Source organism: Streptosporangium minutum, from assembly GCF_002149035.1.
Lineage (GTDB): Bacteria > Actinomycetota > Actinomycetes > Streptosporangiales > Streptosporangiaceae > Streptosporangium > Streptosporangium minutum.
On record NZ_NGFP01000051.1, the window covers coordinates 1 to 40,942 of the forward strand.

The window sequence follows — 40,942 nt, forward strand, 5'->3', positions numbered from 1 at the left end:
CCCTCACCCTCACGTACGAGAGCCTGGGCGAGCACGGTGGCGGTGGTGGTGCCGTCGCCCGCGACGTCGTCGGTCTTCTTGGCGACTTCCTTGACGAGCTCGGCCCCGATCTTCTCCCACGGGTCCTCGAGCTCGATCTCCTTGGCGATGGAGACACCGTCGTTGGTGATCGTGGGTGCGCCCCACTTCTTCTCCAGGACGACGTTACGGCCCTTGGGGCCGAGGGTCACCTTGACGGCGTCCGCGAGCTGGTTCATACCGCGCTCGAGACCGCGCCGGGCGTCCTCGTCAAACGCGATCATCTTTGAAGCCATTCCTGCTCCCGCTCTCGATGGGGTTTGTCCGGGACGGCGCCCGCGACGGACGTTCTACCTGCCGGCAGACCTCACCGTCCCGGCACACGCCTCATGGTCGGCACTCTCCGGTTGCGAGTGCCGGGCGTCTTCCCCGCACTCTACTCACAACTTGCGTGTCACGCACATAGTGCGGGGTGCGCAATATGAGATAGAGTCGGGCCATGAACGATGACGCCATGGACCTGCGGGCGCGCAACAGGCAGGCCACCAGGGAGGCGATCGGCCACGCCGCGCTGCGCCTGGCCATCGAGCAGGGCCCGCACGGGCTGGCGCTGGTGCGCGTCCAGGACATCGCCACGGCCGCGGGCGTGTCATCCCGCACCTACAACAACTACTTCTCCAGCAGGGCGGAGGCGATCTGCGCCTTCCAGGCCGACCAGTCCAGGCGTGCGGGGCAGGCGCTACGCTCCCGGCCCGCCGACGAACCGCTCCACGAGGCCGTCACCGCTGCCATGATCGAGCTCTACACCGACCCCGAGCCCGACAAGGCCGGCCTACGCATGATCATGCAGACGCCCGAGCTGGAGGGCGAGGCGCTGAAGGCGTTCACCATGGCGGAGGGCCCACTCGCGGAGGCGATCGCGGCGCGCACCGGCACCGACCCAGGACGCGACCTGTTCCCCGCCGTCAAGGCCGCCGCGGTCGCCGGCGCCATCCGCGTCGCAGGCCGGCACTGGCTCGAACCGGGCAACACCGAATCCTTCGCCACCATGCTGCGCAGCGCCCTGAGCTGCGTCCTCCTCGCCGAGCCGCCCGAAGGTCCACGGGACCGGTGACCGGCACGCGCAGGCCCGGCGTTTGAGATATCGCCCTCCAGGCGCTTGACGGCGCCCCTTTCCCCGAGGTCGCCCCACCGGCGACAGCGCGCCGGTCGGCGTCGGTGAGCCGCCCGGCCCAGGCCGGGTCCTTTGCGCGGCCCACGCAACGATGCCCGCCCGCGGCCTTATACGCGCAGCTCTGTCAGCCGGTCGGTGGCCTCGTGGGGTGTCATGCCGGCGCCCCGCCGGTAGGCGGTGTCGTAGTCGGTACGGCCGAGCCGTTCCGCGAGCACCTCCGTAAGAGAGCGCAGTTCGATGTCGCCGTGGTCGAAGGTGCCGCGGATGGCCTGGCTCAGGCCGAGCGCGGTGGCCGCGCCGGCCGGATCGTCCTCCAGGAACAGCAGCCGGGCCAGGAGCTGGGCGGCCCAAGGGGTGTCCCTGCGCGCCTGCGCCGCCTGCACGGCACGGGGCAGCAGCTCGCGCGCGGATGCGGCGTCCCCGGCGGTGAGGAGGTTCGCCATCCTGGCGGGCACCAGTAGGTTCTCGATCGTCTCCGCCGTGAGGCGCAGCCGGCGGGCGAGCGTCTCCATCCGGTCGAGTTCCTGGTTGGCCCGTTCGATCTCGCCGGAGCGGCGGTACAGCTCGGCCAGGCTGCCCAGGACCTCGACCTCCAGCACGGGTTGACCGCGCTCCCAGGCCGCTCGTCCGGCGGTTTCGATGTCGTGCCGGGCGCCGGTCAGGTCGCCGGCGCGCATGCGTTCGGTGGCGAGCCCGAGCCGGGTTGAGACCTCGTCCTGCGAGCCGAGGTCGGTGGCGATCGTGATGCTGTGCTCGTAGGCGACGATCGCCCGGTCGTGTTCGCCGCAGATGGCGTGGATCTGTGCCAGGCCGTACAGCGTCTTCGCCGTCCACCACCGATCGCCCACCTCCTCGAACCCGTGCAGCGCCGCCGCGATCGCGGTCGCGGAACCCTCCCGGTCGCCCCGTTCGCGATACCGCATGGCTTCGATCACGAAGGTGCAGGCGATCGCCCAGCGGTCCGAGCCGCTGCGCACCCGGGAGATCTCCTGGTCGACCAGCTTGTCCAGACCGACTGCCGCCGCCGTCACCAGCACTGTCGTCAGCAGCATCGGATAACGCCGCAGCGCGCCCGTGCGCACGCAGTCGTCGATGAGCGCGCGCAACCGCTCGGGATCGGTGACCGGCCCGCCCTCGCCGGCTACCAGGTGGATCGCGGTGAACGCGGCCCGGGCGTCCGCGGGCAGCGCGTCGCCGAACCCGGCGACCCTGGCGACGTAGGCATCGGCCCGAGCGTCGTAGCGGAGCATGACCCAGTACCAGTACAGCGGGCCGAGGAGGCGGGCCGCCGTATCGGCGGCGCCGGTGTCGATGGCCGTTTGCAGGGCGAACATCAGGTTGTCGTACTCGGCCTGGAACAGCCGCAGCGACTCCGCCTGCTTGTCCGAGCGCAGCAGCGGCTCGTGTTCCTCGGCCAGGTCGGCGAAGTGCCGCGCGAGCCTGCGCAGGACGGCTTCGGCCTCCCCCGCGAGGCGAAGCTTGTCCGCCGAATGGGCTCGGATGGTCTCCAGCATCCGGTAGCCGTCGCCGGCCCGCTCCACGATGGACTTGTCGACCAGGGAGTCCAGCAGGTAGACGACCTCGCCCGCGGGGAGCGTCTCATCCGAACAGACCGCCTCGATCGCGGCGGTCCCGGTTCTCGCCGGAAAGATCGACATCCGGCGGGCCAGCGTCCGTTCTCGATCGGTGAGGAGGTCCCAACTCCATTCGATGACCGCGTGGAGGGTCTGCTGGCGGGGTTGGGCGGCCCGGTTACCGGTGCTGAGCAGCCGGAAGCGGTCGTCCAGCCGCCGGGCGATCTGGTCGGCGCTCATCGTACGCAGTCGCGCCGCGGCCAACTCCAGGGCCAGCGGCAGCCCGTCCAGCCGGCGCACGATGTCCACGACCGTGGCCGCGGCCGGCGCGTCCAGCGTGAAGCCGGGCTGTACGGCTGCCGCGCGATCGAGGAACAGCCGCACCGCGGCCGACCTGCCGGCCCGGGCGGAATCCGCGTGCGCCGGCGGCAGGTCGAGCGGGCCCAGACGGCACAGCGCCTCACCCATGACCTCAAGCGGCTCCCGGCCCGTGGCCAGGATGGTCAAGTACGGCTGGCGCTCCAGCAACTGCCCGGCGAACTCCGCGACGGGGCCGGAGATCTGTTCGCAGTTGTCCAGCACCAGCACGCCTTCGCCGCCGGCGAGCAGATCGACCACCCGCTCCAGCGGCGTACCGGAAGGCCGGGCATCGGCGAGGCTGAGCGTGCCCAGCACCGCCTCGGGCAGCCCGGCCGCCGTGTTCACCCCGGCGAGGGAGACGAGCCAGACCCGGCCGCGCCGATGGGCCCGATGCCGGCTCATCGCCTCCACGGCCAGCCGGGTCTTGCCCACTCCCCCGGGCCCCACGACAGTGACCAGCCGGGAGGTCTCCAGCAATCCGGCCAGCAGTCTCAGCTCCTCCGCCCGGCCGACGAAGCTGGTCAACTGGGCCGGCAGGCGTCCTCGCACCGCCTCCGGCCGGGCCTGGTCCGCCTCGGGGATCACCAGCTCACCCCGCAACACGGCCAGGTGCGTCTTGCGCAGGTCCTCGGACGGGTCGACGCCCAGCTCCTCGGCGAGCGTGCCGCGGACCTCCTCGAACACGGCCAACGCGTCGGACTGGCGGCCTGCCGCGTGCAAGGCCCGCATGCGCAATCCGGCCAGCCGTTCGCGCAACGGATGGCCGACGGCCACCGCCGCCATATCGGCCAGGATCTCGTCGTGACGGCCCAGTCGCAGCGCCGCCTCGAACCGGTCTTCGACGGCCGCGACGCGCAGCTCCTCCAGCCGCGAGCCGGCCGTACCGGCGAAGGGGGCGTCGCGCACGTCGGCCAGCGCGTCTCCCCGCCACAGCGCCAGCGCCCCGTCCAGCGACGAGGCCGCCCGCCGCGCGGCGCCCGCGGCCAGTTCGCGACCGCCCCGCTCCGCCTTCTCCTCGAACCGGTAGGCGTCGACGTCCTCGGCGCGTATGTGCAGGCGGTACCCGCCGGCTTCCCTCTCCACGACCCCGGCCCCGCCCAGAGCTTTGCGCAGCCGGTGCACCAGCCCATGCAGCGCGTTGACGGTGCCCCCGCGCGGATGCTCCCCCCACAGGCCGTCAACGAGCGCGTCGACCGACACCGTCTCGCCTCCGGCCAGTGCCAGCCGGGCCAGCAGCGCGCGGACCATGACGCCGCCGACATCGATCGGCGCGCCATCGCCGGCATAGGCCCGGACCGGTCCCAGCACCTCAATCCGCATGCACAAAGGCTATGAGCACAAAGACGCGCACGTGCCGCTGAAAGTGGCGCCATGCCGGCTGGAAGAGCGTTCCAAGAGGCCTGTAAGCGCGGGTGGACACCGTGGAGGACATACGGAAGAAACGTCCGAAAGGCAGTGCAATGGCAGCGCACAAGAAAGTGCAGCAGGTGCTCGACTGGGCGGTGGCCGAGGCCGGCGTCCCCGGCATCGTCGCCGATGTCAAGGAAGGGGACCGGACCTGGTTCGCCACCGCCGGCGTGGCCGACATCCAGACCGGTGCCCGACGCCGGCCGGGGGAACACGTGCACACCGGCAGCAGCGGAAAGGCCTTCACCGCCGTCGTACTTCTGGCCTTGGAGGCCGAGGGCCGGCTGAGCCTCGACGACACGGTGAACAAGTGGCTGCCCGGCGTGCTGGATGTCAACGGCTACGACGGCGACAAGATCACCATCAGGCACCTGCTCAGCAACACCAGTGGTCTGTTCGCCACCGGCCTGGCACCGGAGATCAGCCACCGCTACGCCACCCGTTCCGGGTTCGCTGAGCATCGCTTCGACGAATTCACCACCGAAGAGCTGCTGAGGGTGGCGGTGTCTCAGCCGCCGGTCGGTGAGCCCGGCGAACGCTTCGAATACTCCAACGGCGGCTTCCACCTCGCCGGGGCGATCATCGAGAAGGTCACCGGCAACGGCTATGCCGAGGAGGTCGAGCGCAGGGTCACCCGGCCGCTCGGCCTGACCCACACCCGCGTGCGCCCCGCCACGGACACGGGATACCCCGATCCGCACCCGCGAGGGTACTCGAACCTGTTCTTCAAGGACGGCGTCGACCCGGCGACAGTCACCCCGGAGAACTGGGAATCGCTGATGGAGGAGCCCGGTCTCCCGCCCCTGGACGTCACCGAGTTCAACTCCTCCCTGGGCTGGTCGGCCGGCAATGTCGTCTCCACCACCGGTGACATGATCCGCTTCCTCGACGCGATGGCCAGCGGCAGCCTGCTGCCGCCCGCCCAGCACCGCCGGATGTGGACCACGGTCTCCACCGAGGGTGGTTACTGGATGCCGCACGCCCGATACGGCCTCGGCGTGTTCGAGTTCGACAAGCAGGCGGCGGGCGGCCGGACGCTGCGCGGCGTGGGTGGCAGCCTCTGGGGATCCTGGATCTTCGCGGTGGGCACCCCCGACGGCCGGCACACCATCGCCGTCCACACCAACACCGAATGGAAGTCCTGGGACCCCATGTTCAGAATCATCGAAGCGGAGTTCGGCATCTCCATCGGTGCGTAAGCACACTGCCCGCCACCGGCTCGCGATGTCCACCAGCGGGTGCCACCGGAATACGGCGGAACCGGGCCGCGGTGGGCCCGGTTCCGCCCCGCCGGGCCGGCGGAGGTCCGGTGGCGGTCAGGTCTGATACGGACTCGACGCCGCGGCACGGGTCCTGCCCGAGTCCGCGAGGGACGACGAAGAGCTGGCCTTGCGGGTTCCCGGCGACGGCGGGGTGAGGTCTTTGCGCGCGCTGCTCGATCGGCTGGTTGACCGTCGCGTTCGGTCTCGCGGCGAAGTCGGCGGAGAGCGCGGGGCTCGCCGCTGTCCCGCTGATGCTCCTCCCCTTCTTGAGCAGCGCGTTCGTGCCGGCCGACAAGATGGGGCCGGGCGCGCGGCAGTTCGCGGAGTACCAGCCGTTCACGCCGATCACCGAAACCCTGCGCGGGTTGCTGAGCGGCACGCCGTCGGCGGGCCCGGCCATCACGGCGATCGCCTGGTGTGCGGGGCTCGCGTTGATCGGCTACCTGTGGGCGCGCGCGACGTTCACGAAGCGAGCGTGATCTCGGCCAGCTCGCGCCAATCCCGCCGCCAGCCGGCCCGGGTCGCCTCGGTGAACACGGTTTCTCCGAGGCGATCGCGCGTGTCCGCGACGATCCTGACGGCATCCGGCTGCGAACGGTCCTGCGTCCCGCGCACGGCATCGCTTGCCGCGAGCAGTCGCACGGCCTGCTCGTCCTGTCCCTGACGCACAGCGATATCCGCGATCCCGATCAATATCTCGGCGATCAGTGGCGGATACGCCGACTCCACAGCCGCGCGGAGCGCCTCGGCCCGATGCGCGCGGGCCTTTTCGAGGTCCTCGGTGAGGTAGCCGTACAGGTCCATGGCCTTGGCGCGGACCAAGTCGTTGCTCAGCATCGCCCGCACCGTGGCCAGATGCCGGTGTGCCTCGTCCGCCTCGCCGCGAAGGCGCGCCAGCTGCGCCTTCGCAAGCGCCAGCTCGGCAAGCACATCCGGCCAGGTGATCCCGCCCGCGCACCGCTGCGCTTCGGCCATGGCGGAGGTGCTGGATCGCTCATCGCCGAGCAGCCAGTACAGCTGGGCCTGCCGGGCCCGCAGACCGATGACCTCCTCGGCCGCGCCTACCTCGGTCAGCGCCACAACCGCCTCATCGTAGTGCTCACACGCGCGCCCGAACTCGCCGCGCATGGCGAGCCGATCGGCCAGGAAGGTCAGCGCGGACGAGCTCCCCCATCGTTCGCCCAGCGCACGGAACTCGGCAAGGGCGGTTTCGGCGTCGATGTCCACGTCGGTCTCGTCACCGTGGAGCGTGAGCCGGAATCGGCCACGAGCGAGCCTGGCCTGCGCGCGCACCCATGGATCATCGTCGGCGACGAGCGGATCGAACGCGGACAGGAACTCCGTCGGCTCCCGCAGCATCCGCTCCAGCGGCGCGATGAACCCGAGCATCGGGTGGCGGTACCCGCCGCGCTGGGTCAACCGGTGCGCCTCGCGGATCCACTCCTGCGCCTGATACTGATCGCCGCCGATCCCGGAGGTCACGAACATCGACACGATGACGTACGCCATCGCCCGCACCTCATCGGACACCTCACCGTGCAGCGAGGCCGCCGCGACGCTCAACTCGGTGCCCTCGGCCCTGTGCCCGCCGAGGAACCAGTACCAGCCCACGACCCCGACCAGCCGCATCGCCTCCTGTGCCCATTCCTCGGCGATCGCCCCACGCAGGGCCGTACCGATGTTGTCGTGCTCGGCCCGGAGCACGGACAGCCACTCCAACTGCTCGGCCCGGCGCAGGTGCGGCTCGGCCGTCTCGGCCAGCTCGGTGAAGTAGGCGAGGTGCGCCCGGCGCGCCAGCTCGCTCTCCCCTGCTTCGACGAGCCGGTGCGCCGCGTACTCCCTGATGGTGTTGAGCATCCGGTAGCGCGGTGTGTCCTCGCCGTCGACGAGCAGCAGCGACTTCTCGACCAACGCGGACAGCAGGTCGAGCACCTGCTCCCCGGCGGACGCCTCGTCCCCGCACACCCGTTCGGCCGCTTCCAGGCTCGCCCCGCCGGAGAACACCGACAGCCGCCGCAGCACGCCGCGTTCGGCCTCGGTCAGCAGATCCCAGCTCCAGTCCACGACCGCGCGCAGCGTCTTGTGCCGGGAAAGCGCCGTACGGCTGCCGCCGGTCAACAGACGGAACCGGTCATCGAGCCGATGCGCGAGCTGATCGACAGACATGGTGCGCAGCCGTGCCGCGGCCAGTTCGATCGCCAGCGGCACCCCGTCGAGCGCCCGGCAGATCCGCGCCATGGCCGACAAGGTGTGCGCGTCGGAGCCGATGCCCTTGCGCACCAGATCCGCGCGGTCCCGCAGCAGCCGCACCGCGGGCGAGGAACCGACCTCGGAGAGGTCGGCTCCCTTCGCGGGCAGCGCGAGTGGCTCGACCTGCCACAGCACTTCCCCGGTGATACCGAGCGGCTCCCTGCTCGTGGCCAGGATCCGCAGCATCCGGCACTCCCCCAGAAGCCGATCCGTGAAAGCCGCGGCCGCCTCGATCACGTGCTCGCAGTTGTCCAGGATCAGCAGGATCGAGCGCTCCCTGACCGCGGCGATGAGCCGATCCATCGGCTCCCCACCCCGCGCACCACCGAGCAATGGCTGGTCACGCAGGCCGAGCGCGGCAAGGGCGGCCTGCGCCAGGTCACCGCCTGCCCCCACCGAGGCCAGCTCGACCAGCCACGCGCCATCCGGCAGATCGGCGAGCATCGTCCGCGCGGTCTCCGTGGCCAGCCTTGTCTTGCCGGAGCCACCCGCCCCCGTCAAGGTGACCAGCCGGTGCCCGATGGCCAGAACGGCGACCGCGGCGATGTCATCGTCCTTGCCGACGAAACTCGTCAGCTCGGCGCGCAGGTTCGTCCTGCGGTTGTCCGCCCGCTCGCCCAGCTCGCCCCGGAGCAACGCTGTGTGCAGCGCGGAGAGCTCGGCCGACGGATCGGCGCCCAACTCCTCGGCGAGCCGCTCGCGTGTCCGCTGGTACACGGCCAGCGCCTCATTCCCACGCCCCGCCTCGGCGAGCGCTCGCATCAGCGCCGCCACGAACCCCTCCCGCAGCGGATACGTGGCAACCAGCCCGGTCAGCTCGGAGACCAACTCCGAGCCACGGCCGAGGCGAATGTCCGCGTCCACCCGATCCCCGAGCGCGGAGACGTGGAGTTCGTCCAGCCGCGTCACCACGGCGTCGAACGCATCGCTGTCTCGCAGGGCGATGTCCGCCATGGCCGTACCGCGCCACAGGGCCAAGGCCGAGCGCAGCAGATCCGCCCGTGCCGCAGGCTCGGCGGCACGGGCCTGACCGACCAGGTGCTCGAACCGGCACACGTCCACGGCATCGGGAGCCACGGCCAGCCGGTACCCGCCGGACTCCGCCTCGATCACACCGTCCGGCAACACCCTGCGCAGCCTGGACACCAGCGCCTGCAGGGCATTCACCCCGTCCGCGGGTGGCTGTTGCCCCCAGATCCAGTCCACCAGCCTCGCACGCGTGACGATCCGGCCAGGTTCGAGGGCGAGTGCGGCCAGCAGTGCGCGCAGCCGAATCCCAGGAACCTCCACCACGGCCCCATCGCGGTTCCTGACCCCGAACGGTCCGAGCAATTCGACTTTCACATCAGTAATTGTGCCGAACCGTGGCGACGACCGACGACCAGCCCCTGCGCGCGATCCGCAAACACCGCCGGCCTTCATCGGATCGTTATCATCGCAGGTCGGGTGGATGCGTTGGATTTCCGGCGGATGATACGGCACTCGGCGGGCGCACCCTCACCCGTCACTGGCTCGCGGTCACACGTCCCAGGCGACCGGGAGGCTCTTCACCCCGTAGATGTCCGCGGTCTCCGGGCGCAGGGCGACCTCTTCGGCCGGTACGGCCAGCCGTAGCGTGGGGAAGCGGTTGATCAGCGCGGGGAGCGCGACGCGCATCTCGACGCGGGCCAGCTGCTGGCCCAGGCACTGGTGGATGCCGTGGCCGAAGGCCAGGTGCCCGCCGTCCTGCCTGCGGAGGTCGAGCGCGTGAGGGTCGGTGAAGCGCTCGGGGTCGCGGTTGGCGGTGTGGTAGGACAGGATGACCGTCGAGCCGGCCTTGATGGTCCGGCCGCCCAGCTCGACGTCCTCGAGCGCGACCCTCGGGAACTGCTTGGCGACGCTCAGATACCGCAGCAGCTCCTCCACGGCCCCGTCGGTGAGCGCGGGATCGGCGCGCAGCGCCGCCAGCTGCTCCGGGTTCTGCAGCAGCGCGAAGGTGCCCAGCGCCAGCATGTTGGCGGTGGTGTCGAACCCGGCCGCCAGCAGGATCAGGGCGATCCCCCGCAGCTCCTCATCGGTCAGATCGCTGTCGAGCAGGTCGCTGAGCACGTCGTCGGTGGGGTTGGCGCGCTTGGCCGCCACCAGCTCCGCGAGGTACTGCTGGGTCGCGGTGTAGGCCGCGATCAGTTCCTCGTCGCCGACCTCCCCGCCGAGGAACTTGTCGATGTGCTCCTGGAAGGAGCCCCGGTCCTCGTACGGCACGCCCAGCACCTCGCAGATGATGATGGAGGGGATGGGCTTGGCGAGCGCGGTCACCAGGTCCGCCGACGGCCCGGCCTTCTCCATCGCGTCCAGGTGCTCGGCGGTGATCTGCTCGACGCGCTCGGTGAGCAGCCGCATCCGCCGTACGGTGAACTTGCCGACCAGCGGTTTGCGGTAGCGGCTGTGCTGCGGATCGTCCATCAGCAGGAACTCGCCGGGCGGTGCCGGGGGGACCTCGATCTCGCCGAGGTCGACCAGCGGGTGGTGGCGCATGAGCTCCTTGCGTGAGCTGAAGCGCGGGTCGGCCAGCACCGCCCGGACCAGGTCGTAGCCGGTGACCAGCCAGCCCTCGTGTCCGCCGGGGAAGGGGAAGCGGCTGATCGGACTGTGCTCCCGGGCCTGGATCAGCTCCTTGGGCGGGTCGAAGGGGCAGCCGGGCTGACGCGCGGTCGGCAGCGTGGTGACGGTGTGTTCCATGGTCGTTCCTCTCATCGGCTTGGGACGAAGTCGCGATAGTACGTGTTCGACGCAGCCCGAAGCATGCCCTTTCGCGGCCCCGAGGCTGTGATCGCTGAACCGTTCATGGCACCCACCATCGCCGACCGCTCTGATACCGCGCTGTTGCCGTGCTGACACGGCCGCTGACACGACACCGCGTCAGACCTGGTGGATGGTGACGAGCGGTCCGCGGATCCGGTTGGTCACCCGGGTCGCCTCGGCGGCCAGGTCATCGTCGAATCCGACGAGAACCTCCAGTTCGGCGGGGGTTTCGTCGCCGGCCCCGCGCGGTCGTCCGTCACCTCGGCGGCTCCCCGCCTCCTGGGCGGTGCCGTTCAGCCGGTGCCGTCGTCTCGCCGGTGGCCGAGCACCGCGGCGACCGGCAGAGCCGCCGCCAGGCCGCCGACCAGTACCGCGGCCAGCGCCCCCAGGACGGCCCGCTCGTCGCCGAAGGCGATCCCGACGGCGGCCAGCGGGGGGCCCACATTGCGTACCGCCGCGATGCCTCCCATGGTGGTACGGCGCGCGGGCGGCCCGGTGGCCAGCAGGGTCCCGGCGGCGAACGCGGCGACGGCCAGGACGAGTCCGGCCAGCAGGGTGCGGGAGCCGAGCAGCGCGGCGATGTCGCGCCAACTGCCCAGCAGCATGCCCGCCAGCACCATCAGGAACGTCACGTTCGAGATCACGGCGGCGGCCGGATGCCACGACAGTGCCGCAGCCGGCGCGTAGTGGCGCACCACCAGGCCGACGGCGAACGGCACGAGCTGCAAGATGGCCACGGTCCGCACCAGCGCGGCGACGTCCAGGGAGATTTCCTGGCCGACCTCGGCCGCGCTGAGGACGGCGGTGCTGGTGGGGCCGAAGGTGAGGCTGGCCACGGCGGCCAGCAGTACCTGCATCGCGGTGCCCGCGACCACGTCCCCTTTCTGCACCATGCTCAGCTTGGCCCCGAACGGCCCGCCGGGTGAGGAGGCGACCAGGACCAGAGCGATGAAACCCGCGGCAGGCAGGGCGAACAGCGCGGCCAGGCCCCAGCCGAGCAGCGGGAGCAGGACCAGGTTGGCCAGCAGCGCCAGCGCCAGCAGCGGGAGGTCGGCCAGGACGGCGCGCAGGGCCGCAAGGGGGGTCGACAGACCGGCGGCGAACATGGTGACCGCGATGAAGATCACGGTGACCGCGTTGAACAGCACCTGCAGCGCGTCCATGGACCTCCCTTCCCGGCGGGGACCCTGCTCCCGGGGGCGCCGGGTCCCCGCGCGTCAGTCTTCGAGGTCGCCGAGCCAGCGCAGGGCGCTCAGCGAGGGCAGGAAGCAGTACTCGCCGCCGCGCGTGACGACGAACCGCGGCAGGCCCTGCAGGCGTCGCCGCAGCGGCCTGCGGGGGATGGTGAAGTCGCCGCAGCCGTCGCCGGAGCCGATGACGGGGTCCTTGGCGTCACCCGCGCCGAAGAAGACGCCGTCGTTCATCCACTCGGACTGGACGAACTCGAACTGCCGCCCCAGATGCGCACCGATGAAGGCGAACATCAGCCCGCGGTCGGCCCCGTCGTCCTCCAGGACGCCGTCGGGCAGCGGCGGGCCGTAGACGGTGCCGCGTCTGATCATCCGGTGCAGCCTCACCACGCCCGCCACCGCCGCGTCGCGGGGGTTGCCCCGGCGGATGTGACAGCCGCCGGGGGTGATGAACCCCGCCGGGTCGTCCTGCCGGTAGAGGAAACTGTTGCGGTACGGGTCGGTGTCGAGGGCGGGATCGTCACGCTCCGGGCTGAGCGCCAGGGGTGCGCCGCTGCGCCAGCGTCCCATGATCTTCGCCGCCAGCAGTTCCTCGTCGGCCGGATCGGTGGCGTTGTCCCGCAGATAGCGGCGGAAGGCGCCGACGCGCTGATGGAGTTTCCTGAAGGCCGCGTAGCTGCCGTTGCGCCCCAGCACCTCGGGCCGGACGGTCTGGACGCCGCCGAGCTCGTCGGGGTAGCCGAGTATGAACTCTCCCGCCTTGATCGGGGTCTCCAGCGTGTTGGACCCGGGAATGCCGCTGCCCTCGACGGCCGGGTGGCTGATGCCGTCGCGGTAGCCGAACGGTTCGGTCTCGGTGGGCAGCGCGTGGCAGTCCTGCCGCCAGATCGCCGTGATGCCCGGCAGGGCGTGATACGCCGGGCGTGCACGGTCGACGGCGGCTGCCAGCCGGGCGCTGTCCAGTGCGAGCGCCACCAGCACCACGTGGACCTCAGACGTGCCCAGCGGCGCCTCCCAGTTCTCCGGACCGCTCTGGCCGACATCGCCCAGCGCCCTGGCCCGCGCGGCCATCCCTTGGCGAAACTCCCAGGCGAAGGTCTCCAGCGACTCCGGCGGCACACCCAGCGCCGCCAGGCCGTGGTAGGTGAGCGCGGCGCTCACCCAGGTCTCGCCGAGGGGACTCACCGTGTCGGCGGCCGAGGTGACCACCGCCCCGAGGCGCCGCATCAGCTCCCGCCCGTGCGCGCGGTCGTCGATCCGGAACAGGATGTAGGTCGCCGCGTACGGACTCGGCCGAGGGCTGAGCACCCCGCGCTGGATGTCGTCGAGCTCGAGCTTCACGGCAGTGTGCTCGGCGTGAGTGTGATCGCTCACCGTCACCTCGCCTCCTTACCGCGTTACTTCGCTGAGACGATGTTGTTCCAGAAGGCGTGCAGACTCTCGTCGACGCCGAACAGCGCGCTGAAGATCGTGGTATCGGCGAAGATCACATCCCCCGCCCGGTCCCCGCCCGGAGGCATCCACAGGAACATGTTGAACTCGGTGTTGCCGGCCTCGGTGAACGGGTGCGGCGGCCGGGACAGGTCGATCGGCTGCCTGCCCAGCACATGGACGACGTCCGCCTCGTCGGTGGTCACGGCGTAGTGCGGCAGGTGCATGTGGAAGTTGAAACTGGACACGCCTTCCAGCCATCCCCTGGTGTCCAGATCCCGGGCGATGGACAGCGGGACGCTTCTGTTGCCGTCCGCCGCCGCAGGACGCAGGCCGTAGCGGTTTTCCACAGGTATCTTCAGACCCGCCATCAGCGATCGGGTGTACCTGCCGAAGCGCTGCTGGCGGGGCACCAGCGCGTCGCCGTGGTGGTGGTACTCCGCATCGCGTACCGCCAGGTCGTCCGAGGCGCCGACGTCGTGGTGCGGTCCCAGGGCCAGGCAGGTTCCCTCCCGGGTGAGGAAGTCGCGTACCGCCTCGATCTCACCGGGGGTGGCGTCCTGCCCGGTGATCATGTGGTCCAGTCCCCACACGAACAGGGTGTCGGTGTCGGCCAGCACCCGCTCGTCCAGGGGGGTGTGGAATCCGGCCTGATCGACGCGCTGGTAGACAGGCACCGGATGCCCGGTGCTCTCCTGGACGAATTGCTGGAAGGGCAGCCAGCCCCAGAAGAACAGCTCCAGACCGCCCGCGATGCCCTGCTGGAACCGCAGCGGGTCGGACCATTTCGGGTCCTCGTAGGCCGGCCAGGTCACGCGGCGCACCTCGGTCATCGTGGAGAAGCGGTTGTCGAGCTCGGCCGCGTTCCTGCCGGCCTCGGCCGGATAGCTCCAGGCGACGTAGATGCTCAGCCGCCGCCGGCCGGGAGTGTAGGGGCGCGGGGTGTGGTTCTGGTTGTAGGTGCGTGCCGTTGTGAATTCTTTCATCTCGTCTCCGGGTGGCGTCGGCGGATGTCACTGCAGCTGGTCGAGCATCTCCGACAGGGCGCTCTTGATCCGCAGTGCCTTCTTGATCTCATCGGCGGTGACGTAGGGATACTCGCCGTATTCGATGAAACTCGGGCAGTGATGCTCGCGGACGAACCTGGCGAACGCCTCGGGATTGGTCTTCCAGTCCTCGGGGAAACCTTCGAGGTTCTCAAAGGCCGTGCTCACCCCCGCCTTGGTGAACAGCGCGACGGCGTCCTCGGTGTACTTGTCGAAGTCGGTGTCGAAGATCCCCTGGTACATGAAGCGCCTGTCGTCGTCGAACAGCACCCAGCGCAGGTAGTGCAGCTTCAGCGGCGCGAGGAGATACGGATCGCTCTCCAGCGCCGTGGCCAGGGCGTGACCGTAGTCGCGGATCGTCTCGGCCCGGCCGGGTTTGACGTCGGCGATGATGGTGAACCCGTGACACGCCGGAGTCCGCGGGTAGACGGGGCCGTACTTGCCCTGCTCGAGCTGGTCGGTCTCCTTGGGGATGACGACCGCCTGTGGTCTGATCTCCATGTCTGTTCCCCCTTTTTTACCTGGTCAGAGGGGGACAGACTGAAGCTGCCTGACCGCGTAGATTATCCCATGCCCCGATGTCGGGGGGCGGAAGCACGCCATCTTCTGAAAGCACTTCAGCGCCGGCACCACCTCGGGGCCGGCGGTGCGCTCCTTGGCCCAGCCGATCTCATCGGCCATCGGGGTGAAGAACACGTGCGGCACCCGCGCCGAGGTCAGGCGCTTGAACTGCGGGGGGAGGCCCGCTCGATCGACCTCACCGGCGAGCCCTTCCCGGCGGGATCGGTGGTCATCGTCTCCAGAACAACAGGTGAGTGACTCCACTGGGGCTCGGCACCGTCTCAAGGTGGAAGCGGTCGAGCAGGTCGGTGTGGCTCTCCCACAGCCGTTCGCCTCGACCGAGGTCGACGGGCGCGACGGCGATGTGCACCGTGTCGACCAGGTCGGCCTCGAGGAACTCGCGGACGGTGGCGACTCCGCCGCCGAGGCGCACGTCCCGGCCGTCGGCGGCCTGCTTCGCGCGTGCCAGCGCCTCGGCCGGTGTCGCGTCGAGGAAATGGAAAGTGGTGTCGGCCAGGGTGAAGGACGGGCGTTCGTGGTGGGTGAGCACGAAGACCGGCGTGCGGAACGGCGGAGTGTCTCCCCACCATCCCCGCCACTCGTGGTTCTCCCAAGGGCCACGCTGGGGGCCGAACTTGTTGCGCCCCATGATCTCCGCGCCGATGTCGCGGGTGTGATCGCGGGTCAGGTAGTCGTCCAGGCCGCGAGTGCCGCCGGGGTCGGTGCGGTTCACCCAGCTCGCGGTGGCGCCCGCCCAGGACCAGAGGGGGGTGGGGTCCGCATGGCCGAAAGGCCGGTCCAAGCTCTGCCCCTCCCCCGCGCCGAACCCGTCCCGCGACACGTTGAAGCACTGCACCCTCAACAGCTGCGACATGCATCCTCCTTCAGGAGCTGACAAGCAACTTCTGACAGGACGCCCAGGCCGGGCGCCCCTTCGGGGAGGTAGTCGGAACAGCGGGGAGATTCTTGCGGTCCGGTGCCGCAGGAAGGCGGCGCCGCCATCCCGCACATGGCCTCTGCGGAAGCATCGCCCCCAGGGATGTCCGGGCAGCGGGACGCCCTCGTAGAACCCCGGGGGGACGGCAGCGCCCCTACCCGACGACGGCCTCGAGAGCGCCAGTGCGGTGAGTCCCGCACGCACGCAGGTCGCCGCCGTGCCGTACGGCATGCGCGAGGAGATCGTCGTCTCTCTCATCGCCCCATCGCCTTCCGGTGACGAGGATGTTTTCCGGCATGTAGTCAGGAACCGGCGAGCTACTGGAAGTGTGACAACTTATCGGGGTTGAGCACGGCACGCAGCCCGATAACCCGATCGTCCGCGACCTCCACCACCAGAACCGTGACGAGCTCGTCCCCGCCCCGGCCGAGGAACGCGTCCTGGCCGTTGACCTCGGCGTGGGCGAACTCCACTCCGACCATCCCGAACCTGGCCATGACCCCGGCCACGTAACGGACGACCCGGTCCCGGCCCGTCACTGGCCGCCGTGCCGCGGTGACCTTGCCGCCGCCGTCGGACCAGGCCACCACGTCGGCGGCGAGCACCTGTTCCAGCCCGGCCAGGTCGCCACCGCTCGCTGCCGCCAGGAACCGGTTCACGATCGCCCGCCGGTGCTCGCCGGGGGCGTCGAACCTCGGGCGCTCGCCGACCCGCCGCCGAGCCCGGAGGTGGAGCTGGCGGCAGTTGGCCTCGGAGAGGTCAAGCACCCCGGCGATCTCGCGGTAGCCGTACGAGAAGGCCTCGCGCAGCACGAACACGGCCCGCTCGGCGGGAGTGAGCCGCTCCAGAAGCACCAGGAACGCCATGGAGATCGAGTCGCGCTGCTCAGCGGTCTCCAGCGGGCCGAGTGCCTCGGTCGCCACAGGGTCGGGGAGCCAGAAGCCAACGTAACGCTCGCGGGTGGCACGGGCGGAGGTCAGCCGGTTGAGGCAGAGGTTGGTGACCACCTTGGCCAGCCACGGCCCGGGCGAGCCGATGCCCTCCCGCTCCATCCCCTGCCAGCGCAGGTAGGCGTCCTGGACGACGTCCTCGGCCTCGGCCGCCGAACCGAGCATCCGATAGGCCAGGCCGAACATCCTCTGCCGGTGAGCCTCGAACTTCTCGATCACCCATCCAGGGTGGCAGAGACTTTTCGCCGGCCCGCACATCTGGCGGGCGCGCTCCCGCAACCTCGGTTGGGGCCGGTGGCCGAGCCCGGGGGTCCTATGCTGGGCATCCATCGGCTGATCAGCGTGGAGAAGGGCTACTTCCACCACGACGGCATGGGCCTGGCGTCCGGGAAGCTGATCGACAAGCAGGCCGCCATCCACATCGCCCGCGAGGACTGGGGCGGCGGGCTGGTCGCCTCGGCCGACGGGCTGCGGTTCGTGGTCCCGGCAGCAGCCGTTCCCGAACCTGATCGCCGAGACCGCGGTCGGTGGCCGCGTGCAGCAGGCGGTGCGCGTCGAAGCTGTCGACCGGGCGGGCCTGGTCCAGGCGATACGTCAGGCCCACGTCGGCGGCGAGCGCGGTCAGCCCGGCCACTCCTTCGGCCGCCCGCCGGTTCAACCGCTGAATCCTGCTGCTCACTCTCGACCGGCCGCTGGTTCAACCGCCGGCGAGCCGGCCACGCCCTTCATCGCTCGCAACTCGCCGAGCAGATCGCGGATGATCGCCGATCCGACCAGCTCCGGCGTGGTCACATACCCCACGTGGCGCTGCGGCGCACCGTCGCCGAGCTCGGCCGTCGCGACCTTGGCAGGCGCACCCACCGTGGACAGCCTGGGCACGATCGCCGCACCGAGTCCGTGCCCCACCATCGACATCACCACCCCGTCGTCCTCGACGGTGATGTCGCCGGGTGGAATCCACTCCTGCCGCGCCAGCCAGCGCCGGGTCTCACCCGCGCAGTTCTCATGCCAATCGATTATGGGCAGCGACCGCGGATCCGGATGCCCTTCCGGATAAGCCAGCAGGTACGGCTCCGCGTACAGCTCCTTCGTCACCAGCCCGTCCACATACACCGGCAGTGAGACCATCCCCACATCGGCGCGCCCGTCCGCCACCCGGATCGTCCCCGTGGCTTCGCCCCGCGCGGCAGTAAGGGTGTCGACCTTCAKGACCTCGATCAGCCGCAAGATGCGCCGTGCGTGCCCGACCGCGGCATTACCGGCGGGCGTGGCCCGGGCACCGCCCCGCCCTCGCTGGAAGAGCACCGTGCCCATCTTCTTCTCCGCCGCGCGCAGGGCATGCGAGACCGCCGACTGCGTCAGCCCCAGCCGCACCCCCGCCGCCGATACGCCGCCTTCGCCGTCCACCGCCACCAGCACGCGCAGCTCGGCCACACTCAGGTCATCCATGAGAGCGGCAACGTATGAAAAATCCTCATACATTCCGCCTCATCCACAAATCCCACCCGCTACCTGCGGAACCGTGTGGCTCCTAGCGTCTACGGCATGAGAGCAATGGTGGCAAAACGCCTGGGCGAACCCGATGTCCTGACCCCCGCCTACCTTCCCGACCCGGTGCCGGGCCCCGGCCAAATCCTCCTTGACGTCGAGGCCGCCGGTCTCAACTTCGCCGACGCCGAACGCCTGCGCGGCACCTACTTGCCGCCACGACTGCCGTTCATCCCCGGCGGCGAGGTCGTCGGCCGCGACCCGGACGGTCGCCGCATGCTCGCCTTCGCCGGCAGTGCCTTCGCCACCAAGGCGCTGGTGAAGGATCCGGTCGAGATTCCCGAAGACCTTTCCGCGGGCGCCGCGCTCGCCCTCCTGGTCCAGGGCTTGACCGCCTGGCACCTTCTGCGTACGGCTGCGCGGATCCTCCCCGGCGAAACCGTCGTCGTCAACGCCGCAGCCGGAGGCGTCGGCCACCTGGCGATCCAGCTGGCCAAGGAGTTCGGCGCCGGACGGGTCATCGGCACCGCCTCCACCCCCGACAAACGTGCCCTGGTCCTCCGGCTCGGCGCCGACGCCGCCATCCCCGGCGAGGCCGACGGCTACGCCGAGCGCATCCGCGAAGCCAACGGCGGCGCCCTCGCCGACGTGATCCTCGACGCCGTCGGCGGCTCCGTCTTCGAGGCAGCCCCTCATGCGCTGGCGCCCTTCGGCCGCCTGATCACCTACGGCACTTCCGGAGGGATCGACCCCGCCCCCGTCGACCCCGGGATCCTCAGCGAGCGCAACATCACCGTCGGCGGCTACTGGCTGGGCGCCCACCTGCGCCTTCCCGGCAGCCGTGCCGCCGCGCCGCTCCACGACCTGCTCGCCCTGACCGCCTCGGGACGCGTCCACCCCTTGGTGGGCGCCGAGTACCCTCTCGACCAGGCCGCAACCGCCCTCACCGCCCTGACCACCCGCCGCACCACCGGCAAGGTCATCCTCCGCATGGCGTGAAGCCCTTCTGCGGCAGAAGCCCGCTATCCGCCTGCCTCCGGGATGGCGAAGGGCACTCCGCTCACCTGTCTCCCGGGAGGTGTGCAGGTGAGCACCCCGTGCCCCGCTCTCCGGCAGTTGCCCCGACGCGTGCGGCCGTCCGGACGGACAGCGATCCATCCGTCCGGACATCCCGTACCTTGCGTTTTAAGGTCGCCGTCCCGTGACAGCGAGCCTTGAGCTTGGCGCAGAGGGACGCCCCGATCATGTCGCCCGTCCGGTTGTTGTGCAGATGGCGGTCCAAGCAGGTGAGGGATGCCGCATGCGCGGGTGCGTGGTAAGTCGCCCTCCGGGCCGGGGCTTGCGGGCGACGATCGCAACCTGTAGGTTGCCAATTAATGGCAACCTACAGGTTGCGAAGGAGGGTGGGCATGGATTCGGACGCGATCGAACGTGTGACGGTGCTACGCCACCCCGTCGAGCGGGTGTGGGCGGCGCTGACCACCGCGGAAGGGCTCTCGCGGTGGTTCGGCTCGGTGGCGGAGATAGATCTGCGGCCCGGTGGGCGCGCGTTCTTCCGTTGGGACGACCTGGACGAGGAATCCGTCGCCACGATCGCGGTGGTCGACCCACCACACCGTTTCGCGTTCAGGTGGGCGATCGAGGGCCTGCCGGAGGATGACGCACCTCAGACGCTTGTGGACTTCACCCTGGAGCCGGTGCCGGACGGCACTCGGCTGCGCCTGGTGGAGAGCGGGTTCGCGCAGGCCGCCGCCGACGTGGCCCGGTCCGCCCACAAGGCCAACAGTCAGGGATGGGACGCCGAGCTCGTCGATCTGAAGACCTACCTCGATGCGACCGCCTGACGCGGAGGGCCAGGCCGTCGCGGTGTTCGCGGCGCTCACCGATCCCACGCGGCGGGCGCTGCTGGAGGAGCTCGCCCGCGCCGGGCCCGCAACCGTCACTGATCTGGCGCGACGGTTGCCGATCAGCCGCCAGGCGGTCGCCAAGCACCTCGGCCAGCTCGCCGAAGCGGGCCTGATCAGCTCCGGCGAACCGGCCGGCCGTCGCCATCCCTACCGGTTGGAACCAGCCGCCATCCGCACGGCCCAGGTGTGGCTGGCCAGGCTCGCCGGCAGGTGGGATGACCGGCTGGCCGCGCTGGAAGGCGCACTGGAGGCCACTGACAGCGCCACCGACACGAACCAAGGAGTCACGCGACAATGAGCAAGCCTGAATTCACGGCCGGCCTGAACATCGCCATGAAGATCCCCAAGGCACAGTACGAGGCCACCGTGGCCTTCTACCGCGACACGTTGGGCTTCGACGTCAAAGAGGACGACGTCTCCTACGCGCCGACCGTCTCGAGAACTCATTCCGTGCGGTTCGGACCCAATACGCTGTGGCTCGACTGCGTCGACAACTACAGCCAGCCCGACCTGTGGCTGCAGCTCCACACCGATGACCTGGACGCGGCAGCGGGCAAACTGGCCGACATCGGTATCCACCCGTGTGACGAGGTCGAGCCCCTGAACAACCTCGATTCCAGAACCCACTGGATCAAGAACCCGGCCGGTGTCGTGCATCTGCTCGCGGAGTCCGGCTGATCCTGATGTCGCGATGAGGCATCCCAGCGAGGTGAGCGGCCACCCTCGGCGGTAGCGCGGAGCCGACCGCCCGGTTTCCCGAGTCGCTCAAGCTCCGATGACACAAGCCCAAGGTTTGCTGTCGCAGCACAGTCACCCGTCCTGGATGATCACGATTGGGTGGCGGAGCGGCACGTCGTCGTGACATGAGCACGGCCATCACCGATCTTCTGTTCTGCGGAGAAACGAAGATCACAACAATGGCCGCAGGGTTAAGTATGACGGGTGCGCCACTACGAGCGTGAGTGGTGTCGACGAGTTCGTCGGCGATGGCGCGGACAGCCGAGTGCCGCTGACCTTCGTCCTTGATGCCAGTACGCACCCGCAGCCGACCCTCACGTAGAGGGGCGTGGCCTCGGTAAAGGACACTCGTTTGGGGCTGTGACACGGTCGTCGACGGCACCCCGTCTGAGGTACTCAACGAGTCCCTTGCAACCCGAGCAGCCGCATAGGCTGCGCCCATAAGACGGCTGTCCGGAATCACCGAGGCACCTCATGTGCACTCTGGTGCGCCACCTGGAAGCGATGGCCATCGACGACGTGCTGGATCTGTTCGCACTGCTGATGTCGACCAAGCTGATCAACCTGGTCTTCGGCGTCTTCGGCGTCTTCGGCGTCTTCGACGACGACGGCGTTTAGGGGGCGCCGTTCCTTGGGCGTCAAGGGGGGCAGCCCACATAGGCCCAAAACCCACATTCACGATCTTGACGTGGGGCTGACAGGACAAGCTCGGGTTGACATAAAGGTACTTACCAGACACCACGACCTGCGAAACGCAACGCCGATCGTTATCACGCCGGACTTATCCCCACATGTTCGAGCCGGAATCCCGAGACCTCGCCCTCTCACTCGCGCATTCCGGTTACCCCCTGAACAGGCGAAATGCGAATCAAGATCCACTGAATGTGGGTTCTGGGCGTATGTGGGCCGAGGGCCTCAAGGCAGCGATTTCGTTCAGGGCGTGGGATCGTCGTTGGCTGAGTTGCGCCTTCCCGTTCGTCCGCCTCATTTCCCGGCGATGTCCGAACGGGAAGGCGCCTGCCTGCGACCCCGGCATAGCCTATGGAGGCCATCCAGAGAGTCGGGCCACGTGCCGATCTATTCGAGCACCGGGTAGTTCGCGCGGAACACGTGGTGCGGATCACGGGCCCGCTTGATCTCCCGCAGCCGCGCGAGCGCGCCGGCCGAGAAGGACTTCGCCGCCGTCTCACCGGGCGACAGCACGGTGTACGGCTTGCGCCCGCTGATGTAGGCCCCCAGGTCGGCCACGACCTCGGCCTGCTTGGCGCGCGTCGCCTCGGCCGTGTGCGGCAGGCCGAGACCCAGCAGGCTGAGCAGGTACGGCTCGGCCACCGCGCCGCTCGCACCGGCCCCGGCGCCCGGTTCGGCGAGCGCCCCGCCCAGGTGCCTGATCTGCACGTTGATGAGCGGCTGGACCGGCTTGGCCAGCAGGAGCTCCACCGCGTCCGGGTCCAGGCCGGTGAGCAGCTCCGCACGGGCGATGGACGGGGCGGGATCGGTGGGCTCGGCGGCGATGCCACCCAGGTCGGCGACCAGGACGACGCCGCGGCTGTCGGAGATCGCGTCCTCGATCTTGTCGATGCGCGCCAGCAGGTCCGCCCCCTGAGCCGCTTCACCCAGGTAGGCCAGGTCCAGCGTCACCATCGGCGGTGCGCCGGGCGGCTGGAGCCGGTTGATCCAGACACTCAGTTCGCGCGGCGCCTCGGCGGTGATCTCCAGGAACGCGTCGTACACCTCCCTGGTGCGGTGTTCCGGCCAGATCACCCGCCCGCCATACAGGACGGGCGCCGGATACAGCTCGAGTTCGAGGGCGGTCACCACCGCGAAGTCCCCGCCACCGCCGCGCAGCGCCCAGAACAGCTCAGCATCGGACTCGGCGCTCACCCGGCGCGGCTCGCCGTCGGCGTCCACGATGTCGACAGCCCGCACGCTGTCGGCGGCGAAGCCGTACTTGCGGGAGAACCAGCCGACCCCGCCGCCCAGGGTGTAGCCGGTCACGCTGACGCCCGGCGCGCTGCCGGACAGGCCGGTCAGCCCCAGCGGACCGGCCGCCGCCAGCACCTGCCCCCACTTCGCGCCCGCACCCACCCGGACCACGCGCTCCTGCGGGCGCACCTCCACCTCGTTCAGCAGGCCGGTACGCAACAGGATCAGGCCGTCCACATCACCGGAGGCGCCATGGCCGCTCGGCTGCGCGGTCACCGTCAGACCCGCCCGCCGCGCGTAACGCACGAGCGCCGCCACGTCATCGGCGTCCGCGGCCTCCGCCACGGCCGCCACCGGCTGCCTGACGGTCAGATTCCATGGGGTGGCCGCCTGTTCGAAGCCGTCGTCACCGGCCAGGAGCACGCGCCCCTTCAGGACACCGCGCAGATCGTTGATCGTCATTGTCGTCTCCCTTTTCGAGTTGTCAGAGAATGCGGACGTCAGGCGGACTGCGCGGCGGTCGCCGGGGTGGTGCCGGTCTCGCGGAGGGTCAGCAACCCCGTGATCGCGATCAGCGCCGCGGTCAGGCCGTGGATGCCGAGCGCGGCGGCCGTGGATCCGTGGTGGGCCAGGACGTTGACCATGTCGCCGAACGGGGTGACGGCCATCATCAGCAGGACCCAGCCCAACGGGCGGCGGTGGCCTGTCACCAGCAGGATGCCCATGGCCAGGCCCATCGCGATCTCGCGGCTGCCCTTCACGATGGAGAAGCCGCTGCCGTCAGAGGGCCAGTTCGCCAGCCCCGGGAAGGTCGTCCCGAGGGGCAGGACGAAGGACAACCCGAGGTAGAGGGTGAACAGGACGACGACGGCGGCCAGGACGGTGTTGAGCTTCTTCAGCGACATGGTCGTTCTCCTTGTTTGTACGGACGGGCAGGGTTCAGCCGCGGACGCGGCGGATGTGGCGGGCGTAGCGTGGGCGGCCGATGACGTGCCAGATGAGGCGGACCGGGGCGGGCAGGCCGCTGAGGACGAGGGCGCGCTCGGCCGGGTTCGCCTCTTCCAGGACAGCGCCGAAGAGCGTGAGCAGAATGAGCTTGGGAGTGTTGTGTACCAGGTGGTCGCCCAGGGAGGCCCACTCCTGTCGGGTGATGTGCTTGGCCGCGAGCGGGAGGAGGGTGGCCTCCTCGTCGTCGAGGTGTTCCAGCAGGACCGCGCGGTGCTCGCAGAGGGCGGCCGCCAGGGTGTCGCGTTCGTCGGCGCCCGCGGTGGCCTCCCAGGCAGGGAGCGCGGCGTCCAGCCTGCTCAGGGTGGCCGCGACGCGCTCGTGCTGGGCCTGCATGCGCAGGACGATGTCGGCCTCCAGGTCCACCCGGGAAAGCAGCGGCGGCCACAGCAGCTCGTCCTCGCCCTCGTGATGGTTGTGCAGGCCCAGCCGGTAGACGCGGAAGTGGCCGGCGATCACCTTGGCGCGAGCGGTGTCACCCGGGGCGACGGCCGCGACGAGCTCCACCAGCAGCCGTGACTCACGGCGGAGCACGCGGTGGACGATCTCCATGTCCTGGGTGTCGACGCTCATCTGTTCCCGCTCCTTCATCGGTTGCGATGTGTTCAGGCTGCTCCTGGGTGTTTGGAAGGCATTTGGAAGCGATTTGGAACGTCTACGTAAGATGTGCGGATCATGGTCTTCATCCGGGTGCTGGGCTCGTTCGGGGCCGAGGTCGGCGGCGAGCCTGTTCCCCTGGGCGGACCTCGGCAGCGGGGCGTGCTGGCGTTGCTGGTGGCGGCGCGCGGGCAGGTCGTGCCGGCCGACCGGATGATCGAGGACCTGTGGCGCGGGGAGCCGCCCGCGCGGGCGCTGATGTCCCTGCAGGCGTACGTGTCCAACCTGCGCCGGCTGCTGGAGCCCGGACGTCCGCCGCGCACGCCGGCCCGGCTGCTGGTGAGCGCGCCGCCTGGCTACGCGCTGCGGCTGCCACCGGATGCAGTGGACGCGTGGCGGTTCGAGGGCCTGCTCGACCAGGCCCGTACGGACACCGACCCACGCGCGGCGCAGGCTCGGCTCGCCGAGGCGCTGGGGCTGTGGCAGGGACCGGCGTTCGCCGAGGTCGCCGACGAGCCGTGGGCCGCCGCCGAGACGGCCCGGCTGAACGAGCTGCGCCTGGTCGCCACCGAACTGCACGTCGCTGCGGGCCTGCGCATCGGCGACGCCGCCGCGGTGGTCCCCGAGGCCGAGCGGCTCACCCGCGACGAGCCGCTGCGCGAGGAAGGCTGGCGGCTGCACGCCCTGGCACTGTGGAGCAGCGGCCGCCAAGCCGCCGCGCTTGCGACGCTCCGCCGCGCCCGCGGCATCCTCGCCGAGGAGCTCGGGCTCGACCCCGGCCCGGACCTGACGGCGTTGGAGGAGGCGATCCTCACCCAGCGCACGGACGTCCTCCACGCGTCCGTGTTCCTGGCACCGCCTGTTGTCCCGCTGCCGCAGACGGTTCCGATCACCGAGGCGCCGTTCGTCGGACGCCAGGAGGAGCTGGCGGCACTGGTCGCGGCCGCTGCCGAGGCCGCCGCCGACGGAGCGCGCATCGCCCTTGTCACCGGCGAGGCCGGGCTCGGCAAGTCGACGCTGCTGGAACACCTCGGCAGGCGGCTGGAACGTGACGGATGGCTGGTCGCCGTCGGCCACTGCCCCGAGGTCGACAGCGCGCCGCCCGCGTGGGCCTGGACCGAGGCGCTGAGAGCCGTCGCCGCGACCACGTCCCCGGGCGAGTTCGCCGGCGATCTCGCGCCACTGCTCACCGACACCGAGCCGGTGAACGTCGACGCCACCGCGGGACGGTTCCGCCTGCGTCAGGCCGTGTGGAAGTGGCTCGCGGCCGTGGCCGCGCAACGCCCGGTCGCCGTCGTGCTGGACGACCTGCACTGGGCGGACGCCGTCACGCTGGAGCTGTTCGGCGGCGGCCTCGGCATCAGGGCTCCCCTGCTGGTCGTCGCGGCGTACCGGGCGGACGAGAGTGAACACCTCACCGAAACGCTGGCCTCCCTCGCGCGCGCCACACCGCTGCGGCTCCCCCTGCCCGGCCTGGACGAGAAAGCCGTCGCACAGCTCGTACGGACCGAGTGCGAGGCCGACGACGAGACCTCCGCCGCCATCGCCGAGCGCACCGGCGGCAACCCGTTCTATGTACGCGAAAGCGCCCGGCTGATGAACGGGGAGGGCGCGCTGGTCGCCCTCTCCGAGGTCCCCGAGGGCGTACGGGACGTGCTGCGGCGGCGCCTCGCACGGCTGCCCGAGGCAGGCGTGGCCGTGCTGCGACTGGCCGCGGTCGCAGGCCGGGAGAGCTCGGTGGACGTCCTCGTGGACGCCGCCGACACCGACGAGGAAGGCGTGCTGACCGCACTGGACGCAGGCGTGATCGCCGGGCTGCTGAGTGAGCCCGGCCCCGGACGGGTGCGGTTCGTCCACGCCCTCGTCCGCGACACCCTCGTCGCCGGCGTCAGCCGCCTGCGGGCATCCCGCATGCACGCCCGCATCGCCGCCGCGCTGAAGACCACTGGTGACATCACGGCGCTCGCGTACCACTACGCGCGAGCCGGATCCCCCCAGGCCGTCGGCTACTGCCTGCGGGCCGCCGAGCTGGCCGAGGCACGCTACGCCCACGACGTCGCGGCCGATCTCCTCACCGACGCGGTCGCGAACTCGACCGACCCGGAGGAGCGCATAGACCTGCATGGCAGGTTGCTGCGGGCGCAGGTCCGGGCCGGCGCCTTGCTTGCCGCGCGCCAGACCCGCCTGCAGGCCGTCGAGTACGCCGAGTCCCTGGGACGCGACGACTTGATGATCGCCGCGTTCACGGCCTGGACCGAGCCGACACCATGGCAGTCCCGCGAGTACGGCACGGTGGACCGGCCCATGGTCGACAGGCTGAGCCGCCTGCTCAAGCACACCGAACTGGCCCCGGAGGTACGCAGCCACCTCCTCGCCGCCTACGCCGAAGAACTGGTCGGCGAGGACGACCCCACCGCCCTGGCGGCGGCCCGCGAGGCGCTCGGCCTCGCCACCTCACCCCGTCTGCGGGCGGCGGCCCTCCAGGTCCTGACCCGCGGCCACGGCAGCTTGCCCGAACGCGACGACCTCTGCCGCGAGCTGGTGGCGATCGGCACCGAGCACGACCTGCCCGTCTACCGCGTCACCGGGCTACTCAACCGGGCCGCATGCGCCGCCGCGGCCAACGACCCGGCCACCATGCGCCGCGCGGCCGCCGAGGCACTCGACCTCGCGCGCACCTACCGGCTGCCCGAAGCGATCGGCGTCGCCGAGGTGGTGCTGGCGACCCTGGCCCTCGTCGAGGGCCGGTTCGCCGACGCCGAACGGCTCTACACCGAGGCCGCCGACGGCATGCGGCGTGCCGGATCCCTGCACGCCGTCGGCTTCCTCGGCCTCGCGCTGGCCGCGATCCGGGTGAACAACGGCACGCTCGGCGAGCACCTGGAGGAGGTGCGCGCCTTCCACGAGGCGTTCGGCCCGATCGCCTCCGACCTGCTGGTCCTCGCCCTGCACGCCAACGGCCTGATCGACGAAGCCCGCCGGATACGCACCTCGGACCCGATCCGCCCCGACTACTTCTTCACCTTCCTCACGACCGTCCGCGCGATGGCCGCCATCGCCCTGGACGATCGCGCCGCGGCCGAGGAGATCTACGCGACGCTGCTTGCGCGCCGCGACGGCCCCCCGCCGGACGCCACGAGCCTGTCGGTGGAGCTGCGCCCGGTCGCCCACACCCTCGGCGAGCTGGCCGTCTTCCTCGGCCGCGCCGACGAGGCCGCCGCCCACTTCGCCCAGGCCGCCACCATCGCCGACCGGTGGAACGCACCTCATTGGGCCGCCGAGGCCCGATCGCGAACGACCACCTAGCCACTGCCCATGGCGCCGCACATCCGTGACACAGAATCTGCATTATCTGTCTCACTGCAAGTGAGAGTCGACAAGGTGGTCAGCTCGCTCTCGGGAGTGCTGAGGCCGATTCGCCAACGTTATGTGTCACATCGGCGTGGAGGCGCTCATGGCGGTCGTTCCGTTCCCGGCTCCATCCGCCGGCACCCCGGTGAGCCAGCAGAACTTGGCGGACACTGTCGACCGCTATCTCGACACGATCACGACTTCCACGACCCGTGCCAGCTACGGCGAGACCCTCTCCCCTCTGAGCGTCCGCGCCGGCACACACGCCACCGCCTCCCTCACGCCCGAGGACTATGCCGCAGTGATGGGCCGGTGGGCTGGCGCGGCGGCCGCCACCTGGAATCGGCACTTGCCCGCGCTCACCTCCTTCACCGCCTGGGCGCAGCGCCAGGAGATCCTGGCCACCAACCCCGCCCGACGACTGGAGCGTCGCACACCCGCCCGCCGCGGCGACCGCGCCGTCCCACGCACCCGGCTGGACAAGCTGTTCGGCGACGACCGGCACGGCCTGCGCGAGCGCGTGCTGTGGCGAATGCTGTACGAGACCGCCGCCCGCGCAGGAGAGATCCTCTGCCCCAACATCGAAGACCTCGACCTCGAGTTCAGGCGCGCCCGCATCACCTCCAAGGGCGACGCGATCGAGTACGTCCACTGGGCAACCGCTACCGCCCGCCTGTTGCCCCGCCTGCTGCGCGGCCGTACCAACGGCCCGGTCTTCCTTGCCGACCGCCGCGCTTCCACCTTCGGATCGCGTGCTCCCGCTATCGCGGACATCTGCTCTGCTACCGGCCGTGGACGGCTGTCATATCCGCGTGCCGAATACCTGTTCAAGCAGTCCACCTGCGCCCTCGACCCGCATGAGCAGGGCTGGGCCTTGCATCAACTGCGTAACTCTGCTCTGCAGCACCTGGTCGCCGACGGACGGACCGCTCCCGAACTGCAGGCCAAATCCCACCACCAGCACCTCGGAAGCCTGGGCCGCTACGTCCGGCTCGGCGAGAAGACCTCTGCCCGTGTCACCGCCGAAGCCGACCCGGCCGCCCGCCGTCGCACACGCTGACGGCCATTTCAAACGTCAAGATCATTCTCAGCGCCAACGGCTGTACCACTGTTCCTCGACCACGATGCCCGGCCCGAGGCCGCCGGCGGCGCGTCAGCGCCGGGCGGCCGCCCGGCCTTGACCCCTTCAGGCAGGGGTTCCACAAATCCGACCGCGAATGAGGAGCTTCGCGTGAGCGATGGGTTGCCAGGCACGACGCACAACGACACTCTGAACTGAAGGTGACCGCAACAGACGCAGCCAGGACTGTAAAGGAGTCGCCCATGGAATTCCTGCTGGGCATAGCGATTGTCATTGTGATCGTCTACCTGATCGCCTCGAGCGAGGATAGCGAGGAGCATCCCGGGTGGCGGGGAATTCCGAAGCCGACCTCCCGCAGCAACCCGCCGTTTGGAGTGGACAGGAAGTCCTGGAAGCGGACGCAGCGGAGGAACGAGCAGATCACGCGGGAGGTCCGGAAACAGCCCCCGTATGACCCCTGACCAGGTCGCTAATGTCTAGACCATGTTCCGCCGACAACGGCCCTCATCTGGCCATGCCGGGGTGTGACAGGTCATCGCGGGCGCGCGTGGGCCTGTCCGCGACGTCCGCGAACTGCTGGGACTGGTGGCTGCTGGAGGATCGTGGGCACTACCTGACGGGCGGCGGCCGGGACCGGCCGGAGAGCCGCAGCCCGGCCCGTGAACGCCAGCGGCCCGCTCCTGGCGGGCCGCCTTGAAACCGTGAAGAAAAGTCTCATCGGATCTTTGCGGGGTCGTGTCCAGTTGCCTTAGCCCCGGACGATGACTCCCACATCGACGTCAACATCGACGTCGACACCACGGTGATTCATGGCATCCCCTTTCTTGGATTGTCCCTTTCTTGGATTGTGCTGCCAGTAGATCACCGCACGGCGGCCGGGGACACGGGCCATTAGGTCAGTTCTCGGTGCCGGTCCGTGGTGGCCAGGCCCGCATCCGGCAACCGCCGACCGGGCACAGCAGGGCGGGGTCGGCCTGGTCAACGGACACGGCCCGATCGGGGTCCAGGCGCCCCGAGTGGCGAACGGTGGTCAGCGAGCATGCCGCCTCAGGCAGGGCGGAGCCGTCGCGGGTGACCACGCGATGCAGGCGTTCCAAGGCGGTCATCGGGCCGGCCTCGATCGCGCCGGCGTCACTGCCAGGGCGGGCGCGACGACCGGCAGACCGCGGTTGTCCGGCAGATGGTAGGGACTAAGGGGGCCTCGTTTCAGGTCACTCACCGCCGTCACCAGTCTGGCCGCTGCTCGCCGGTCTCGTCGGCCCGCTGGCAGAGCTCGCCGCAGTAGTCGGATCCGGTCGTGGTGATCGGCGCCGAGCAGGTGATGCACTCCTCGGCATGGCCATCCGCCAGCAGCTTGATGGCCACCGCGGCGACGTATGGTGACGCCCCCGACGACGTCGAGGATGCTCTCCGCCGCGAGTGGACGGACCATCTGGGGCCAGCCACGTTAGAGGACTGGTCGGAGTCTTGATCAGCGACCAGTTTCCAACTCACGAGAACGGCCCCGTGACAGGTAACGCTGTGCTCGCTGACGTTGCTGGTCACGATTGGCCATCGCTGACGTTGGTGGCCTCGTGGAGGCCGCGCGGTCCGGCCAGCCTGGAGGATATGAAACCCCGGCGCGTGTTTCCCCCGTTCATACTCGCTTTTATGAGGCGCTGGCGGGGGTTTTCCCGGTGCGTGCTCGCTTTGCTGTGCGTGGTCCTGGTCGCGGGACTGGCCTGGGTGCTCGGCCCAGGCGCGACATGGGTGCTGGCGCACTTCGACGGGGTGCACGGGCTGGCCGGCAAAGACTTGGCCGCGGCGCTGGACGCGATCCGCGGGCGGGCACTGGCGATCGCCACCGGACTGATCGCGCTGGTGGCGGTCTACTACACCGCCACCAACGCCGATACCGCCCGGCGGACCTTCCGGCTGAGCGAGCAGGGTCACGTGACCGACCGCTACACCAAGGCGATCGAGCAGCTCGGCTCGGACAAGCTCGACATTCGCCTGGGCGGCATCTACGCGCTGGAGCGGATCGCCCGGGACTCCGCCCGCGACCATCCCACGGTCATGGAGGTGCTGGCGGCCTTCGTCCGGGAGCACTCCCGAGACGTCGCAACCGGCGAAACGGGAATCGTGAAATCTCGGAGGCCGCTGCTGCGGACCGACCTTCAGGCCGCTCTTACCGTGATCGGCCGGCGCATTGCCGGTCAGGACCCACCCGGCATGAGAATCAACCTCGGCGGCGCAGACCTCACCGGCGCAGACCTCACTGGCGCGACCCTCGACCACGCGACCCTCACTGGCGCGGATCTCACCGACGCGACCCTCACCGGCGTGAACCTCACCAGGGCGTGGCTTATCGGCGTGGACCTCATCGGCGCGGACCTCATGGGCGCGGACCTCACCTGGGCGTGGCTCACCGACGCGTGCCTCACCCGCGCGAACCTCACCGACGCGAACCTCATCGGCGCGACCCTCGGCCGCGTGGACCTCACCGGCGCAGACCTCACCCGCGCGGACCTCACCGACGCAGACCTCATCGGCGCGAACCTCACCCGCGCGACCCTCACCGACACAGACCTCGCCAACGCGATCCTCGGCCACGCGAACCTCACCGACGCAGACCTCACTGACGCGAACCTCACCCGCGCGACCCTCATCGGCGCGAACCTCACCCGCGCAAACCTCACCGACGCGGCCCTCCGGAATGTGGTGGGCCTGCCGGAGCGCCTGCGACCCGCGCCGAGCGAACCGGCGGGCGCGGGCACCGAGGAGGCGTCCGAGGCGGGGCCCGCGCCGAGGGCGAAGCCGGATCAGGAGTGAGGATGCCCGGTTTGCCCCCTCGGGCCAACTCGGCCTGACCGACCAGGCTGACCCCGACCCGGGTGCGGCGGGGGTTCCGGAACCTCCACGCGAAGGCCCCATCTCCAGCCCGTGCACTCAAACCCACCACGCCAGGCCCCGGGCGCCCACCCCGGCTTGAAGAATCGCCGCCCGGCAACCCACCACGACGTGGGACGCGTCCTGGCCACCGGCGAGGCATACGCTCGCCTCACCCACCACAAGAAAGGCATCAAACCCCGCCGAACTGGCTAAACAACAAGCTCAGCGGCAAGGCTCCCAGGCCAGATAACCTGTGGCGTAACGAAAGATCCTTTGACATGGTGGCCACATTCTTGCCTGATTTGAAGGGAAACCACCATGGGCCGTGCAGTTACGTTGATCCGCTCATCCTCCTTGTCTGACGTCGCCGAGTACGCCTACGCGGCCACGGCACCCACCGGATCTCGCCTGATCTTCCTTGCCGGGGCCTGCCCGCTGAACAAGGATGGATCCACGGCGGCGGTTGGAGACTACGCAGGTCAGGCAGCGAAGGCCCTCGAAAACATGCAGACCGCCCTGACGGACTCCGGTGCATCCCTGCATGACATCATCAGCACCAGGGTTCTCGTGGCGTCCAGCAGGCAGCAGGACCTGGGGACCGCCTGGGAGGTAGTCCGGGCCTTCTTCGGTGATCACGACGTTCCCAGCACATTGATGGGCGTCACAGTGCTGGGTTATGAAGATCAACTCGTGGAAATCGAAGCCATCGCCGCTGTGCTCGACTCCTAAGGTGGCGATCAACCGAACCCTGCGGTGTAGGTGATCGGGGGCAGCACCGTGGCCCTCCTACGCCGAGACCGGCTTGTCGGAATCGAGGTGGCGCGGCTGACGCCGAGCCGGTCGGCGATCTGCTGGACGGTGTAGCGGCGCTTGCCGTCCTCGCCTTTCATCTCGTACGGCGTGGGCCGTCTCCACCCCGTGGGCGTGCAGGGCCGCCGGTCGCCCGCCTACTCGGCCGCGTGCGCGGGCCGAGGCCAGTCCTGCGAGGGTGCCCTCGACGATGAGTTCGCGGAGGAACTCGTCGAAGGCACCGAACATGTGCGGGTGCGGCCGGAATACGACGGAAACACACCGCGGCCTGACGAACCGCGTTCGCGCACGGCACGCTCCTGGGCCCGTCCCAGGTCGCCGCGCACATGCGCGGCACGGTGAGCGTGCACGAGCTGTCGCTGGCCCCCGTCCGGGAGAACGTCGACGGCCGGCCGCTGGGCTGGCTCGCCACCTACAAGACACCGGTCAAGGCCGCCCACCTGGCGGGCAACCCGCACAGCACGTTCTCCTACTGGACGCCGCCGCAGAACGCGGTGAGCATCGACACCGTCGCCACCTGGGCCGACGGCCTGGAGACCAAACGCCACGTGTGGAATCTCTACCGGCGTACGAGCCCGCAGGGAGCCGGCTACAACCTGGGCAACTTCTGGCGCGACCCGAGCGACCCGAAGCTGCACGTGCTGCGGCTGGAGCCGTGGCGCGTGCAGGTCATCAGGGGCGGCAACCTGCCCGGCAGACTCTGGTACGCGCCGGGGAAACGCTGAACGACCTGCAGACACCGCGGAGCCGTCCTGCTTCATAATCCGGGACAGGGCGGCGGTGACCTATGGGCATCCACGATGACGGCGCGGAACCCCAGCCTCCGCGCCGTTCAGAACACGCCTCTGACGTGCAACGATCGACCTGCTTTGGGGCTGGGGGCGCCTTTGGGAGGAGGACGCCGTGAACGAGGATCCGGGAGACGGCGACCAGTCGCCAGCCGACGAGGACGATGACTTCGCCTTGCTGGCCTTCATCAAGTCGGCACCAGGCAACGTGAGCCTGGAGTCGATGCTCGGGTCCGCGCCACCAGCCGCGAAGTAACGCCGTGTAACTGTCGCGATGCGCTTTGGCCATGGACTTCGCTGCCAGCCCAGCCGCAAAGTAGCAAAGCGTTATGTCTCGGCTGCTCGGCTACGCCATGTCCGAACACCACGATGCCGCGCTGCCCTGCGCCTCATTGCAGATGGCGGCGACCACCCGCGGCGCCGAGGTGGATGGGTGATCTTCCACTCGGGAAGCGGATTCAACTGGTCGTCGCAACACCCGCGCCTGCCTGGGCTCCGGCGTCGATGCTGCCGACGGTCAAGTCGGTCAGCGCCGCGATGGCCTCGGCGACGGTGGCCCGCCCCCGGTTCAGCTCCGCGGCGATCGCCTCTGCCGCGCCCAGCGCGCCGACGCAGCGCAGCCGGAGGGCTTCCTGCGTGAGCCTGGAGTACGGCCGCAGGGCGGTGGCCATCAGGTCCGTGTAGCCGTCGAGCAGTTCGCGCTCGATCGCCTCCATCTCCTGGTTCCCCTTGAGCGCGGCCGAGATGGCGGTCCACTCGGGCATATCGGTGGCGCACGCGAAGTAGGCGGCGCTCAGGACGCGGGCGATCTCGCGGGGGACGGCCGGGGCATCACGCAGGGCCTCCTCCGAGGCGGCCCGGTGCCGCTCGTCGAGCCTCCGGTAGAGCGCGATCAGCAGGCCGGGGCGGGTGCCGAAGTGGTCGTAGACGATCGGCCTGCTCACTCCTGCGGCCTCCGCCAGGCTGAGCAGCGTGAGGCTGTCGGTGCCGTGGGCGCGCACGATCGCCATGGCGGTGTCGAGCAGTTGCTCCCGCCTGGCCGGCTTGGACAGGCGAGTCGATCCCGTGGTCATCGTCCTCCCTTGCGTTGCCTTCCAGCATAAGCTACAAAATGTAAGTTACAGAATGTAGGTTAACGGAAGGACATCACCGTGGAGCACTCCGTACTGATCATGGGCGGATCCGGCCAGGCGGGCGTGGGGACCGCAGCCCTCCTGCGCCGGTGGTACCCGGAGCTGCCGCTGACGATCGCGGGCCGGGATCTCGGCCGCGCCCGGCGGGTCGCCGACGAGCTCGGCGGCGCGACAGCCGTGACCATCGATCTGCGGCGAGGCGACCTCGGCCTCCAGCGGACCGACGGCTACTCGGCGGTCGTGGCAATGGTGTGGGACAGCCACCTGAACGGGCTGCGTTACGCACAGGACCGCGGCCTGCCGTACGTCAGCATCTCCAGCGGCCTGGTCGACATCGGCCCCGAGGTTGTCGCCGCCGGCCTGCGAGCCGGCGCGGCGCCGATCCTGCTGGCCAGCCACTGGTACGCGGGACTCGTCGTCCTCGCGGTGCTCGGCCTCGCCAGGGAGTTCGACCGGCTCGACACCATCGAGGTCAGCGGGGTGCTGGACGAACAGGACAGCGGCGGGCCCGCGGCCACGGTGGACATGGCACGCCTGCTGGCCGCCACCTCAGCGGGGCACGTCCGCCGCGACGGCGTCTTCAGCTGGGTCAGCGGCCCCGACGCACAGGTGGAGGTCACCAGCGTCGACGGCGCCGTGCTGCCCGGCCAGATCGTCCCCATCCTTGACGTGCCGAGCCTGGCCGTCGCGACGGGCGCGCCCAACGTCCGCTTCGCGTTCGCGATCGGTGAATCGGCGGGCAGGCGGCGCGGCGGGCCCGCGTCCACGGAGGTCAAGATCGACCTTGAAGGCGTGGACCGCGCGGGCGCACCACTCAGGACAAGCCGCTACCTCCTCCACCCGGAGGGGCAGCGCCCCCTGACGGCGCTCGGCGTGGCCCTCGGCGTCGAGCGACTGCTCGGCCTGCGCGGCGAACCCGTGCTGCCCGGCCTCCACGTCCCTGAGGCGTTGATCGACCCCGGCTACGCGGCCGAGCGGATGGCGGAGATCGGCGCCACCTTCACTGACTCCGCCGATCGAGAATCACGGGCGGCGCACCCGTGAGACGACCTGATTCATGATGGCACTGTCAGGCACGGGTCGCCCCGCCGAGCTCGCGGGTGCGGACGTCACTTGACGCGCGTACATCGGGGGACCGTAAGAAATGCGTCACACGGCCCGGGTGTAGGTGATCGGGGGCAGCACCGTGGCCCTCCTACGCCGAGACCGGCTTGTCGGAATCGAGGTGGCGGTAGATCGTGGCGCGGCTGACGCCGGGCCGGTCGGCGATCTGCTGGACGGTGTAGCGGTGCTTGCCGTCCTTGCCCTTCATCTCTCGTACAGGGCGCGGGCCATCTCCGCCCCGTGGGCGTGCAGGGCCGCCGGTCGCCCGCCTACTCGGCCGCGTGCGCGGGCCGAGGCCAGTCCTGCGAGGGTGCCCTCGACGATGAGTCCGCGGAGGAACTCGTCGAAGGCGCCGAACATGTGGAACTGCAGGCGGCCTCCAGGTGTGGAAGTGTCGATGCCCTGCTTGAGCACCAGGAGGCCGACCTCGCGCTCGCGGAGCTGCGCGGCCAAGTCCAGCAGGTGGCGCAGTGAACGGGCGGCGCGCGACAGGCGGGTGACGACGAAGGTGTCGCCAGGCCGGACGTAGTCGAGCGCATTGTCGAGCTCGGGGCGTCGATCGATCTTTCCCGATGCCTTATCGACGAAGATCCGGTCGCATCCGGCCTCGGTTAGGGCGTCTCGCTGGCTGTCGGGGTTCTGGTCTCGGGCGGACACCCGACCGTAGCCGATCCTGCTCACCTGGATATTGCCTCATCAACGGCCTTGACCATGGATAGCGAAACATAGTTCTCGTACGCGGGTTATGAGACATACATGCGAGGCCGAAACGCTGAGAGCAGGGCTATGGCCGCAGGGTGTCTCAGAAATGATCGATCCCGTACAAGATCAACGCCGTATGGAGCTCATGACAGCGTTCTTACCGGCACCCCGTCCTGGAGGCTCAGGGCTCGGGGGTGGCCGGTCCGGATCGGTCCGCAGTGGCTCGCAGCTCCGCCGTCACCGCGCGCTCTCGCAGCTGGGCGGCCTCGGCACGTAGCACCTCCGCCTGCTCGCGCAGGTCCGACAGTCTCATCTGCTCCATGGCCAAGTGCATTCGCGCCTCGTCTCGCTCTGCCTGAGCCTCACTCACCTTCGCTGCGGCGCGTTCCCGGGCCTCGGAGATCTTCTTGGTCGCGCGCTTCTCGGCCTCGGCCAGTTGCCGGGCCGTACGCTTCTCGGCCTCGGCCGCCTGTTTCTCCGCGCGGGCCGCCTGCGCGCGGGCCTCTACCGTCTCAGCCACCGCCTCGCCACGTGCTCGAGCCTCAGCGTCGGCGCGCGCCATCGCCCGATCCCGCTCGGCCTCGATCGCCTGGGCCCGGGCGGCGGAGGCGACGGCGGCCCGTTCGGCCTCGGCCCTTGCCTCCTCGGCGGCGCCGGCGGCGCTCTGCGCCTGGTCCCGCTCCGCGCGCGCCTGCTCGGCCCGGCCTTGATCCTGTACGGCCTGCGCCCGGGCCTGTTGCGCCTCGATCTCAGCGGCCTCCACCCGTTCGGCCATCTCCCGCACTGCCGCGTCCCTGGCCATCTCGGCCCGCTCGGCCCTCCGCCTGGCCTCCTGCTCGGCGTGCTTGGCCTGACGTTCGGTCGCAGCCGCCTCATGCAGGGCGGCCAGCGCCTGCTCCCTGGCGGTCTCGGCATCGGCCAGCGCGATGTCCCGTTCTGCGTGGGCCTCCTCCACCTGCCGGGCCATCGCGTCACGCTCTCGCCGCGCGTGACCGGTGGCCTCGCGGGCCAGCCGTACCTGTTCGAAGGCCTGTTCCCGCTCGGTGCGCGCGATCGCCACCCGGGTGTGCGCCTCGGCCTGCACCGCGCTCAGCTTCGCCTCCACCCCGGCGGGGCTCAGCTCTTCGGCCAGCACCTGCGCCAGCGGCGCGATCGTCGCCGCCATCCCTTTCTCCATGCGCTCGTAGAACTCCTCCGCCCGTGCCAGCACCCCCTCCAATCCCGGCGTCGCCCGCCTCAACTCTCGCTCCCGTTTTGCCACCGCCTGGCAGTCCCCCTGCAGGCAGTACGCCCGTGGACGCCCTCTCCCCGGCCGCTGCTCGATCGGCGCCCCACAGTGTTTACACGGCGTCACCGCACCTGTCTCTTCTGCCACCAGCTCAGGGTAGCACTCTGATTTTCCAGAAAATCAAAATCAATAATTCATATCCGTTGCGTCTTGGGCGGTTGTCAGTAACTACCGGGAATGTAAATTCCCGCAAGTTGAGATCCGTGGGGGCAAGGCCGGCGCGCAGTGCTTGGGATTTGGGATTCGTCATCTCGCCGACCTGGGGGTTCGTCACGTGGTGTCAGCGAAATCGTCACTTCGTGTCAGTAGCGTGAAGACCTCTCACGCGCTTGCCGCTTTTGTGCCGGTTTCGTGTTAATTTTTGAGCGCTCTCACCCTTCCCTTGGTAGATGCTCCGCAGCCCGGCGACTTGGCCGTGTTCGGTGTATGCGCTCCTGGGCGGTGCAGCGTCACTCCCCCGGCTGAAATCTGGTGATGTTTCCTGCGAGGTTTTGACGGTGCTGTGGCTGCTTGAGCTGCGGTTTCGTCATTTTCTGTCAGCAGAAATCATCACTGGGATGTCAGTGGCGGCCATGCGCTGATCGACTGGTTCGACGTCGGGTCGACGATTCCGGTACGCAGCCGCTGTGGAACGCGGCTGGACGAACTCGGCCTCAAGCGTGCAGAGCGGGCTACGGGCAGCCGTTGAGCATCTGACCCGATGATGGCCAGATGCCGGTCGCCGCCACCCTGTAATCGCCCCAGGCCGTCACCAGCTCCAGCCTGGCATCCTGAGGCTCACCGGTGACCGCTCGCCGGACATTGCGCGGTGTGGTTGTCGGTGGTCAGAGCACCGGCCGCGCCATCGTACGGCCCTTCAGCTCTCCTGCCTCTGGCCGTCGACGCCGCGTCTGACGGGCGGATCGATCCACTCTGACCTACGGTAATACCGGCCGGTGACGGCTTCATCGGTCCTGTGCGGGCTCTGCGGCGGCGGGCGCGGGGTGCGTCCGCAGCTGGTCGATCTCGGTTCGTAGCTTCCCTACCTCGGTGTGCAGGGCGTCGTGGCGGGCCTTGAGGTCCTCTCGCTGGCCGCGTAGTTCGGCGAGCAGGTCCTGGTCGGCCTCGTGCAGTGTTTGGAGGCGGATCAGCTCGGTGGCGCGGGTCTCGGCCTGCTGCCGGGCGGCCTCCAGCTCGGCGCGCAGGTGCTGGGTCTGCTCGTCGTGGTGCTGGCGCACGCGCTCGAGGGTGGTGTGGGTGGCCAAGGCCTCTTCGCGTGCTGTGGTGGCGTCGGCGGTGGCGGTGGCCAGTTGCAGCGTCAGGGCTGCGGCCCGGTCGCTGTGCTCGCTCAGCTGGGTCCGCAGCCGGACGCTGGTGTGCTGCGCGGTCTGCAGCTGGCGGCCGCGTTCGGCGAGCTCGTCGTTCAGTGCCGTGCGGGCAGCCTGCAACTCGCGGTTTTCGGTGCGCAGCGCGCGCAGTTGGTTGGCCTGGTCGGCGGTCACGCCTTCGGCGAGCTCGGCGGCCTTCTTGGCGTCGCCGAGCTTTTCGCCGAGTTCGAGCACTTCGGCGCGGGTCTTTTCTTCGATGCGTTCTAGGTCGGCGCGGGCGTTGTCCTCACGTTTCTCGGCCAGTCGCTGGGCCTGCTCGGCTTCGCGCATCCGCCGCTCGGCACTGATGCGGGCACGATCGGCGGCCGCGGCCTGCTCGCGTGCGATCGCGGCGTCCGCGCGGTCCTCGGCGGCTTCGGCTTCGGCGGCACTGATCCGGGCCAGTGCGCCGGTCTCGGCCAGGTCGACCTTTTCGGCGAAGCGGTCGACGAGCGTGCGCAGTGCCTCCTGTAGCGGACGCGCTTCGGTCAGGACCGCACCGGACTCGGTCAGTGCGGCGGTCACTGCGGTGATCTGCTCTTTGCGCCGAGCGCGGGAGGCGGCGGTTTTGCAGGCGTCACTGCAGTACTGGCGAGGCCGGCGGCCGGTGGAGCGCGGCAGCGGCTGACCGTCCCAGGCACATCGGCCGTGCGGGGCCGCCGCATCGGCGGCGGGCGTCCGGAGCGGTTCGGCCACCACGCCCGGGCCGCCGTCGGAGCGGCCGGTGGTACCGGGCGGGTCGTCGTCGCGCGGCGCCATGGGCGGGTCGGCCGGATGGTCCGGTTCCGGGCGGAGGCCGAAAGCGGTGTTTTTCGGGTCATCCGCAGAACGGGGTGGTGCGTTGTCAGCCACCCAAGCACTCTACCAAAACGTGTCTTCATGACACGATAAAAAACTGGAGTGTCACGTTACGATATTTCAGCGACGCGTGTACGCCGGGCAGGCTTGCGATAACTTTGCTTATCGCAAGCCTAAGTGCGAATCTGCATCGAGATGTCAGTAGAAATCTGCATGAGGTGTCAGTGCGCAGCTCAGAGGCCCTTTTCGGAGCTTCGGTGATCGTCGGCGCACCCGTAGCGCGCCGTGTTCGCCCTCCTGCTCCCCTCCCATGAGCCCGTTGAGGCGCTCCCTCCGGCCGCCACCCCGGGGTGCCTGGTCCCTCCCGTGAAGAGGGCCGGCCTTCCGGTGAACGGACGGATCCCGAAGTGGTGGCAGCTGATTAGCGATAACCTGTCTTATCGCTAATCAAGGTCGGCGAGCGCGAAAACTGGGTGGCCATGATCAACAACGGCGAGGTGGCTGTCCGCCGGCAGTCAGGGCTACCGGAGGCCAGGGGCCTGGATCGGGGGCTGACCGAGGAGGCCGCCCTGCTGGTGGAGCGCGGCCTGGCCGCCAACACCCGCCTGGCTTATGCCCGCGACTGGGCGACGTACGGCGCATGGTGCGACGAGAGCGGGCACGCCCTGCTGCCCGCCACCGCCGAGACCCTGGCGAACTACGTCGCCCATCTGGCCGCCCACACCTACGCGCCGGCCTCCATCGACCGGGCGCTGGCCTGCATCCTGGCCGCCCACGATCACGCCCAGCTCGGCAAGCCCGCCACCAAACAGGCGCGGCTGGCCCTGCGCGCCTACGGGGGCTCCCCCCTGAACGTGGACACCGAATTCAGGCGGCGAGCTTCAAGCTACCTGCAGCTTTCTCGTAATCGACCGGGCTGATCTGGCCGAGGCGGGAATGCCGCCTGACCGTGTTGTATCGGGTGATCCAGCCGAACACGGCCAGGCGGGCTGCTCGGGCATCGGGCCAGTGGCGCGCCCCCTGCAGGATCTCGCGTTTGAGGGTCGCGTTGAACGACTCGGCCGCCGC

General features: G+C 69.9%; 40 protein-coding genes. 17 read left to right on the forward strand and 23 right to left on the reverse strand.

Features of this window, described 5'->3' with window-relative positions; genetic code table 11:
- On the reverse strand, positions 1-314 hold a 314-nt coding region (locus tag CA984_RS13685), incomplete at its 3' end, for a TCP-1/cpn60 chaperonin family protein (RefSeq protein ID WP_278249015.1).
- A gap of 203 nt (positions 315-517) precedes the next feature.
- On the opposite strand from CA984_RS13685, the gene CA984_RS13690 reads away from it, so the two are divergent.
- Positions 518-1,132, forward strand: a complete 615-nt coding sequence (locus CA984_RS13690; protein WP_086571910.1) for a TetR/AcrR family transcriptional regulator — start codon at positions 518-520, stop codon at positions 1,130-1,132.
- 167 nt (positions 1,133-1,299) lie between these two features.
- Here CA984_RS13690 and CA984_RS13695 read toward each other — a convergent pair whose 3' ends face one another.
- Complete coding sequence (locus tag CA984_RS13695) at positions 1,300-4,446, reverse strand: AfsR/SARP family transcriptional regulator (RefSeq protein WP_086571912.1); 3,147 nt, start codon at positions 4,444-4,446, stop codon at positions 1,300-1,302.
- Positions 4,447-4,586: 140 nt separating this feature from the next.
- Between CA984_RS13695 and CA984_RS13700 the strand changes: the two genes are divergently transcribed.
- Both CA984_RS13700 and CA984_RS13705 read left to right on the forward strand, forming a co-directional pair.
- On the forward strand, positions 4,587-5,732 hold the full coding sequence (locus tag CA984_RS13700) for a serine hydrolase domain-containing protein (RefSeq protein WP_242675930.1): 1,146 nt from the start codon (positions 4,587-4,589) through the stop codon (positions 5,730-5,732).
- A 248-nt stretch (positions 5,733-5,980) separates the two neighbouring features.
- A complete protein-coding gene (locus CA984_RS13705) occupies positions 5,981-6,274 on the forward strand; it encodes an ABC transporter permease (RefSeq protein ID WP_207620851.1) in 294 nt (97 codons plus the stop codon).
- On the opposite strand, the gene CA984_RS13710 is transcribed toward CA984_RS13705, so the two are convergent.
- The 9 genes from CA984_RS13710 to CA984_RS13755 all read right to left on the reverse strand — a co-directional run bounded on the left by CA984_RS13710 (position 6,258) and on the right by CA984_RS13755 (position 18,423).
- Complete coding sequence (locus CA984_RS13710) at positions 6,258-9,527, reverse strand: AfsR/SARP family transcriptional regulator (RefSeq protein ID WP_242675931.1); 3,270 nt, start codon at positions 9,525-9,527, stop codon at positions 6,258-6,260. The two genes, CA984_RS13705 and CA984_RS13710, sit on opposite strands and share 17 nt — an antisense overlap.
- 36 nt (positions 9,528-9,563) lie before the next feature.
- Complete coding sequence (locus tag CA984_RS13715) at positions 9,564-10,763, reverse strand: cytochrome P450 (protein ID WP_086571918.1); 1,200 nt, start codon at positions 10,761-10,763, stop codon at positions 9,564-9,566.
- A 356-nt stretch (positions 10,764-11,119) separates the two neighbouring features.
- The gene (locus CA984_RS13720) at positions 11,120-11,989 is read right to left on the reverse strand and encodes a bile acid:sodium symporter (RefSeq protein ID WP_086571920.1); all 870 of its coding nucleotides are present in this window, start codon (positions 11,987-11,989) and stop codon (positions 11,120-11,122) included.
- 54 nt (positions 11,990-12,043) lie between these two features.
- Positions 12,044-13,390, reverse strand: a complete 1,347-nt coding sequence (locus tag CA984_RS13725; RefSeq protein WP_207620852.1) for a Dyp-type peroxidase — start codon at positions 13,388-13,390, stop codon at positions 12,044-12,046.
- 23 nt (positions 13,391-13,413) lie between these two features.
- On the reverse strand, positions 13,414-14,433 hold the full coding sequence (locus CA984_RS13730; RefSeq protein ID WP_086571922.1) for a hypothetical protein: 1,020 nt from the start codon (positions 14,431-14,433) through the stop codon (positions 13,414-13,416).
- 27 nt (positions 14,434-14,460) lie between these two features.
- Positions 14,461-14,994: a hypothetical protein gene (locus CA984_RS13735; protein ID WP_086571925.1), complete on the reverse strand. Its 534-nt coding sequence runs from the start codon at positions 14,992-14,994 to the stop codon at positions 14,461-14,463.
- Positions 14,995-15,283: 289 nt separating this feature from the next.
- On the reverse strand, positions 15,284-15,928 hold the full coding sequence (locus tag CA984_RS13745; RefSeq protein ID WP_086571932.1) for a dihydrofolate reductase family protein: 645 nt from the start codon (positions 15,926-15,928) through the stop codon (positions 15,284-15,286).
- A 380-nt stretch (positions 15,929-16,308) separates the two neighbouring features.
- Positions 16,309-17,160 (reverse strand): RNA polymerase sigma-70 factor, encoded by an 852-nt coding sequence (locus tag CA984_RS13750; protein WP_341351709.1) that lies wholly within the window; start codon positions 17,158-17,160, stop codon positions 16,309-16,311.
- Between the two features lie 456 nt (positions 17,161-17,616).
- Entirely contained in the window at positions 17,617-18,423 is an 807-nt protein-coding gene (locus CA984_RS13755; protein WP_242675932.1) for a LysR family transcriptional regulator, read from the reverse strand.
- 63 nt (positions 18,424-18,486) lie between these two features.
- On the opposite strand from CA984_RS13755, the gene CA984_RS13760 reads away from it, so the two are divergent.
- The 5 genes from CA984_RS13760 to CA984_RS46085 all read left to right on the forward strand — a co-directional run bounded on the left by CA984_RS13760 (position 18,487) and on the right by CA984_RS46085 (position 21,692).
- On the forward strand, positions 18,487-19,428 hold the full coding sequence (locus CA984_RS13760) for a quinone oxidoreductase family protein (protein ID WP_086571936.1): 942 nt from the start codon (positions 18,487-18,489) through the stop codon (positions 19,426-19,428).
- A 410-nt stretch (positions 19,429-19,838) separates the two neighbouring features.
- A complete protein-coding gene (locus CA984_RS13765) occupies positions 19,839-20,273 on the forward strand; it encodes an SRPBCC domain-containing protein (protein WP_086571938.1) in 435 nt (144 codons plus the stop codon).
- Positions 20,260-20,634, forward strand: a complete 375-nt coding sequence (locus tag CA984_RS13770; RefSeq protein ID WP_086571940.1) for an ArsR/SmtB family transcription factor — start codon at positions 20,260-20,262, stop codon at positions 20,632-20,634. The genes CA984_RS13765 and CA984_RS13770 overlap by 14 nt, the downstream gene beginning before the upstream one ends.
- A complete protein-coding gene (locus CA984_RS13775) occupies positions 20,631-21,014 on the forward strand; it encodes a VOC family protein (RefSeq protein ID WP_086571941.1) in 384 nt (127 codons plus the stop codon). The genes CA984_RS13770 and CA984_RS13775 overlap by 4 nt, the downstream gene beginning before the upstream one ends.
- Before the next feature lie 534 nt (positions 21,015-21,548).
- Positions 21,549-21,692, forward strand: a complete 144-nt coding sequence (locus tag CA984_RS46085; RefSeq protein WP_165781234.1) for a hypothetical protein — start codon at positions 21,549-21,551, stop codon at positions 21,690-21,692.
- A 459-nt stretch (positions 21,693-22,151) separates the two neighbouring features.
- Here CA984_RS46085 and CA984_RS13780 read toward each other — a convergent pair whose 3' ends face one another.
- Genes CA984_RS13780 through CA984_RS13790 form a run of 3 tightly spaced genes read right to left on the reverse strand, consistent with a single transcriptional unit; the run spans position 22,152 to position 24,578 of the window.
- Complete coding sequence (locus CA984_RS13780; protein ID WP_086571943.1) at positions 22,152-23,462, reverse strand: FAD-binding oxidoreductase; 1,311 nt, start codon at positions 23,460-23,462, stop codon at positions 22,152-22,154.
- 38 nt (positions 23,463-23,500) lie between these two features.
- The gene (locus CA984_RS13785) at positions 23,501-23,905 is read right to left on the reverse strand and encodes a DUF4267 domain-containing protein (RefSeq protein WP_086571945.1); all 405 of its coding nucleotides are present in this window, start codon (positions 23,903-23,905) and stop codon (positions 23,501-23,503) included.
- Between the two features lie 34 nt (positions 23,906-23,939).
- Positions 23,940-24,578 carry a hemerythrin domain-containing protein gene (locus CA984_RS13790; RefSeq protein WP_086571972.1) on the reverse strand — a complete coding sequence of 213 codons (639 nt, stop codon included), beginning with the start codon at positions 24,576-24,578 and terminating at the stop codon, positions 23,940-23,942.
- 102 nt (positions 24,579-24,680) lie between these two features.
- On the opposite strand from CA984_RS13790, the gene CA984_RS13795 reads away from it, so the two are divergent.
- From CA984_RS13795 to CA984_RS13805, 3 genes are all read left to right on the forward strand, one after another.
- Entirely contained in the window at positions 24,681-27,908 is a 3,228-nt protein-coding gene (locus tag CA984_RS13795; protein ID WP_086571974.1) for an ATP-binding protein, read from the forward strand.
- A 148-nt stretch (positions 27,909-28,056) separates the two neighbouring features.
- Entirely contained in the window at positions 28,057-29,013 is a 957-nt protein-coding gene (locus CA984_RS13800; RefSeq protein WP_086571976.1) for a tyrosine-type recombinase/integrase, read from the forward strand.
- Between the two features lie 263 nt (positions 29,014-29,276).
- Positions 29,277-29,495 carry a hypothetical protein gene (locus CA984_RS13805; protein ID WP_086571947.1) on the forward strand — a complete coding sequence of 73 codons (219 nt, stop codon included), beginning with the start codon at positions 29,277-29,279 and terminating at the stop codon, positions 29,493-29,495.
- A gap of 435 nt (positions 29,496-29,930) precedes the next feature.
- Here CA984_RS13805 and CA984_RS13810 read toward each other — a convergent pair whose 3' ends face one another.
- Both CA984_RS13810 and CA984_RS46090 read right to left on the reverse strand, forming a co-directional pair.
- Complete coding sequence (locus tag CA984_RS13810) at positions 29,931-30,140, reverse strand: hypothetical protein (RefSeq protein ID WP_086571949.1); 210 nt, start codon at positions 30,138-30,140, stop codon at positions 29,931-29,933.
- Between the two features lie 118 nt (positions 30,141-30,258).
- Positions 30,259-30,399, reverse strand: coding sequence for a hypothetical protein (locus CA984_RS46090; RefSeq protein WP_165781235.1), 141 nt, complete (start codon positions 30,397-30,399; stop codon positions 30,259-30,261).
- 384 nt (positions 30,400-30,783) lie between these two features.
- Between CA984_RS46090 and CA984_RS13815 the strand changes: the two genes are divergently transcribed.
- Together CA984_RS13815 and CA984_RS13825 are read left to right on the forward strand one after the other, a co-directional pair.
- A complete protein-coding gene (locus CA984_RS13815) occupies positions 30,784-31,845 on the forward strand; it encodes a pentapeptide repeat-containing protein (protein ID WP_165781236.1) in 1,062 nt (353 codons plus the stop codon).
- Positions 31,846-32,223: 378 nt separating this feature from the next.
- Entirely contained in the window at positions 32,224-32,634 is a 411-nt protein-coding gene (locus tag CA984_RS13825; protein ID WP_086571952.1) for a RidA family protein, read from the forward strand.
- Between the two features lie 8 nt (positions 32,635-32,642).
- Here CA984_RS13825 and CA984_RS46095 read toward each other — a convergent pair whose 3' ends face one another.
- Positions 32,643-32,795: a hypothetical protein gene (locus CA984_RS46095; protein WP_165781233.1), complete on the reverse strand. Its 153-nt coding sequence runs from the start codon at positions 32,793-32,795 to the stop codon at positions 32,643-32,645.
- Between the two features lie 246 nt (positions 32,796-33,041).
- On the opposite strand from CA984_RS46095, the gene CA984_RS13835 reads away from it, so the two are divergent.
- On the forward strand, positions 33,042-33,440 hold the full coding sequence (locus CA984_RS13835) for a pyridoxamine 5'-phosphate oxidase family protein (protein WP_108724573.1): 399 nt from the start codon (positions 33,042-33,044) through the stop codon (positions 33,438-33,440).
- Between the two features lie 178 nt (positions 33,441-33,618).
- Positions 33,619-33,759 carry a hypothetical protein gene (locus tag CA984_RS46100; RefSeq protein WP_165781237.1) on the forward strand — a complete coding sequence of 47 codons (141 nt, stop codon included), beginning with the start codon at positions 33,619-33,621 and terminating at the stop codon, positions 33,757-33,759.
- A gap of 202 nt (positions 33,760-33,961) precedes the next feature.
- On the opposite strand, the gene CA984_RS13840 is transcribed toward CA984_RS46100, so the two are convergent.
- On the reverse strand, positions 33,962-34,576 hold the full coding sequence (locus CA984_RS13840) for a TetR/AcrR family transcriptional regulator (protein WP_086571958.1): 615 nt from the start codon (positions 34,574-34,576) through the stop codon (positions 33,962-33,964).
- Positions 34,577-34,654: 78 nt separating this feature from the next.
- Between CA984_RS13840 and CA984_RS13845 the strand changes: the two genes are divergently transcribed.
- Entirely contained in the window at positions 34,655-35,680 is a 1,026-nt protein-coding gene (locus CA984_RS13845) for a saccharopine dehydrogenase family protein (RefSeq protein WP_207620853.1), read from the forward strand.
- A gap of 151 nt (positions 35,681-35,831) precedes the next feature.
- On the opposite strand, the gene CA984_RS47850 is transcribed toward CA984_RS13845, so the two are convergent.
- From CA984_RS47850 to CA984_RS13860, 4 genes are all read right to left on the reverse strand, one after another.
- Complete coding sequence (locus CA984_RS47850) at positions 35,832-35,948, reverse strand: helix-turn-helix domain-containing protein (protein ID WP_242675933.1); 117 nt, start codon at positions 35,946-35,948, stop codon at positions 35,832-35,834.
- Positions 35,945-36,397, reverse strand: coding sequence for a recombinase family protein (locus CA984_RS13850; RefSeq protein ID WP_242675934.1), 453 nt, complete (start codon positions 36,395-36,397; stop codon positions 35,945-35,947). The genes CA984_RS47850 and CA984_RS13850 overlap by 4 nt, the downstream gene beginning before the upstream one ends.
- Before the next feature lie 226 nt (positions 36,398-36,623).
- Positions 36,624-37,682 carry a coiled-coil domain-containing protein gene (locus CA984_RS13855; RefSeq protein ID WP_165781238.1) on the reverse strand — a complete coding sequence of 353 codons (1,059 nt, stop codon included), beginning with the start codon at positions 37,680-37,682 and terminating at the stop codon, positions 36,624-36,626.
- Between the two features lie 992 nt (positions 37,683-38,674).
- Positions 38,675-39,928 carry a coiled-coil domain-containing protein gene (locus tag CA984_RS13860; protein WP_133061653.1) on the reverse strand — a complete coding sequence of 418 codons (1,254 nt, stop codon included), beginning with the start codon at positions 39,926-39,928 and terminating at the stop codon, positions 38,675-38,677.
- A 425-nt stretch (positions 39,929-40,353) separates the two neighbouring features.
- Between CA984_RS13860 and CA984_RS13865 the strand changes: the two genes are divergently transcribed.
- Positions 40,354-40,794 (forward strand): site-specific integrase, encoded by a 441-nt coding sequence (locus CA984_RS13865; RefSeq protein ID WP_133061654.1) that lies wholly within the window; start codon positions 40,354-40,356, stop codon positions 40,792-40,794.
- Here the strand turns inward: CA984_RS13865 and CA984_RS13870 are convergent.
- A partial coding sequence (locus CA984_RS13870) for an integrase core domain-containing protein (protein ID WP_086571966.1) occupies positions 40,742-40,942 on the reverse strand: 201 nt, incomplete at its 5' end. The two genes, CA984_RS13865 and CA984_RS13870, sit on opposite strands and share 53 nt — an antisense overlap.

Excerpts from the sequence above, each read along its gene's own strand:
- CA984_RS13795 (WP_086571974.1), top strand. The coding sequence starts at position 24,681 with ATGGTCTTCATCCGGGTGCTGGGCTCGTTCGGGGCCGAGGTCGGCGGC.
- CA984_RS13825 (WP_086571952.1), top strand. The coding sequence starts at position 32,224 with ATGGGCCGTGCAGTTACGTTGATCCGCTCATCCTCCTTGTCTGACGTC.
- CA984_RS13790 (WP_086571972.1), bottom strand. The coding sequence starts at position 24,578 with ATGAGCGTCGACACCCAGGACATGGAGATCGTCCACCGCGTGCTCCGC.
- CA984_RS13865 (WP_133061654.1), top strand. The coding sequence starts at position 40,354 with ATGATCAACAACGGCGAGGTGGCTGTCCGCCGGCAGTCAGGGCTACCG.
- CA984_RS13735 (WP_086571925.1), bottom strand. The coding sequence starts at position 14,994 with ATGGAGATCAGACCACAGGCGGTCGTCATCCCCAAGGAGACCGACCAG.
- CA984_RS13760 (WP_086571936.1), top strand. The coding sequence starts at position 18,487 with ATGAGAGCAATGGTGGCAAAACGCCTGGGCGAACCCGATGTCCTGACC.
- CA984_RS13840 (WP_086571958.1), bottom strand. The coding sequence starts at position 34,576 with ATGACCACGGGATCGACTCGCCTGTCCAAGCCGGCCAGGCGGGAGCAA.
- CA984_RS13745 (WP_086571932.1), bottom strand. The coding sequence starts at position 15,928 with ATGTCGCAGCTGTTGAGGGTGCAGTGCTTCAACGTGTCGCGGGACGGG.
- CA984_RS13780 (WP_086571943.1), bottom strand. The coding sequence starts at position 23,462 with ATGACGATCAACGATCTGCGCGGTGTCCTGAAGGGGCGCGTGCTCCTG.
- CA984_RS13770 (WP_086571940.1), top strand. The coding sequence starts at position 20,260 with ATGCGACCGCCTGACGCGGAGGGCCAGGCCGTCGCGGTGTTCGCGGCG.
- CA984_RS13835 (WP_108724573.1), top strand. The coding sequence starts at position 33,042 with ATGCGCGGCACGGTGAGCGTGCACGAGCTGTCGCTGGCCCCCGTCCGG.
- CA984_RS13785 (WP_086571945.1), bottom strand. The coding sequence starts at position 23,905 with ATGTCGCTGAAGAAGCTCAACACCGTCCTGGCCGCCGTCGTCGTCCTG.
- CA984_RS46095 (WP_165781233.1), bottom strand. The coding sequence starts at position 32,795 with ATGAAAGGCGAGGACGGCAAGCGCCGCTACACCGTCCAGCAGATCGCC.
- CA984_RS13800 (WP_086571976.1), top strand. The coding sequence starts at position 28,057 with ATGGCGGTCGTTCCGTTCCCGGCTCCATCCGCCGGCACCCCGGTGAGC.
- CA984_RS13700 (WP_242675930.1), top strand. The coding sequence starts at position 4,587 with ATGGCAGCGCACAAGAAAGTGCAGCAGGTGCTCGACTGGGCGGTGGCC.
- CA984_RS46085 (WP_165781234.1), top strand. The coding sequence starts at position 21,549 with ATGTGCACTCTGGTGCGCCACCTGGAAGCGATGGCCATCGACGACGTG.
- CA984_RS13690 (WP_086571910.1), top strand. The coding sequence starts at position 518 with ATGAACGATGACGCCATGGACCTGCGGGCGCGCAACAGGCAGGCCACC.
- CA984_RS13775 (WP_086571941.1), top strand. The coding sequence starts at position 20,631 with ATGAGCAAGCCTGAATTCACGGCCGGCCTGAACATCGCCATGAAGATC.
- CA984_RS13720 (WP_086571920.1), bottom strand. The coding sequence starts at position 11,989 with ATGGACGCGCTGCAGGTGCTGTTCAACGCGGTCACCGTGATCTTCATC.
- CA984_RS13765 (WP_086571938.1), top strand. The coding sequence starts at position 19,839 with ATGGATTCGGACGCGATCGAACGTGTGACGGTGCTACGCCACCCCGTC.
- CA984_RS13810 (WP_086571949.1), bottom strand. The coding sequence starts at position 30,140 with ATGACCGCCTTGGAACGCCTGCATCGCGTGGTCACCCGCGACGGCTCC.
- CA984_RS13730 (WP_086571922.1), bottom strand. The coding sequence starts at position 14,433 with ATGAAAGAATTCACAACGGCACGCACCTACAACCAGAACCACACCCCG.
- CA984_RS13715 (WP_086571918.1), bottom strand. The coding sequence starts at position 10,763 with ATGGAACACACCGTCACCACGCTGCCGACCGCGCGTCAGCCCGGCTGC.
- CA984_RS13695 (WP_086571912.1), bottom strand. The coding sequence starts at position 4,446 with ATGCGGATTGAGGTGCTGGGACCGGTCCGGGCCTATGCCGGCGATGGC.
- CA984_RS47850 (WP_242675933.1), bottom strand. The coding sequence starts at position 35,948 with ATGAAGGGCAAGGACGGCAAGCACCGCTACACCGTCCAGCAGATCGCC.
- CA984_RS13805 (WP_086571947.1), top strand. The coding sequence starts at position 29,277 with ATGGAATTCCTGCTGGGCATAGCGATTGTCATTGTGATCGTCTACCTG.